This is a genomic window from Bradyrhizobium sp. NBAIM01, assembly GCF_020194115.1.
GTDB lineage: Bacteria > Pseudomonadota > Alphaproteobacteria > Rhizobiales > Xanthobacteraceae > Bradyrhizobium > Bradyrhizobium yuanmingense.
Genome location: NZ_JADYVU010000011.1, coordinates 55,382 through 113,052 on the forward strand (window position 1 = coordinate 55,382; position 57,671 = coordinate 113,052).

General features: G+C 64.7%; 49 protein-coding genes, 1 tRNA gene and 1 riboswitch (2 of these 51 running past the window's edge). Of the genes, 31 read left to right on the forward strand and 19 right to left on the reverse strand.

Features of this window, described 5'->3' with window-relative positions; all coding sequences use genetic code 11:
* On the reverse strand, nt 1-601 hold the 5' portion of the coding sequence (locus tag I6F31_RS28035) for a DNA topoisomerase IB (RefSeq protein ID WP_225144193.1). It extends 569 nt beyond the left edge of the window; the window shows 601 of its 1,170 coding nt (coding positions 1-601); its start codon is at nt 599-601; the stop codon falls past the left edge of the window.
* A 392-nt stretch (nt 602-993) separates the two neighbouring features.
* On the opposite strand from I6F31_RS28035, the gene acs reads away from it, so the two are divergent.
* On the forward strand, nt 994-2,940 hold the full coding sequence (gene acs, locus I6F31_RS28040) for an acetate--CoA ligase (RefSeq protein ID WP_225186444.1): 1,947 nt from the start codon (nt 994-996) through the stop codon (nt 2,938-2,940).
* A 436-nt stretch (nt 2,941-3,376) separates the two neighbouring features.
* The gene (locus I6F31_RS28045) at nt 3,377-3,892 is read left to right on the forward strand and encodes a L,D-transpeptidase (RefSeq protein ID WP_036024233.1); all 516 of its coding nucleotides are present in this window, start codon (nt 3,377-3,379) and stop codon (nt 3,890-3,892) included.
* Between the two features lie 53 nt (nt 3,893-3,945).
* On the opposite strand, the gene I6F31_RS28050 is transcribed toward I6F31_RS28045, so the two are convergent.
* A complete protein-coding gene (locus tag I6F31_RS28050; RefSeq protein ID WP_225127930.1) occupies nt 3,946-4,530 on the reverse strand; it encodes a thermonuclease family protein in 585 nt (194 codons plus the stop codon).
* Between the two features lie 202 nt (nt 4,531-4,732).
* Between I6F31_RS28050 and I6F31_RS28055 the strand changes: the two genes are divergently transcribed.
* The 4 genes from I6F31_RS28055 to cysN all read left to right on the forward strand — a co-directional run bounded on the left by I6F31_RS28055 (nt 4,733) and on the right by cysN (nt 10,489).
* Entirely contained in the window at nt 4,733-6,451 is a 1,719-nt protein-coding gene (locus tag I6F31_RS28055) for a methyl-accepting chemotaxis protein (RefSeq protein WP_225113173.1), read from the forward strand.
* A gap of 155 nt (nt 6,452-6,606) precedes the next feature.
* Nucleotides 6,607-7,626: a sulfotransferase family protein gene (locus I6F31_RS28060; protein ID WP_225148222.1), complete on the forward strand. Its 1,020-nt coding sequence runs from the start codon at nt 6,607-6,609 to the stop codon at nt 7,624-7,626.
* Nucleotides 7,627-7,631: 5 nt separating this feature from the next.
* On the forward strand, nt 7,632-8,594 hold the full coding sequence (gene cysD, locus I6F31_RS28065) for a sulfate adenylyltransferase subunit CysD (RefSeq protein WP_036024260.1): 963 nt from the start codon (nt 7,632-7,634) through the stop codon (nt 8,592-8,594).
* A complete protein-coding gene (cysN, locus tag I6F31_RS28070; protein ID WP_225186445.1) occupies nt 8,594-10,489 on the forward strand; it encodes a sulfate adenylyltransferase subunit CysN in 1,896 nt (631 codons plus the stop codon). Before cysD ends, cysN begins: the two co-directional genes overlap by 1 nt.
* 49 nt (nt 10,490-10,538) lie before the next feature.
* Here cysN and I6F31_RS28075 read toward each other — a convergent pair whose 3' ends face one another.
* Entirely contained in the window at nt 10,539-10,748 is a 210-nt protein-coding gene (locus I6F31_RS28075) for a DUF1674 domain-containing protein (protein WP_036024240.1), read from the reverse strand.
* A 188-nt stretch (nt 10,749-10,936) separates the two neighbouring features.
* Between I6F31_RS28075 and I6F31_RS28080 the strand changes: the two genes are divergently transcribed.
* The 3 genes from I6F31_RS28080 (at nt 10,937) to purH (ending at nt 15,917) form a co-directional block, all read left to right on the forward strand.
* Nucleotides 10,937-12,283: a transcription antitermination factor NusB gene (locus I6F31_RS28080; protein ID WP_109141989.1), complete on the forward strand. Its 1,347-nt coding sequence runs from the start codon at nt 10,937-10,939 to the stop codon at nt 12,281-12,283.
* A 157-nt stretch (nt 12,284-12,440) separates the two neighbouring features.
* Complete coding sequence (locus I6F31_RS28085; RefSeq protein WP_036038852.1) at nt 12,441-14,159, forward strand: heparinase II/III family protein; 1,719 nt, start codon at nt 12,441-12,443, stop codon at nt 14,157-14,159.
* A 59-nt stretch (nt 14,160-14,218) separates the two neighbouring features.
* Nucleotides 14,219-14,300, forward strand: a riboswitch (ZMP/ZTP riboswitch).
* A gap of 24 nt (nt 14,301-14,324) precedes the next feature.
* Nucleotides 14,325-15,917, forward strand: coding sequence for a bifunctional phosphoribosylaminoimidazolecarboxamide formyltransferase/IMP cyclohydrolase (gene purH / locus I6F31_RS28090; RefSeq protein WP_225186446.1), 1,593 nt, complete (start codon nt 14,325-14,327; stop codon nt 15,915-15,917).
* Nucleotides 15,918-16,037: 120 nt separating this feature from the next.
* Here the strand turns inward: purH and I6F31_RS28095 are convergent, their stop codons facing one another.
* Nucleotides 16,038-17,423, reverse strand: a complete 1,386-nt coding sequence (locus tag I6F31_RS28095) for an MFS transporter (RefSeq protein WP_036024247.1) — start codon at nt 17,421-17,423, stop codon at nt 16,038-16,040.
* Nucleotides 17,424-17,523: 100 nt separating this feature from the next.
* Here I6F31_RS28095 and ggt point away from each other — a divergent pair, with 100 nt between their 5' ends.
* Nucleotides 17,524-19,275 carry a gamma-glutamyltransferase gene (gene ggt, locus I6F31_RS28100; protein ID WP_225186447.1) on the forward strand — a complete coding sequence of 584 codons (1,752 nt, stop codon included), beginning with the start codon at nt 17,524-17,526 and terminating at the stop codon, nt 19,273-19,275.
* Nucleotides 19,276-19,305: 30 nt separating this feature from the next.
* Here the strand turns inward: ggt and I6F31_RS28105 are convergent, their stop codons facing one another.
* Complete coding sequence (locus I6F31_RS28105; protein WP_036038860.1) at nt 19,306-19,971, reverse strand: glutathione S-transferase; 666 nt, start codon at nt 19,969-19,971, stop codon at nt 19,306-19,308.
* 150 nt (nt 19,972-20,121) lie between these two features.
* Here I6F31_RS28105 and I6F31_RS28110 point away from each other — a divergent pair, with 150 nt between their 5' ends.
* From I6F31_RS28110 to panE, 4 genes are all read left to right on the forward strand, one after another.
* Nucleotides 20,122-20,718: a DUF2239 family protein gene (locus I6F31_RS28110; RefSeq protein ID WP_109141984.1), complete on the forward strand. Its 597-nt coding sequence runs from the start codon at nt 20,122-20,124 to the stop codon at nt 20,716-20,718.
* Between the two features lie 88 nt (nt 20,719-20,806).
* Entirely contained in the window at nt 20,807-22,156 is a 1,350-nt protein-coding gene (locus I6F31_RS28115; protein ID WP_225186448.1) for an MATE family efflux transporter, read from the forward strand.
* A gap of 101 nt (nt 22,157-22,257) precedes the next feature.
* Nucleotides 22,258-22,866 carry a 2-hydroxychromene-2-carboxylate isomerase gene (locus I6F31_RS28120; protein WP_193374950.1) on the forward strand — a complete coding sequence of 203 codons (609 nt, stop codon included), beginning with the start codon at nt 22,258-22,260 and terminating at the stop codon, nt 22,864-22,866.
* A 97-nt stretch (nt 22,867-22,963) separates the two neighbouring features.
* Nucleotides 22,964-23,887, forward strand: a complete 924-nt coding sequence (gene panE / locus I6F31_RS28125) for a 2-dehydropantoate 2-reductase (protein ID WP_057025804.1) — start codon at nt 22,964-22,966, stop codon at nt 23,885-23,887.
* An 86-nt stretch (nt 23,888-23,973) separates the two neighbouring features.
* On the opposite strand, the gene I6F31_RS28130 is transcribed toward panE, so the two are convergent.
* The 6 genes from I6F31_RS28130 to I6F31_RS28155 all read right to left on the reverse strand — a co-directional run bounded on the left by I6F31_RS28130 (nt 23,974) and on the right by I6F31_RS28155 (nt 29,437).
* Complete coding sequence (locus I6F31_RS28130) at nt 23,974-24,567, reverse strand: c-type cytochrome (protein ID WP_225186449.1); 594 nt, start codon at nt 24,565-24,567, stop codon at nt 23,974-23,976.
* A 192-nt stretch (nt 24,568-24,759) separates the two neighbouring features.
* Nucleotides 24,760-26,034 (reverse strand): PQQ-dependent sugar dehydrogenase, encoded by a 1,275-nt coding sequence (locus I6F31_RS28135; protein WP_036003007.1) that lies wholly within the window; start codon nt 26,032-26,034, stop codon nt 24,760-24,762.
* Nucleotides 26,035-26,415: 381 nt separating this feature from the next.
* Nucleotides 26,416-27,402 (reverse strand): NAD(P)-dependent oxidoreductase, encoded by a 987-nt coding sequence (locus I6F31_RS28140; RefSeq protein ID WP_225186450.1) that lies wholly within the window; start codon nt 27,400-27,402, stop codon nt 26,416-26,418.
* A gap of 337 nt (nt 27,403-27,739) precedes the next feature.
* On the reverse strand, nt 27,740-28,774 hold the full coding sequence (locus I6F31_RS28145) for a serine/threonine-protein kinase (protein WP_225186451.1): 1,035 nt from the start codon (nt 28,772-28,774) through the stop codon (nt 27,740-27,742).
* Nucleotides 28,771-29,241, reverse strand: a complete 471-nt coding sequence (locus I6F31_RS28150) for a hypothetical protein (RefSeq protein WP_225186452.1) — start codon at nt 29,239-29,241, stop codon at nt 28,771-28,773. Before I6F31_RS28150 ends, I6F31_RS28145 begins: the two co-directional genes overlap by 4 nt.
* Before the next feature lie 121 nt (nt 29,242-29,362).
* A tRNA-Gly gene (locus tag I6F31_RS28155) sits at nt 29,363-29,437 on the reverse strand.
* 271 nt (nt 29,438-29,708) lie between these two features.
* Between I6F31_RS28155 and trxA the strand changes: the two genes are divergently transcribed.
* The gene (gene trxA, locus I6F31_RS28160; protein ID WP_025033093.1) at nt 29,709-30,632 is read left to right on the forward strand and encodes a thioredoxin; all 924 of its coding nucleotides are present in this window, start codon (nt 29,709-29,711) and stop codon (nt 30,630-30,632) included.
* A gap of 105 nt (nt 30,633-30,737) precedes the next feature.
* Nucleotides 30,738-31,415 carry an LON peptidase substrate-binding domain-containing protein gene (locus I6F31_RS28165; protein WP_036003016.1) on the forward strand — a complete coding sequence of 226 codons (678 nt, stop codon included), beginning with the start codon at nt 30,738-30,740 and terminating at the stop codon, nt 31,413-31,415.
* A 136-nt stretch (nt 31,416-31,551) separates the two neighbouring features.
* Here I6F31_RS28165 and I6F31_RS28170 read toward each other — a convergent pair whose 3' ends face one another.
* Nucleotides 31,552-34,053, reverse strand: a complete 2,502-nt coding sequence (locus tag I6F31_RS28170) for an EAL domain-containing protein (RefSeq protein WP_109141979.1) — start codon at nt 34,051-34,053, stop codon at nt 31,552-31,554.
* A gap of 353 nt (nt 34,054-34,406) precedes the next feature.
* The gene (locus I6F31_RS28175; RefSeq protein WP_036003036.1) at nt 34,407-34,757 is read right to left on the reverse strand and encodes a hypothetical protein; all 351 of its coding nucleotides are present in this window, start codon (nt 34,755-34,757) and stop codon (nt 34,407-34,409) included.
* 91 nt (nt 34,758-34,848) lie between these two features.
* Here I6F31_RS28175 and I6F31_RS28180 point away from each other — a divergent pair, with 91 nt between their 5' ends.
* Nucleotides 34,849-35,379 carry a TetR/AcrR family transcriptional regulator gene (locus I6F31_RS28180; protein ID WP_036003039.1) on the forward strand — a complete coding sequence of 177 codons (531 nt, stop codon included), beginning with the start codon at nt 34,849-34,851 and terminating at the stop codon, nt 35,377-35,379.
* A 57-nt stretch (nt 35,380-35,436) separates the two neighbouring features.
* Complete coding sequence (locus I6F31_RS28185) at nt 35,437-35,634, forward strand: Trm112 family protein (RefSeq protein ID WP_036003042.1); 198 nt, start codon at nt 35,437-35,439, stop codon at nt 35,632-35,634.
* 53 nt (nt 35,635-35,687) lie between these two features.
* Here the strand turns inward: I6F31_RS28185 and I6F31_RS28190 are convergent, their stop codons facing one another.
* Complete coding sequence (locus I6F31_RS28190; RefSeq protein ID WP_225186453.1) at nt 35,688-36,908, reverse strand: ubiquinone biosynthesis hydroxylase; 1,221 nt, start codon at nt 36,906-36,908, stop codon at nt 35,688-35,690.
* A gap of 205 nt (nt 36,909-37,113) precedes the next feature.
* Here I6F31_RS28190 and tesB point away from each other — a divergent pair, with 205 nt between their 5' ends.
* A complete protein-coding gene (gene tesB / locus I6F31_RS28195) occupies nt 37,114-37,977 on the forward strand; it encodes an acyl-CoA thioesterase II (protein WP_036003028.1) in 864 nt (287 codons plus the stop codon).
* Between the two features lie 30 nt (nt 37,978-38,007).
* On the opposite strand, the gene I6F31_RS28200 is transcribed toward tesB, so the two are convergent.
* Nucleotides 38,008-38,886, reverse strand: a complete 879-nt coding sequence (locus tag I6F31_RS28200) for a DUF4339 domain-containing protein (RefSeq protein ID WP_225186454.1) — start codon at nt 38,884-38,886, stop codon at nt 38,008-38,010.
* Between the two features lie 260 nt (nt 38,887-39,146).
* On the opposite strand from I6F31_RS28200, the gene I6F31_RS28205 reads away from it, so the two are divergent.
* From I6F31_RS28205 to I6F31_RS28240, 8 genes are all read left to right on the forward strand, one after another.
* Nucleotides 39,147-39,485, forward strand: coding sequence for a P-II family nitrogen regulator (locus tag I6F31_RS28205; protein WP_008142802.1), 339 nt, complete (start codon nt 39,147-39,149; stop codon nt 39,483-39,485).
* A 74-nt stretch (nt 39,486-39,559) separates the two neighbouring features.
* Complete coding sequence (locus I6F31_RS28210) at nt 39,560-40,861, forward strand: ammonium transporter (RefSeq protein WP_225186455.1); 1,302 nt, start codon at nt 39,560-39,562, stop codon at nt 40,859-40,861.
* Between the two features lie 309 nt (nt 40,862-41,170).
* Nucleotides 41,171-41,509 carry a P-II family nitrogen regulator gene (locus I6F31_RS28215; RefSeq protein ID WP_008142813.1) on the forward strand — a complete coding sequence of 113 codons (339 nt, stop codon included), beginning with the start codon at nt 41,171-41,173 and terminating at the stop codon, nt 41,507-41,509.
* A gap of 37 nt (nt 41,510-41,546) precedes the next feature.
* Nucleotides 41,547-42,995, forward strand: a complete 1,449-nt coding sequence (locus I6F31_RS28220) for an ammonium transporter (protein WP_225127959.1) — start codon at nt 41,547-41,549, stop codon at nt 42,993-42,995.
* A 325-nt stretch (nt 42,996-43,320) separates the two neighbouring features.
* Nucleotides 43,321-44,535 (forward strand): aminotransferase class I/II-fold pyridoxal phosphate-dependent enzyme, encoded by a 1,215-nt coding sequence (locus I6F31_RS28225; protein ID WP_225186456.1) that lies wholly within the window; start codon nt 43,321-43,323, stop codon nt 44,533-44,535.
* Between the two features lie 9 nt (nt 44,536-44,544).
* Entirely contained in the window at nt 44,545-47,025 is a 2,481-nt protein-coding gene (locus tag I6F31_RS28230) for a DNA translocase FtsK (protein WP_036024275.1), read from the forward strand.
* Nucleotides 47,026-47,177: 152 nt separating this feature from the next.
* Nucleotides 47,178-47,936 carry an outer membrane lipoprotein carrier protein LolA gene (locus I6F31_RS28235; protein WP_036003066.1) on the forward strand — a complete coding sequence of 253 codons (759 nt, stop codon included), beginning with the start codon at nt 47,178-47,180 and terminating at the stop codon, nt 47,934-47,936.
* A gap of 160 nt (nt 47,937-48,096) precedes the next feature.
* Complete coding sequence (locus I6F31_RS28240; RefSeq protein WP_036003067.1) at nt 48,097-48,912, forward strand: exodeoxyribonuclease III; 816 nt, start codon at nt 48,097-48,099, stop codon at nt 48,910-48,912.
* A gap of 142 nt (nt 48,913-49,054) precedes the next feature.
* On the opposite strand, the gene I6F31_RS28245 is transcribed toward I6F31_RS28240, so the two are convergent.
* Both I6F31_RS28245 and I6F31_RS28250 read right to left on the reverse strand, forming a co-directional pair.
* Nucleotides 49,055-49,498 carry a cyclic nucleotide-binding domain-containing protein gene (locus I6F31_RS28245; RefSeq protein ID WP_025033074.1) on the reverse strand — a complete coding sequence of 148 codons (444 nt, stop codon included), beginning with the start codon at nt 49,496-49,498 and terminating at the stop codon, nt 49,055-49,057.
* Between the two features lie 58 nt (nt 49,499-49,556).
* Complete coding sequence (locus I6F31_RS28250; protein WP_008142830.1) at nt 49,557-50,243, reverse strand: response regulator; 687 nt, start codon at nt 50,241-50,243, stop codon at nt 49,557-49,559.
* Nucleotides 50,244-50,446: 203 nt separating this feature from the next.
* On the opposite strand from I6F31_RS28250, the gene I6F31_RS28255 reads away from it, so the two are divergent.
* Nucleotides 50,447-51,016, forward strand: a complete 570-nt coding sequence (locus I6F31_RS28255; RefSeq protein WP_036024277.1) for a L,D-transpeptidase family protein — start codon at nt 50,447-50,449, stop codon at nt 51,014-51,016.
* A gap of 77 nt (nt 51,017-51,093) precedes the next feature.
* Here I6F31_RS28255 and I6F31_RS28260 read toward each other — a convergent pair whose 3' ends face one another.
* Nucleotides 51,094-51,783 carry a YggS family pyridoxal phosphate-dependent enzyme gene (locus I6F31_RS28260; protein WP_036003069.1) on the reverse strand — a complete coding sequence of 230 codons (690 nt, stop codon included), beginning with the start codon at nt 51,781-51,783 and terminating at the stop codon, nt 51,094-51,096.
* A gap of 109 nt (nt 51,784-51,892) precedes the next feature.
* Between I6F31_RS28260 and I6F31_RS28265 the strand changes: the two genes are divergently transcribed.
* Nucleotides 51,893-53,596, forward strand: a complete 1,704-nt coding sequence (locus I6F31_RS28265; RefSeq protein WP_225127963.1) for a diguanylate cyclase — start codon at nt 51,893-51,895, stop codon at nt 53,594-53,596.
* 169 nt (nt 53,597-53,765) lie between these two features.
* On the opposite strand, the gene I6F31_RS28270 is transcribed toward I6F31_RS28265, so the two are convergent.
* Nucleotides 53,766-54,812 carry a GGDEF domain-containing protein gene (locus I6F31_RS28270; RefSeq protein WP_225186457.1) on the reverse strand — a complete coding sequence of 349 codons (1,047 nt, stop codon included), beginning with the start codon at nt 54,810-54,812 and terminating at the stop codon, nt 53,766-53,768.
* A gap of 187 nt (nt 54,813-54,999) precedes the next feature.
* Between I6F31_RS28270 and leuS the strand changes: the two genes are divergently transcribed.
* A complete protein-coding gene (gene leuS, locus I6F31_RS28275) occupies nt 55,000-57,636 on the forward strand; it encodes a leucine--tRNA ligase (RefSeq protein WP_225186458.1) in 2,637 nt (878 codons plus the stop codon).
* Nucleotides 57,623-57,671: the start of an LPS assembly lipoprotein LptE gene (gene lptE / locus I6F31_RS28280; RefSeq protein ID WP_036003091.1), read on the forward strand. It continues 503 nt past the right edge of the window; only the first 49 of its 552 coding nucleotides appear in the window; its start codon is at nt 57,623-57,625; its stop codon lies off the right edge, out of view. Before leuS ends, lptE begins: the two co-directional genes overlap by 14 nt.

Below are 57,671 nucleotides of genomic sequence, written 5' to 3' on the forward strand. Positions count from 1 at the left end.
CGTAGGATTCGTTGCCGGGGCGGATCGCGGTGCGCGCGATCAGCTCGATCACGGCCGAGAGCGCGAACTCGCGCGTCGGCTGGTCCCCTGACAGGAACGCCGAGACCTTGCGCCGGATTTTCGGCAGCGCGCCGACGAGCTTTGCCAGGCGATGCGCCTTGCGCTGCTCGCGGACCTTCTCCCAGTCGGCGTGGTAGCGGTATTGCAGCCGGCCCGCGGCATCGCGGCCGACGGCCTGCAGATGCGAGTTCGGGTCGGCGGAGTAGCGCACCTCGCGATAGGCCGGCGGCACCGCCATGGAATGCAGCCGCCGGATGGTGCGGGCGTCGCGGATATGCGCACCGTTCGGGCGGACGAAGGAATAGCCCTTGCCGCGCCTGATACGACGGATGGTCAGCTCGTTCTGGTCGCCGAGCCGCAAGCCGAGCTCCTTGGCGAGGGCCTCGACCGTCGCCGCAGGCGCCGTGTCGTAGGTCTTCTTGGGGCTCGGGCGCCTGAATCCACCCGGTTTCGGCCATTGTCCGAGGGCCTTGGCTAGGGCAATGGCTGCAGGATCGGCTGAAGCGGGCCGTATCGTCCCGAGATTCTGCTGATCCATCATGGTCTTACGCCTTAGCCCTGTCCTGTTGTCGATCAATGCCGCTGTTGTGATTTTTGTTCCAAGGGGTCTCTTTGGACCCGGGTTGGCCATTTAGGGTGTTCCGAACACGATTGCGAGTCCCGAATCAGTGAGAAGAGGTTACTAAATACCTCTCCTCGCCGCATGGGGGCTCTGCGGTCTCTGTTCTGGCGGTTTGGGTGAAGAGCCGGAAAGTGCTCGTCGGCCCTGTTTCAGATTTGCGACAGCGGGCCTTCCGGAGCTTGATTCTCCGCATGGCCGGCTGCCCGTCGAAGGTCCAGCTTGTGCTCCTTGTCGGGTCCGGTTAGCCCGACGCATAATCCATCAAATGATGCTGTCGGCATTGCCTTAGCTTGCCGCATGTGGAGGGAAGCATGTCCGAGAAGATCTACGATATCCCCGCGGAGTGGGCGAAGCGCGCCTGGATCGACCAGGCCAAGTACAAAGAGATGTACGCCCGCTCGATCTCGGACCCGAACGGTTTCTGGGCGGAGCAGGCCAAGCGCATCGACTGGATGAAGGCGCCGACGAAAATCGAGAACGTCTCGTTCGCGCCGGGCAACATCTCGATCAAATGGTTCGAGGACGGCATCCTGAACGTCGCCTACAATTGCATCGACCGGCATCTCGCCAAACGCGCCAACCAGACCGCGATCATCTGGGAGGGCGACGATCCCTCGCAGTCCAAGCACATCACCTACAAAGAGCTGCATGACGAGGTCTGCCGGATGGCCAACATCCTGCGCACCCGCAACGTCGGGAAGGGCGACCGCGTCACCATCTACCTGCCGATGATTCCCGAGGCCGCCTATGCAATGCTGGCCTGCGCGCGGATCGGCGCGATCCACTCCGTGGTGTTCGCGGGCTTCTCACCTGACAGCCTCGCCCAACGCATCAACGACTGCCAATCCAAGGTGATCATCACCGCGGACGAAGGCCTACGCGGCGGCAAGAAGGTGCCGCTGAAGGCCAATGTCGATGCGGCGCTTGGCAAGGCCGACGGCGTCGACTGGGTCGTCGTGGTCAAGCGCACCGGCGCCAAGGTCGACATGAACCCCACGCGCGACCTCTGGTACCACGAGGCCGCGGCGATGGTGACCACGGAATGCCCGGTCGAGCACATGCACGCCGAGGATCCGCTGTTCATCCTTTACACGTCGGGCTCGACCGGCCAGCCCAAGGGCGTGCTGCACACCTCCGGCGGCTATCTCGTGTTCGCCTCGATGACGCATCAATACGTCTTCGACTATCACGACGGCGACATCTACTGGTGCACCGCCGACGTCGGCTGGGTCACCGGCCACAGCTACATTCTCTATGGGCCGCTCGCCAACGGCGCGACCACGCTGATGTTCGAGGGCGTGCCGAATTATCCGGATAATTCGCGGTTCTGGAACGTCATCGACAAGCACAAGGTCAACATCTTCTACACCGCGCCGACCGCGATCCGCGCGCTGATGCAGTCCGGCGACGAACCGGTGAAGAAGACCTCGCGCGCCTCGCTCCGCCTGCTCGGCTCGGTCGGCGAGCCCATCAATCCCGAAGCCTGGGAGTGGTATCACCGCGTCGTCGGCGACGACCGCTGCCCGATCGTCGACACGTGGTGGCAGACCGAGACCGGCGGCATCCTGATCACGCCGCTGCCGGGCGCGACCAAGCTGAAGCCCGGCTCGGCGACGCAACCGTTCTTCGGCGTGGTGCCTGAGATCGTCGATGCCGACGGCAAGGTGCTGGAAGGCGAAACATCAGGCAATCTCTGCCTGACGCGGTCCTGGCCCGGCCAGATGCGCACGGTCTACGGCGACCACGCCCGCTTCGAACAAACTTACTTCTCGACCTACAAGGGCAAATACTTCACCGGCGACGGCTGCCGCCGCGACGCCGACGGCTATTACTGGATCACCGGCCGCGTCGACGACGTCATCAACGTCTCCGGCCACCGCATGGGCACCGCCGAAGTCGAGAGCGCGCTGGTCGCGCATGAGAAGGTGTCGGAAGCCGCCGTCGTCGGCTTCCCGCACGACATCAAGGGTCAGGGCATCTACGCCTATGTCACCCTGATGGCCGGCGTGCAGCCGAGCGACGAGTTGCGCAAGGAGCTCGTGACCTGGGTGCGCAAGGAGATCGGCCCGATCGCCTCGCCCGACCAGATCCAGTTCGCCCCGGGCCTGCCCAAGACCCGCTCCGGCAAGATCATGCGCCGCATCCTGCGCAAGATCGCCGAGGACGAGCCGGGCAGCCTCGGCGACACCTCGACGCTCGCCGATCCCGCCGTTGTCGATGATCTCGTCAAGAACCGGCAGAACAAGAAGTCGGCGTAAGGCGAGTTCGTGCCCCGGACGCAGCGCAGCGCTCCTTCAGCGGTGCGCTGCTGAGCCGGGGCCCATCTAAACGTCAGAACGTGTAGCTTCCTGGACTCTGCGCAGCAGCGTTTCACGCTGCAGCGCATCCGGGACACGCGATTAGTTTTCGCGTCAGCGCGCCCTCTCAACCAACGGCCATTCACACCCTCACGCTGTTGTCAGCGGGCGCGGCAGCGCGCCTGCATCTTTCCCGTCGAGTGTTGTTTTCTGGTCATTTACTTTATTTCGAACATTTCCTTTGTTCCCCCTGCTGGCCTGCCCTCGGCAGCCGCGCGTCGAAACCATTGGGTTAACGAGCGCGGTTAAGAATGAGCATCGACGAGGGCTTGGTGCGGCGACGATTGCCGGTTCTGCGTCATTTTGGACGATCCGTTTTGGGCAAGGGGAAGCATCGATGTCGATGAGGATTGCGGTGGCGCTGGCCGCCACCATCGCGGCTGGGGCCTTGACGTCGACGGCGGCGCAGGCGCGGCCGGAAATGGTGGGGGCGCACCTGGCCGACTATTCGCCGGGCACCATCGTGGTCAAAACCAGCGAGCGGCGGCTTTATCTCATCCTCGGGAACGGCCAGGCCGTGCGCTATCCGGTCGGCGTCGGCAAAGCCGGCAAGCAGTGGGCCGGCACCACGAAGATTGACGGCAAATATCTCAATCCGGCCTGGGCGCCGCCCGCCGAGGTGAAGCGCGACAAGCCTGGTATCCCCGACGTCATTCCGGGCGGCTCGCCGCGCAACCCGATGGGCGTTGCGGCGATGACGCTCGCCGGCGGCGAATATGCGATCCACGGCACCAACGTGCCGGGCTCGATCGGCGGCTTCGTCTCCTATGGCTGCATCCGCATGCTCAACGACGACATCACCGATCTCTACGGCCGCGTCTCTGTCGGCACGACGGTGGTCGTGACGCGCTGATCGCCTGGATCAGCCGAGATGAAATGAAAGGCCGCGTCTTCGACGCGGCCTTTTTATTGCCAGAACCGCCAGCCGCGCGCGCACCAGCCGTCGCGATGGCCGCCATTGTAGCTGCGCACGAAGCCGCCGGCGAGCAGTGCCGCCGAGACGTTCACAGTCCGCCGGGTCGCGACGTCGGCGAGGACTCGGCCGTATTTGTCGGGAGCGAGATTGGTGATGGTCACGCCGCCCTGGCCGAGCAGATCGCGCAAGGCACGGGCCGCAGCTTCGGCCTTGTCCAGCTCCTCCTGGCAGGATGCTTTCAGTTCGGGTGCATCGATGCCGCGCAGCCGAATGCGGACCACGGGATCGCGTCCCTCGTGCAGGCGAACACGCGCGAGAAAAGTGTCGCCATCGATGGCGCGAATGAATTCGACGGGACGCACATCCGCGTGGCCGGTCTGCTGAAGAACGATCTCGGCATCTCCAGTGCGATCGGTATCGGGAACAAGCCAGTGCGTTCCATGGCGGAATGTGAGCACGACGGCCAGCGCGATGCCCACCACGAACATCCAGGGCAATAGCCCGGAGAAGCGGCGGCCGAACGGCGAGCCGCTGAACTGCGGCCGGTAGGAATTGGGGCGATCCTGGAAACGCATCAACTCACGCTATGTCTGAGTCGGGGGAACTCACAAGCACGAGCGCGTCCATAAACGACGCCGAATGCGCCGGAGGCCATGCACGAAAGTTCCGTCTGTCAAAGAGGTTAGCCGTAGTTCTACTGGGGATCCGCGAATATTTTCCAAATCTCAATCATTGGTTGCGAATAGCTGTTATACGACAAACCGAGGGGAGATTGCCGTGGGGTCATTCGGGTTTCGCATTGGAACAAAGCTCGGCATCGTGACGGGCGTGAGCGTCTTGCTGGTCGGCGGCATGCTGACCAATCAGATGCTCGGCAACCGCTCCATTGCCGAATCCAATCGCCTCGTCACAATTAACTATCTCAACAAGGGCAATGCGCAGGCGGCTCAGACGGCGATGGCACGCGCGCAGCTCGCCGCTCTCGAACTCGGCTCGGCACCGTCAGCCGGAGAGGTCGACAGGCTCCTCGAGCTTCTCCGTACCCGGGCCGGCGAAGCCGGCACCGAAATCGATGCCGCGAGAGAGCGGGCGACCCGCAAGGTCACACAGGACGCTTACCGCGAGGCCAAGAAGTTCGTCGATGCGTATCTGGCCAGCGGCGTCGAGCTCGCCGCGGCGCAAAAGGCGGTCATCGCCGCCCCCGCGGGTGGCGCCAAGCTTGCAGCAGAGTCGGCCAAGGCAAGTATTCTCGCAGAGCATATGCGTCCGGCAGCGCAGGAAGTCAGCAAGCGCATCGACGATCTCGTCGGCGTCGCCAACGAATTCGCCGCGCGCCGCAAGGGCGAGATGCTGGCCGAGTTGGACCGCGTCGCCAATTTCGCTTTGATCGTCGGCCTATTCGTCGTCCTGACGTTGGTCGGCTCCGCAGTCTTTTCCGTCTTGAACGTCGCCCGTCCGATCCGTCGCATCGGCGATGTGCTCCTGCAGCTCGCCGGAGGCAACAAGGCGATCGAAATTCCCTACACCCGCCGTGGCGACGAGGTCGGCGACAACGCCCGCGCGGCACAGACCTTCAAGGAAAATCTGATCCGCATCGAGCAGATGGAAGCCGAGCAGAAGAACCACCAAGCCGCTGCGGCCGCTCAGCGCAAGCAGGAGATGACGCGGCTTGCCAACGCGTTCGAAACTGCGGTCGGCGGCATCATCAACTCGGTGTCGGCTGCATCCCAGGAGCTCGAATCCGCTGCCGGCACGTTGTCGGGTACGGCCGAACAGACCCAGCAGCTCTCCGGAATGGTCGCCGCCGCCTCGGAGGAAGCCTCGACCAATGTCGGGGCCGTGGCGTCCGCGGCCGAGGAAATGAGCACGTCGGTCGTCGAGATCGGCCGTCAGGTGCACGATTCCAGCCGTATCGCCGGCGATGCGGTCAAGCAGGCCGAGCGCACCGATGCCCGGATCAACGAGCTGCTCAAGGCGGCGGGCCGCATCGGCGACGTCGTCAAATTGATCACGGCGATCGCCGAACAGACCAACCTCCTGGCGCTAAACGCAACAATCGAGGCGGCGCGCGCCGGCGAGTCCGGCCGCGGCTTTGCGGTCGTGGCGAGCGAGGTCAAGGCGCTCGCGGCGCAAACCGCGCGAGCGACCGAGGAAATCAGCGCGCAGATCGCCGGCATGCAATCGGCAACGCAGGACTCCGTCGGAGCGATCAAGGAAATCGGAACGACCATCGGCCGCATCTCCGATATTTCCACGACCATTGCCGCGACGATCGAACAGCAGGGCGCAGCGACGGCCGAGATTGCGCGAAACGTCAGCGAAGCCGCCAAGGGAACGGTCGAAGTCGCAGACAAGATCGCCCAGGTCAGCCATGGCGCGAGCGCGACCGGCGCGGCGTCGGGACAGGTGTTGGCGTCGGCGCGTTCGCTGTCGAGCGAAAGCAGCCTCCTGAAGACCGAGGTCGAGAAGTTCCTCAGCACCGTGCGCGCCGCGTAATGCGCAACGGAGCGGCGAGCACGATTGCCGTGCTCGCCGGACATTCATGAAGCCCCCGGGATTTCCCGGGTTTGACCGGGGTCGTAATCAACACTAGGTTGAACATTGAGCCGTAAGCAACTCGCTTGCGGAACCTGTTCAGCGAGTCCCCCGCCATGAATATCGATGCGTCGTCCCCCGATTCGCTCGAGCGAATCGCCGAACTCGTTCGTCGGCAAGATAGTTCTCTCGACACCACGCTGCTTCCGCCGGTGGAGGGGTTCCAAACCAGGACCGTCGCGCTCGAAACACTGATGCGCGAGGTGACGGAGTGCCTGGCGGACGGCTTTCGGCATCGCTCGCCGCAAGACTTTCCCATGCTCTATTTTGCATGCGGCAAGGCGCGCGTCGGATCGACGGCCCTGAGCAATCTGTTCGGCATGACCGGGATGCCTTCCTACTATCAGCCTTTGAAGGCCATGCTGCGCGATGCGCTCGTCGGCAAGAGGCCGGCGCCGTGGGCCGTGCCGTCGGCAGACGACGAGCCGCACATCTTCAGCAAGGAAACGATCGGGCCCTACGTGCTCGCCGAGAGCCTGTTCAATCCGCTCAAGCTGCTGATCGAGGCGGGCTATCCGCGGCACCGGCTGCATCTCATCATGCTCGACCGTGAGCCGGCGAGTTCACTGGCATCGTGGCTCGACAAGCTGATCTCGCGCGCGCCTGAAGATGTATTGCTGCGGCACTATGTCGTCGCCGCGCTCAGCGCGGCTCAAGTCGCAAGCTACGCCCAGCGACAGGGCGTTGCCGTCACTCACTACGTCTACGAGGTGAGCAAGGAGGCCGTGTCCTCGGTTCGTGTCCTGTTCGAACGGATCGGCCTTTCGGGCAGCTTCAACGAGAATGCCGTGACGTCCTGGCGTGAGCCGGGAGACTCGCACGCGAACAATGCGCGCGTCATCTTCCCGAGCGAAGCGACGATCTACAAGGTGCCCAATTTGCACACCTCCGACAGTGCCTATCGCTACCAGCGCCGTGCGACGGCCTCTCTGAGCGAAGCGCAACGCGAGGCTCTGGAGCGCTGCGGGGTCAATGATGCCTATCGCGTCGCGGTCGCCGCCTGTGTTCGCGATCTCGGCCTGAATGCGGCACTGTCGCAACGTCTGTTCGGCGAGTGGTTTGCTGCGGCTGCGTGATGGTCATGCTGGACGTTCCCACCGGAGCCGATTCCGCACTCCGTGAAGGTGCTGGCGGCAAGCAGCGTCACGTCGCCAGCCACCTCCGCCGTCTGGAGGCGGAAAGCATCCACATCCTGCGAGAGACGGCGGCCGAGTTCCGCAAGCCGGTCATGCTGTATTCCATCGGGAAGGATTCCTCGGTGCTGCTGCATCTGGCGATGAAGGCCTTCGATCCCGGCAAGCCGCCGTTTCCGCTGCTGCATGTCGATACGACCTGGAAGTTTCGCGAGATGATCGCGTTTCGGGACCGACGCGCGCGCGAGCTCGGCCTCGACCTGATCGTCCATACCAACAATGACGGATTGAGCCAGGGCATCGACCCTTTCACCCACGGCTCGGCCCGCTACACCGACGTGATGAAGACGCAAGCGCTGCGACAGGCGCTGGACTTCCACGGCTTCGACGCCGCGATCGGAGGCGCGCGGCGCGACGAGGAGAAGTCGCGCGCCAAGGAGCGCGTGTTCTCACACCGCAGCGCTGCGCATCGCTGGGATCCGAAGAACCAGCGGCCGGAGCTGTGGGGCTTGTACAACACGAGGCTCGCGCCCGGCGAGAGCATGCGGGTGTTTCCGCTGTCGAACTGGACCGAGATCGACGTGTGGGACTACATCCTGCTCGAGGACATCCCGATCGTTCCGCTCTATCTCGCAGCGTCGCGCCCCGTGGTCGAGCGCGACGGAGCATTGATCATGGTGGACGACGACCGGATGCCGCTGCAGCCCGGCGAGGAGCCGCAATCGCGCTCCGTCAGGTTTCGCACCCTCGGCTGCTATCCCCTCACCGGTGCAACGAGCTCGACGGCGGCAACCCTGCCCGAGATCGTGCAGGAGATGATGGCGTCGCGCACCTCCGAACGACAGGGACGCATGATCGACCGGGACAGTCCCGCATCGATGGAGCGCAAGAAGGCGGAAGGTTATTTCTGATGTCCTATCACGAGGCACCGGCGATCGCCGCCGCCGATGCGCCGCGGCTCGAGCAAGACGATCGCCCGACGTTGCGTTTCGTCACCTGCGGCAGCGTCGACGACGGCAAGAGCACGCTGGTCGGTCGGCTGCTCTACGATTCGAAGACGCTGCTCGACGACCAGCTCGACGCGCTCGCCTCGGAGAGCAGGACCGCCGGCACCACCGGCGGCGACCTCGACTTCGCGCTGCTGGTCGACGGGTTGCAGGCCGAGCGCGAGCAGGGCATCACCATCGACGTGGCCTACCGCTTCTTCGCCACGAAGCTGCGCCGCTTCATCGTCGCGGACACGCCGGGCCATGCGCAATATACGCGCAACATGGCGACCGGCGCCTCCAATGCCGATCTCGCCGTGGTGCTGGTCGACGCGCGCAAGGGCGTCATCCCGCAGACGCGGCGCCACAGCCACATCCTGTCGCTGCTCGGCATCCGCCACGTCGTGCTCGCCGTGAACAAGATGGACCTGATCGGATTCGACGGCGATCGCTTCGCTTCCATCACCGCCGAATACCTGACTCTGGCCGGTCAGCTCGGGATCTCCCAGGTCCAGTGCATCCCGGTCGTGGCGCCCGACGGCGACAATATCGTCGCCGCGAGCACGCGCATGCCCTGGTACGAGGGACCGACCGTTACGGCCTATCTGGAATCCGTGGACGTGGCCGGGGACACCTCGCAGCAGCCGTTCCGGCTGCCGGTGCAATGGGTGAGCCGGCCGCATGCGGATTTTCGCGGCTTCTGCGGACGGATCACGAGCGGAACGATCTCGGTGGGCGATGCCGTTCGCGCGCAACCGTCGGGACACCAGACCCGCATCGCGCGCATTCTCACGCCCGCCGGCGAGCGCAATCACGCAAGGTCGGGCGAGTCCATCACCCTAACGCTCGCCGATGAGATCGACGTCAGCCGCGGCGACGTGCTGACCGCCGGATCTGCAGCGCCGGTGTCGGATCAGCTCGCGGCCCATCTCGTCTGGTTCGATGGCGAGGCCATGGTCGCCGGCCGGCGCTATTTGCTCCGGTGCGGTACCGCCTCGACCGGCGCGGTGATCACGGAACTCAAGCACCGGATCGCCATCGACACCATGGCGCGGGAAAGCGCCGCCACGCTCGACGTCAATGAGATCGGCTATGTCCATCTCGATCTCGACCGCCCGCTGGTGTTCGAGGCCTATCGCGACAACCGCGAGATGGGCAGTTTCATCCTGATCGACCCGATCAGCCATCGCACTGCCGCGGCGGGAATGATCGACATGTCGCTCCGCCGCGCCACCAACGTTCATTGGCAGCGGCTTGCGGTCGACAAATCCGTGCGAGCCCGGCTGAAGCAGCAACGGCCCTGCGTGCTCTGGTTCACGGGGCTGAGCGGCGCCGGCAAATCGACCATCGCCAATCTCGTCGACAGCCGGCTCGCCGAGCTCGGGCGCCATGCCGCGTTGCTCGACGGCGACAATCTTCGTCACGGCATCAACCGCGACCTCGGCTTTTCCAACGCGGAGAGGACGGAGAACGTCCGGCGCGTCGCGGAGATCGCGGGGCTGTTCGTCGAGGCCGGCTTGATCGCGCTGGTGGCGCTGATCTCGCCGTTCCGCAGCGAGCGGGAGCTGGCGCGCCAGCGGCTCGAAGCGGGCGAGTTCATCGAGATCCATGTCGCGACGCCGCTTGCCGAATGCGAGCGCCGCGATCCCAAGGGGCTCTATCGCAAGGCTAGGTCGGGCCAGCTACCGGCATTCACCGGCATCGATGCCCCCTACGAAGCGCCGCTGGCGCCCGACATCACCATCGACACCTCGGAGCTGTCGAGCGAGGCGGCCTGCGAACGCATCATCCGCTACTTGCGAGCGCACAACTACCTGTGACGACCGGGACGAGATCTGCCGGTGTTATCCAGCCGCTCCGACTGCAAGCTCAGAAGTCGGAAGCGATGCCCTTGCGCTCCCAATCGCCGTAGCGGGTGGGCTCGGGCCCCTTCGGCCCCTGCAGCTCCTTCGCCTTGGTCTTGTTCTTGGCCTCATCCTTGGCCTTGGCGGCCGCAGCCTGCCGGCGCGCCTCGGCCTCGGCCAGCGCGCGCTGGGCGGCCGGCGACAGCGGCTTGCGATCGGGAACGGGGTCACTCATCGCCGCGCTTTCTAGCGCAGGACCGGGCACAACGCGATGCCCAATAACGCATTCCTGAAATCGGCTCGGAGCGCTGAAAAACCCGCAAGCGATTCTTACATTTGGCATATTCGCGTGTCAGAGATCGCCTTCTCAAGGCATGCGCCCATCGCGGCGGAACTGCCGCTCGTTCAGAACCTTGCTTCCGCATGCCATCTCAACGTTTCGTCCCTCCGTCCGAAGTGCCCGGCCTTGCGGCGCGACGGATTGCCGCCGACATCGTCGACGGCGTGCTGCACAAGCACCGCACGCTCGACGACCAGCTCGACGGCGGCGGTGCCCATCCCGGACTGAAGACGCTGGCCGACCGCGACCGCGCGCTGATGCGGCGCCTGGTCGCCACCGTGCTGCGCCGGCTCGGCACGCTCGGCCATGTGCTGTCCCGCCTGCTCGACAAGGGCGTTCCCTCCGACGCGCCACGCGCGCAGAGCGCCCTTTTGATCGGCGCCGCGCAGATCCTTTGGATGGACGTGCCGGATCACGCCGCGGTCGATCTCTCCGTCCGCCTCGTGCAATCCGACCGCCGCGCCGCGCGCTATGCCGGGCTCGTCAACGCCGTGCTGCGCCGCTGTGCGCGCGAGGGCAAGGCGCTGGTCGAGGAGGTCGCGACGCAATCGCTGGATCTGCCGCCATGGCTGCTCGCGCGCTGGAGCGCTCATTATGGCGAGGCGACCGCACGAGACATGGCATCGGCGCTCGGCCACGAGCCCTCGCTCGATCTCACGGTGAAATCGGATCCCGCCCAATGGGCAAGCCGCCTGCATGGTGAGATGCTGCCGACGGGAACGGTGCGGATGCTGCTGCATGGTGCGGTAACCATGCTGCCCGGCTTCGCCGAAGGACAATGGTGGGTACAGGACGCCGCCGCCGCGTTGCCCGCCCGGCTGTTCGGCGATGTCAAAGGCAAGTCCATTGCCGATCTCTGCGCCGCCCCTGGCGGCAAGACCGCGCAGCTGGTGCTCTCGGGCGCGCAGGTCACGGCGATCGACCGCTCGCCGGCGCGGGTGGCGCGTTTGCGCGAAAACCTGGCGCGGCTGTCGCTGCAAGCCGAGACCGTCGTCGCTGACGCCGTGGAATGGGCCGGCCCGGCGGAGGCGTTCGACGGTATTCTGATCGATGCTCCCTGCACCTCCACCGGCACGATCCGCCGGCATCCCGACGTCGCATGGCTGCGGCAGGACTCCGACATCGCTACCCTGGCCGCGCTCCAGCAGCGGCTGCTGCGCAAGTCGGTGTCGCTGCTCAAGCCGGGCGGGACGCTCGTCTATTGCACCTGTTCGCTGGAACCGGAGGAGGGCGAGCAGGCGGTGGCGGCACTGCTCGCCGCCGAGCCCGCGCTTCGCCGCGCTCCGATCGTGGCATCGGAGGTTGCGGGCCTCGACGAAATCCTCAACGGGGACGGCGACCTGCGCACCCTGCCCTGCCATCTGCCGAACGCCGATCCCAGGCTCGGCGGGCTCGACGGATTTTTCGCGGCCCGGCTCGTTAAATCCTGATTTTGCACTGGATTTTGCGACCACGAGCCTGATTCGCGCCGTTCAAGGTGGTGTCAGGCGTCCGATTTTGGGATTAATAAGGATTCGTCACTGATCCTCTCCCCCATCAAGGCAAGGCGTGTCGGTCGCTCAACGCAGACGTATCTCGACGCTGGTCATGAACCGCTTCGCGCGGAACATGCTCGCGCGCGCGAGCGGCGGTTCCGTTGTGCTGTCGCGAGTCTGGCCCGGCCGCACCGACCGGCTGATCATCGCGCCGCATGACCTGCGGACCGCGGATGCGACTCGCGCTGCCGAGATCTATGCCGGTCGCTTCGTCTTCGCCGGCAAGATCGTCAATTGCCATGGCCGCTCGATCTTCGACCTCGAGCCGCCGTCGGAGGATTGGGAGGTTGCGCTGCTCGGCTTCGGCTGGCTGCGGCACTTGCGCGCCGCCGATACGGCGCTGACGCGGGCGAATGCGCGCGCGCTGATCGAGGACTGGATCTCGAATCCCGCCAACAAGCGCCGCCCCGTCGCGCGGCGCGCCGACGTACTGGCGAGGCGCGTGATCTCGCTGCTCTCGCAGGCGCCGCTGGTGCTGAGCGAGACCGACAACAAGTTCTACCGCCGTTACTTGCGGGCGCTGGCGCGCGAGATCCGCTTCCTGCGCTACACCATGGTCGACATTCCGGACGGGGTGCCGAAGCTGCAGGTGCTGATCGCGCTGTGCTATGCGTCCCTGTGCCTCGCCAACCAGACGCGTCACATCCGCAGCGCCTCCAAGAAGCTGTCCGACGAATTGCAGCGGCAGATCCTGCCCGATGGCGGCCACATCTCGCGCAATCCGGGCGCGCTGATCGAGCTCCTGATCGACCTCTTGCCGCTGCGGCAGACTTTTGCCGCGCGCAATATCGCGCCGCCGCCGGCCCTGCTCAATGCGATCGACCGCATGATGCCGATGCTGCGCTTCTTCCGGCACGGCGACGGCAATTTCGCCCTGTTCAACGGCATGAGCGCGACCTCGTCCGACCTGCTCGCCACGCTGCTTGCCTATGACGACACCCACGGCGCGCCGATGGCGAACATGCCGCATACCGGCTTTCAGCGCCTCGATGCCGGCCAGACCACTGTGATCATCGACACCGGCCCGCCGCCGCCGGCCGGCGTCAGTCACGACGCCCATGCCGGCTGCCTCTCGTTCGAATTGTCGTCCGGCATCAGCCGCATCGTCACCAATTGCGGCATGCCGACCACCGGCCGCGACAATTGGCGGCCGTTCGCGCGCAGCACGGCGGCGCATTCGACGCTGACCTATCACGAGACGTCGTCATGCCAGTTCGTCGAGATGTCGGCGATGAAGCGGCTCCTGCACGGCGCGCCCGTCACCAGCGGCCCGGTCGAGGTCGAGAGCTATCGCGAGGTCGTGCAGAACGGCACGCTGCTCACGACCTCGCATGACGGCTATCTCGCCAAGTTCGGCGCGATCCACCGCCGCGTGCTGATGATCGCCAATGACGGCGCGCGCATCGACGGCGAGGACGCGCTGTCGCCGCCGCAGGGCGGACGCTTCAAGGGCGCCGATGCCGATTTCGCGCTGCGCTTCCATCTGCATCCCGCAGTGAAGGCAAGCCGGCTGTCGGATGCGCGCGGCGTCATGCTGGTGCTGCCGAACCGCGACGTCTGGACCTTCGAGGCATTGGACGACAAGGTCGATCTCGAGGACAGCGTATTCCTGGCCGGCAATGACGGCCCGCGCCGCACCGCCCAGATCGTGATCCGTCAGAACGCCCGCCAGGCCCCCTCGATCCGCTGGAGCTTTGTCCGCTCCACCGCCTCGCCCGCAGTGACCAATGCCCGCCGCAACGCCCGGCGCGAGCCGGAACTTCCGTTGTAAACAGGCGCGATCCGGCCCTATCTACCCGTTGAGAGCGACGCCAAAAGCTGCTATCGAGCGCTCGCTCGCGCGACTGGCGACCTTGGATGGAGCACCATCGGGAAGCGCGGGACATATAAGCCGCGCGCCTGGGCATAGACACTCCCTGAACAGAGGATCTTGCTCATGACTGACCGTCCCCGCCGCGTCACCCGCGCCCTTCTGTCCGTCTCCGACAAGACCGGCCTGATCGAGTTCGCCAAGGCGCTCGCCGCGCACGATGTCGAGCTGGTCTCGACCGGCGGCACCGCGAGAGCGATCGCGGCGGCCGGCCTCAAGGTCAAGGACGTTTCCGACCTCACCGGCTTCCCCGAGATGATGGACGGCCGCGTCAAGACGCTGCATCCGAAGGTGCATGGCGGCTTGCTCGCGATTCGCGACAACAAGGACCATGCGGAGGCGATGCAGGCGCACGGCATCGCGCCGATCGACCTGCTCGTCGTCAATCTCTATCCGTTCGAGGCCACCGTCGACAAAGGCGCGGGCTTCGAGGATTGCATCGAGAACATCGACATCGGCGGCCCCGCGATGATCCGCGCCGCCGCCAAGAATCACGACGATGTTGCCGTCGTGGTCGAGGCGCAGGACTATCAGGCCGTGCTCGACGAGCTCGCCGCCAACAAGGGCGCGACCACGCTAAAGCTGCGCCGGCGGCTTGCCGCGAAGGCCTATGCCCGCACTGCGGCGTATGACGCCGCGATCTCGAACTGGTTCAATCGTCAGCTCGAGATCGACGCGCCCGACTTCCGCGCTTTCGGCGGCAGGCTGATCCAGTCGTTGCGCTACGGCGAGAACCCGCACCAGACCGCCGCCTTCTACGCGACGCCGGACAAGCGCCCCGGCGTCTCCACCGCGCGGCAGCTCCAGGGCAAGGAGCTCTCCTACAACAACATCAACGACACCGATGCCGCCTATGAATGCATCGGCGAGTTCGACGCCAAGCGCACCGCGGCCTGCGTCATCGTCAAGCATGCCAATCCCTGCGGCGTCGCCGAAGGGCCGAACCTCGTCGAGGCCTATCGCAGGGCGCTGGCCTGCGATTCCACCTCGGCCTTCGGCGGCATCATCGCGATGAACCGTCCGCTCGATGCCGATAGCGCGCGCGAGATCACCAAGATCTTCACCGAGGTCATCATCGCGCCAGATGCCAGCGAAGAGGCGATCGCCATCATCGGCGGCAAGAAGAACCTGCGCCTGCTGCTCGCCGGCAGCCTGCCCGATCCGCGTGCGCCGGGCCTGACCGCCAAGACGGTGGCCGGGGGCCTGCTGGTGCAAAGCCGCGACAACGCCGTTGTCGACGACATGACGTTCAAGGTCGTCACCAAGCGCGCGCCGACGGATGCGGAGATGCGTGATCTGAAGTTTGCGTTCCGGGTGGCAAAACACGTCAAGTCCAACACCATTATCTACGCCAAGGATCTCGCCACCGTCGGTATCGGCGCGGGTCAGATGAGCCGGGTGGATTCAGCGCGGATCGCCGCACGCAAGGCGCAGGATGCTGCTAGCGAGCTGAAGCTCGCCGAACCGCTCACCAAGGGTTCGGTGGTGGCCTCGGATGCATTCTTCCCGTTCGCCGACGGCATGCTCGCCTGCATCGAAGCCGGCGCCACCGCCGTGGTGCAGCCCGGCGGCTCCATGCGCGACGACGAGGTGATCAAGGCCGCCGACGAGCACGGCATCGCCATGGTGTTCACGGGAACGCGGCACTTCAGGCACTGAGTTGCTGTCATTCCGGGGCGCGCGAAGCGCGAACCCGGAATCCATTGTGCAGGGTCCCATGCGGAGAAATGGATTCCGAGCTCGCGCCAAGTGGCGCGCCCCGGAATGACGATGGGGATGCTAATCCCGCACCCGCATCAACAGCCCCAATCCCGCAACGAAGAACACCACCAGCACGGCCATGCCGGCCTTCTGGCTAGCGGTCAGCGCGGTGACCAGGCCGATCAGGAGCGGGCCGATGAAGGACGTCACCTTTCCCGTCAGCGCAAACAGGCCGAAATATTGCGCGATGCGATCCTTCGGCGCGAGATGGATCAGCAGCGTGCGGGAAGCGGCCTGGAGCGGGCCGCCGGCTGCACCGATCAGGCAGCCCAGCACGAGATAGGCGCGCTCGGCCGTACTCGAGAACAGGGCAGCGCCCGCTTGCGGCGGCGCGGTCTTGACGAACAGGACGCTGTCCTTGTCGACGAGGAGAATCGCGGCCACCGACAGCAGCAGGACCAGCAGGCTGCCGGCGATGACGCGCTTCGGCCCGAGACGATCATCCAGCTTGCCGCCGAACCAGGCGCCGAGCGCGCCGGCGATCGCGAGCATGATGCCGAACGTCCCGATCTGGATCGTATGCCAGCCGAAGGTGCCTGCGGCATAGATGCCGCCGAAGGCGAACAGCGACACCAGACCATCGGTGTAGATCATGTTGGCGAGCAGGAATGCCGCGAGCGATTTCTGCCTCGGCAGACTCTTGATCGACTGCTTCAGCTCCGACAGGCCTTCGCGCAACGCCTCGCCCAGCGGGCGCTTCGCCGGATAATCCGGCGTGAACAGGAACATCGGCGTCACGAAGATGATGAACCACAGCGCAGTCAGCGGCCCCGCGGCACGATCGCCCTGACGTGTGAGGGGATCGAGGCCGAAGAGCGGCGTGACGCCGAGCAGCGTGCGGCCGGTCTCGGGATTGGCGGCGAGCAGGCCGAGCACGATGATCAGGCTGACGATGCCGCCAATGTAGCCCGTGGCCCAGCCGGTGCCGGAGAGACGACCGATCCGCTCCGGCGGCACCAGCGTCGGCATCATCGCGTTGTTGAAGAGCGTGGCAAATTCCGCACCGACGCTGGCGAGCGCAACTGCGGTGAGCACCAGCGGAATGACGGCATGATCGCCGGGCTTGCCGATCCAGAGCGTGCAAGACGCCAGCACAAGCACCGTACCGAAACCTGCGATCCACGGTTTCCTGCGGCCCGAAGCGTCGGCGATGGCGCCGAGCACCGGCGACAACAGCGCGATCGCAAGGCCCGCGGCCGCCATCGCAAAGCCCCACAAGGATTGACCGGCGGCGGGATTTGGCGCAATGGCCGTCGCGAAATAGGGCGCGAACACGAAGGTCGTGATCAGCGTGAAATATGGCTGCGCGGCCCAATCGAAGAAGATCCAACTCACGACGGCGGCGCGCGGCGGATAGGTCCGCGCCACGCCGGCCATGCGCGCATCCGGAGCGATTGTCGTCATCACGCAGCACCCATCACGAACAGTTTTGCCTCTCTTAGAGCAAACGGTATAGCATTACAGTGACGGGTGTGAACCGGTGCAACGCCACGGCGGGAATTCGATGATGTCGTCATATTCGACACGGCGGAGATTTTTAGCCGCCATTGCCGTCCTGGTGCTCGGTCTCGCCCCTGCGACCGCTCAGGATGCACGGCAGGGCTATGTTCCGCCCGCACGCGAGGCAGTGCGCGCCGTCGCCGCCGAGCACGGCATGGTGGTGGCGCAGGAGAAGATCTCCGCGCAGATCGGCGCCGACATCCTGCGGCGCGGCGGCAATGCCATCGACGCTGCGGTCGCGACCGGCTTCGCGATGGCCGTGACCTATCCGCGTGCCGGCAATATCGGCGGCGGCGGCTTCATGGTGATCCATTCCGCCGATCGCAATGAAGACATCACGATCGACTATCGCGAAACCGCGCCGGCCGCCACCACGCCGCAGATCTTCCTCGGCACCGACGGCAAGCCTGACGTGGCGAAGTCACGGGATTCCGCGCTCGGCATCGGCGCGCCCGGCACCGTCGCCGGCCTTGCGCTCGCGCTCGAGAAATATGGCTCGGGTCAGTTCACGCTGGCGCAACTGCTGGCGCCCGCGATCGGGCTCGCACGCGATGGCTTCATCGTCAGCGACGACATGGCCGATACGCTGCCGGGCTGGCACCGGCGGCTGGCACGCTGGCCTTCTTCGGCCAGGATCTTCTCGCGACCGGACGGCACGCCGCTGGGCGAAGGCGATCGGCTGGTGCAGGGCGATCTCGCCGAAACGCTGGCGGCCGTCGCTGCACGGGGGCCGCGGGGATTCTACGAGGGGCCGGTCGCCGAGAAACTCGCCAAGGCCGTGACCGATGCCGGCGGCATCATGACGCCGGCCGACCTCAAGGCCTATCAGCCGGTCATCCGCACGCCGGTGCGTGGCAGCTACCGCGGCTATGACATCGTGTCGATGCCGCTACCCTCATCCGGCGGCGTCGTGCTGATGGAGACGCTCAACATCCTCGAGGGCTTCCCTCTGGCCGATCTGAAGCAGGGATCAGCGGCGTCGCTGCATCTCTTGATCGAAGCCATGAAGCGCGCTTATGCCGACCGCGCCCGCTATCTCGGTGATCCCGCCTTCGTCAACGCGCCGATCGAGACCCTCATTGCGAAGGACTATGCCGCGAAGCTGCGCGCGAACATTTCCCTCGAACGCGCCACACCGTCAAAAGAGCTCGTGACCTCTCCTGCGGCGCCACGTGAGGGCAGCAACACCACGCATTTTTCCGTCGTCGACGCCCGCGGCAATGCCGTCAGCAACACCTACACGCTGAACTTCAGCTACGGCGTCGGCCTCGTCGCCGACGGCACCGGCGTGCTGCTCAACAACGAGCTCGACGATTTCACCGCGGCAATCGGCGCCTCCAACGCCTATGGCCTGGTCGGCTTCGAAGCGAATCTTCCCGGTCCCGGTAAGCGGCCGCTGTCGTCGATGTCGCCGACCATCGTGCTGAGGGACGGCAAGCCGGTGCTGGTGACGGGCTCGCCCGGCGGCAGCCGCATCATCTCGACCGTGCTGCAGGTGATCGTGAACGTGCTCGACTACAAGATGGATGTTGCGGCCGCGGTCGCAGCGCCGCGGCTGCACCACCAATGGCTGCCGGATGAAGTGCGCGTCGAGCGCGGCTTTCCCGAGGGCGTGCTGCTGGAACTGAAGGCGATGGGGCACCTCGTCCTCGAGCCGATGGGGCAGACATCTGCCAACTCGATTCTGGTGACGCCGAACGGAACGCTGGGCGCAGCCGATCCGCGCACGCGCGGCGCGGAGGCGGCGGGGCAGTAACCTGCTCCCGGAATGACGGAGTAAGGGAGCTTACCGCCCGACCTGATACGGCCCGCCCTTCTCCAGCGCGCGCGCATAGGCAGGCCGGGCGTGGATGCGCTCCAGGAACGCCATCGCCTTGGGATGGCCCTGCTCGAGGCCGCCGCGAGCTTGGGCGGCTTCGAGCGGAAAGCTCATCTGGATGTCAGCCGCGGTGAACTCGCTGCCGGCGAACCATTCGCTCTTGCCGAGCTCGCCTTCCCAATAGTCCATGTGTTGCTTGAGCTGCGGATTGACCAGCGCGGTCAGCGCCTGGTTGCAGACCTTGCGCACCAGTGGGCGCAGCAGGGCCGGCGCACGCTTCGGCATCAGTGTGAACAGCAGCTTGAGCAGCAGCGGCTGCATCGCGGATCCTTCCGCATAGTGCAGCCAATAGGTGTAGCGCAGCCTCTCCGGCGTGTTCGGCGGCGGGATCAGCCGCCCGTTGCCGTAGGTGGCGATGAGATATTCGATGATCGCGCCTGATTCGGCGATGGTGTTGCCGTTGTCGGTGATGACGGGCGATTTGCCGAGCGGATGGATGGCGCGCAGCTCCTTCGGCGCGCGCATGTCCGGCTGACGCTGATAGCGCACGATCTCGTAGGGAACGCCCAGCTCCTCGAGCAGCCACAGCACGCGCTGCGAGCGGGAATTGTTGAGGTGGTGAACGGTCAGCATCGCGGGGTCCTCAAGGCTTGGTCGTGGTCATCGGCCGCGCCGTTGGTGCCAGCCCGGGAACACATTGTCGAGCCGTCGCTGCTGATATTTTTATCCGGGTATATTGACGCGAGTAATTTACCCGGGTATTAAGAAACCCAGCACCTCAAAATGGCAATGATTCCAATGCAGAAATTTTTCACCGCTTTCCAGGGACAACGCCGCCTGGTGTCCGGGCCGGCTGGAGAGGTTGCGCTGGTCGTCAAGCGGGTGGCGTCACAGCCGGACGAGCCAATCATCATCTTCGAGGACGCCACGGGCCGATCGATCGACTTCGATCTGCGTGGTGGAGATCGCGAGGTGTTGGCGCGCTTGGCGAAGCTTGTCCCGCCGTCGGCTGAGGCGACCGAAGCACCCGCAGAGCCGCGCGGTCGCGGCCGGCCGAAGCTCGGCGTGGTCGCGCGCGAGGTGACCTTGCTGCCGCGGCACTGGGAGTGGCTCAACGCACAGGCCGGCGGCGCTTCGGTCGCGCTGCGCAAGCTCGTCGACGAAGCCAGGCGCGCCAGCGGCGACAAGGACCGCGAGCGGCAGGCGCGCGATGCGGCCTACCACTTCATGTCGACCATGGCCGGCGATCTGCCGCAGTTCGAGGAAGCCTCGCGCGCCCTGTTCGCGGATGACCGGCGACGCTTCACCGGCCTGATCGCCGACTGGCCGACCGACATCCGCGACCACATCGTCAAGCTCGCCTACAGCGACCGCGCTTAAACCGCGCGCCGCTTCTCACGCCCCATCGACGGCCGAGCCGCGCATTGCGCGGCAACGGCTTCGCACGCCCTGATGAAAGGCCAATGCCATGTCTGCCGCAAAGCCGCTCTGGACCACATTCCTCCGCTTTCTCGCACCCCTGATGCTGAGCAACGCGCTGCAATCGCTGTTCGGCACCGTCAGCAACGTCTATCTCGGCCAGATGGTCGGCGTCGGCGCGCTCGCCGCGGTCTCGGCGTTCTTCCCGGTGATGTTCTTCCTGTTCGCCTTCGTCATGGGCCTCAGCACCGGCGCCACCGTGCTGATCGGCCAGGCCTTCGGCGCCGGCGAGCATGGCCGGATCAAGATCATCGTCGGCACGACACTCGCCGTCGGCCTGCTGCTCTCGATAGCGATTGCACTCGTTGGCGGGATCTTCAGCCGGCCCCTGATGGTGATGCTCGCCACGCCCGCGGACATTCTCGATGAAGCCAGCGCCTATGCGCGCATCATGCTGTTGACGATGCCGCTCGGCTTCATCTTCCTGCTGATGACGGCGATGATCCGCGGCGTCGGCGATGGAGTGACACCGCTGCTGGCGCTGGCCTTGTCGACGGCGATCGGCCTGATCCTGACGCCGATGCTGATCCGCGGCACGTTCGGATTGCCGGTGGCCGGCATCACCAGTCCTGCCTGGGCGGCTGCGATCGCGAACACGCTGACGCTGATCGTGCTGGCTGCCTATCTGCTGCGGAGAAAGCACGCGCTCGCGCCGGATGCGACGCTGCTGCGTCACCTCCGGCTGAACGGCGCCGTGCTCGGCAAAGTCCTCGGGATCGGCCTGCCGAGCGCGATCGGCATGGTGGTGATGGCGATCGCTGAGCTTGTGCTGCTCGGCCTCGTCAACGGCTTCGGCTCGAATGCCACCGCGGCCTATGGCGCCGTCAACCAGGTGATGGGCTACACCCAGTTCACGGCGATGTCGATTTCGATTGCGGTCTCGATCCTCGGCGCCCAGGCCGTCGGCGGCGGCGACCGGGCCCAGCTTGACGGCATCGTGCGGATGGGCCTTGCGTTCAATATCGTCCTGACCGGCGGGTTGGTGGCGCTGATCTACCTCGCGCCACGCGCGGTGCTCGGTATCTTCATCACCGAGGGCGCCGTGCTGGATCTGGCGAAGGGATTGCTCAACATCGCCTTGTGGAGCTCGGTGCCGTTCGGGCTCGCCACGGTGTTCTCGGGCGCAATGCGCGGCGCCGGCGTCGCGTTGACGCCGATGCTGCTGTCGATCTTCGCGATCGCCGCAATCGAGCTGCCGGCTGCAATCATCCTCAGCCACACGGTCGGCCTGACCGGCGTGTGGGCCGCCTATCCCATCGTGTTCTGCGCCATGTTGATTCTGCAGATGGGCTATTACCATCTGGTGTGGCGCAAGCGGGCGATGCAGCGCCTGATCTGACGGTCAAAGTATTATGACCGTCATTAAACGATAGACCTGTGGCGCGGCCTGCGCCACAATGAGAAAAAGCCGCTCAGAAAGCCAGGCCAGGGAGAATGATTTTGACCCGCACCGCCCCGCAATTCCTGTTCGATTTCGGTAGCCCCAACGCCTATCTCAGCCATCTGGCGATTCCAGCCATCGAACAGCGGATCGGCGTCAAGTTCGAATATGTGCCGATCCTGCTCGGCGGCATCTTCAAGTCGACCAACAACAAGTCGCCGGCCGAGACGCTCGCCGGCATCAAGAACAAGCGGGAGTTCCAGCAGGTCGAGACCGAGCGCTTCATCAAACGCTTCCATGTCCAGCCCTATGTCTGGAATCCGCACTTTCCCGTCAACACGCTGAACCTGATGCGCGCAGCGATCGCAGCGCAGCTCGAGGGCGTGTTCGAGACATATGTCGAGGCCACCTTCCACCACATGTGGCGCGAGCCTAAGAAGATGGACGATCCCGAGATCGCGGCGAAGGCGCTGGCGTCGTCTGGTCTCGATGCGCAAAAGCTGTTCGCCCGCGCCGGGGAACCCGAGGTGAAGGCCAAGCTGATCAAGAACACCGAGGAGGCGGTCGCCCGCGGCGCCTTCGGCTCGCCGACCTTCTTCGTCGGCAACGAAATGTTCTTCGGCAAGGAGCAGCTGCGCGAAGTTGAGGAAATGGTGTCGGGAAAGTGAAGCGCGCGAATGGCGGGTAGCGAATAGCGAGTGGAAATCGCGCCCACTATTCGCTACTCCCTATTCGCCATTCGCATAGTAAAAGCGGAGTTCTCCCATGCGCATCCTCGTGGTCGGCGCCGGCGCCATCGGCGGCTATTTTGGTGGCAGGCTGTTGCAGGCCGGCCGCGACGTCACCTTCCTGGTTAGGCCGCGCCGCGCCGGCGAGCTCGCGAGCGCCGGCCTCGTCATCAAGAGCCCGAACGGCGATGTGACCTTGAAGAACCCGCCGACCGTTCAAGCCGACGCGATCAAGGACAAATTCGACGTCGTGCTGCTCAGCTGCAAGGCGTTCGACCTCGACGATGCCATCAAGTCGTTTGCCCCGGCGGTGGGGCCGAACACCGCGATCATCCCGATGCTCAACGGCATGAAGCATCTCGACACGCTGGATACGAGGTTCGGCAAGGAGCGCGTGCTCGGCGGCCTCTGCGCCATTGCGGCCACGCTGAACGAGAAGCGCGAGGTGGTGCAGCTCCAGCCGATGCAGTCGCTCAGCTACGGCGAGCGCGACGGCGGGATGTCGGACCGGGTGAAGGCGATCGACGAGGCCTTCAAGAGCGGCATCAATGGCGCCAGCGCCAGCCAGAACATCATGCAGGACATGTGGGAGAAGTGGGTGTTCCTGTCCTCGCTCGCAGCAAGCACCAGTCTGATGCGGACGTCCGTCGGCAATATCCTCGCCGCGCCCGGCGGCCGCGATTTCCTGCTCGGCATGCTGGATGAGACCAGCGCGATTGCCACGGCGTCCGGCTATCCGCCGGGCGGCCCGTTCTTCGATCGCGTCAAAGGCAATCTCACCACCGAGGGCTCGCCGCTGACGGCATCGATGTTCCGCGACATCAAGGCGGGCCTGCCTGTCGAGGCCGACCACGTCATCGGCGATCTCATCGCGCGCGCCGACGCGGCCAAGGTGCCGGTGCCGAAGCTGCGCATCGCGTATACGCATCTGAAGGCATATGAGAGGCAGCGGGCGGGTTAGGGCGTAACCACACATTCGGTGTCGTCCCGGGGCGCGCGCCGCGCGAGCCCGGGATGACGAGCTGCGATTGCCGAAACAGCTCAGCGCTATTTCAAATGCGCGAGATAGTGCGACACGGCGGTAATTTCCTCATCGCTCATGTGATAGGCGACGTCGGCCATCGCGGCGACACCGCCGCCGACACGCTGGCCGGCCTTGTAATCGTGCAGTGCCTTGACGAGATATTCCTCGCGCTGGCCGGCGAGCCGCGCCACCGCCTTGGTGCCGGCATAGCTGTCGGTATGGCATGAGGCGCAGCGGCGGCCGGCGGCAACCTGCGCGCCCTTCTTCGACAGGTCGGGATCCCCGTCCTCGGGTCCCTTCGGCGGCGTCAGCGAGGCGAAGTAAGCGCCGAAATTGCGGATGTCCTCATTGGTGATCCCTTCCACGATCGGCTGCATCTGATCGTTCTTGCGCGCGCCGGCGCGGAAGAACACGAGCTGCCATTGCAGGAATTGATCGGGCTGGCCGGCGAGCGAGGGGATGTTCTCGGTCTGCGAAATGCCGTTCTCGCCGTGGCAGCCGGAGCAGGCGGCGGCCTTCTCCTTGATCGCGGCATTGTCGGCGGCATCGGCTGGGAAGGCGCCGAGCGTCAGGAGCGCAAACACGCTGATTGCGTGCGAAATGAACTGCCGGCGCATGGGGAAGGATTCCGATCTATCGAGCTCGTCATTCCGGGGCGTGCGGAGCACGAGCCCGGAATCCATAACCACGAGCCGGGGTTATGGGTTCCGGACTTGCGCTACCGCGCAATCCGGAACGACAGCATGAGATTTTAAAATTAAGGAGGCTGCGGCACCTCGCGGCCGCCGCAGCTTCTCCGTCAGGTCGCGCTACTTCTTGCTGTAGCTGATGCGATAGATCGCGCCGGCCCAGTCGTCGGCCACGAGGATCGATCCGTCCTTGGCGATGATGATGTCGTTGGGACGGCCGAGATAGCCCTGGTCACCCTCGAGCCAGCCGGAGGCGAAGACCTCCCGCTTCGGGTTCTTGCCGTCGGGTCCGACGATCACCCGCACGATGCGCGCGCCCTGATACTTGTGGCGATTCCAGGAGCCGTGCTCCGCGATCAGGATGTTGTTCTTGTAGTCGGCGGGGAATTGATCGCCGGTGTAGAACTTCATGCCGAGCGGCGCGACATGGGCACCGAGGTTCAGTACGGGCGGCGTGAACTCGGAGCATTTGTGGCCCATCGCGAACTTGTCGTCAGGCAGATTGCCCTGATGGCAATAGGGATAGCCGAAATGCTCGCCGATCCGGTTGATCATGTTCAGCTTGTCCGAGGGCAGATCATCGCTGATCCAGTCGCGGGCATTCTCCGTGAACCAGAGCTTGCCGGTGCGCGGATCGACGTCGCCGCCGACCGAGTTGCGGACGCCGAGCGCCCAGATTTCGGCGTTGCCGGTCTTGGGATCGACGCGCCGGATCTGCGACACGCTGGTCGGCGGAATGCCGATGTTGAAGGGCGGGCCGAACGGCAGGAAGAACCAGCCTTCCTTGTCGACCGCGATGTACTTCCAGCCATGCGCGGCATAGGACGGCATGTCGTCATAAACGACCTTGCCCTGGCCGAGATTGTCGAGATTGGCTTCGGCGTTGTCGTAGCGGATCAGCTTGTCGACGGCGATGACATAGAGCGCGCCGTCCTTGAAGGCGAGACCGGTGGGCATGTTCAGGCCCTTGAGGACGGTCTTGACCTCTTTCTTTCCGTTGTTGTCCTTGATGGCATAGACGTTGCCGAGACCGAACGAGCCGACGAACAACGTGCCCTTGTCACCCCAGGCCATCTGCCGCGCGGCCAGCACGCCGGAGGCGTAGACCTCGATCTTGAAGCCCGGCGGCAGCTTGATCTTCTTGACGATGTTGGCGAGCTCGGCGTCGGAGGCGCCGGTCGGCGGGCCCGACGGCGGCGCGAGGCCCTTCTGCGCCTCGGTCTCGTCACCGAGGAACCAGTCATCCGGCGGATGGGTCCAGAACTCCTTGGTGCTGGAATCGTATTTCTTCAGCGGCTTGTTCTTGTCCTGCTGCTGCGCGTTGCCGGCGCCGGTCCCCGCGAGAAGGGCCACGGCCGCAAGCGCCAACACGGATCGATGGAACATCGATGTCATCGCATCACTCCCCTAAGGCAGCCGTCAGGGCTGCGCATTATTTTCTTTTGCTAGTCGAGAGGCGAAGTCTTGAGCCCGTCGGGACGACAGGCGCAAAAAGGTTAGCACATCTGCCCATCGTGAGAAGCGCGCCGGATGCAGCGCGGCTGCGCGCAGCAAAAATTGAGACGGAATGTCAATGAACGGATGAACGCTGCGACGACCGCGCCTCGCGCTGCAACGCGGAATCAACAGCGCGCGCGCAACGTCGTCAGGCGGTCCGCCGGGGTGGGCATACAAAAGTGCGAAAACAACCCCATGCACAGTAGAACTGCGCAAGTTGATCCGCGCGCGGTGACGCCGGACAATCATTTGAAGCGTCGAGTAAAATAATCGCGGCGCTCACGGGGCGACGGGGTAGGGTCCGTCGTCGAACAGCGTGTCGTGGTAGCCTTTCGATCCGACCTCACGCGCCAGCGTGCTGCGGACGTCGCGGCCATCGCGCAGGCTGCGCAGCACATGCGCGAAGTCGAATTCGGGTCGCCAGCCGAGCTCCCGCCGCGCGCGCTCGTTGACATAGACCCGGTCAATCGCGGGGAAGAGCCGCCAGCCGCGCGCCGCATAGAGCTGCGCGCACTCCGGATAAAGCTCGCGCACGACGCCGGCGGCATCGCGCGCCAGCGCTCCGAGATGACGTTGCTCGAACGGGCTCGTCGCCGAGACGATGTAGCGGGCGAAGCCGATGCCGGGCGCACGCTCGACGGCGAGCAGATGCGCGCTCACCGCGTCCGCGATATCCAGCCGGCGGTAGAGCAGCTCGTTGGCCTGCGCGTTCTCCAGCGTGTAGGCCGACCGCATCGCCGGATCATCGTCGTCCTCCGGAAAGAAGCGCGAGGTCCGCAGAACCACGATAGGTAGCGCGCGCTCGCGAAAGAACAGCTCGCAGAGGTTCTCGGCCATCAGCTTGGTCGTGCCGTAGATGTTCTTCGGCACCGACGGCAGCTCCTCGGTGACCCACACCGCCGCCTGTCCCGCCTCGGGCCGCAGCTGCGAGCCGAACGCGCTGGTCGTGCTGGTGAAGACAAAGCTCTTCACGCCCGCGGCGGCGGCCGCTTCGAGCAGGTTCAGCGTGCCTGACACGTTGGTGTCGACAAAATCCTGCTTGGCATGGGTCGCCACATGCGGCTTGTGCAGCGCCGCGGTGTGGATCACGGCCGTGACGCCGTCCATCTGGCGCCGCACGAAGGCGGGATCGACGATGGAGCCGACGGCATCGGTGAAGGGGGAGGGTTTGAGATCGAGCCCGCGCGTTGGCGAACCTCGCCCGCGGAGGGTCCGGAGAATGGCTTCACCGAGATGGCCAGCGCTGCCGGTAACCAGAAATGTCATTCGAAACCCGATAGAGCTGCCAACCTGGGAAAAACCAGCCTCAACGAGCTGTTAATTAAAAACGCGCAGTATTGACATGCGCCGCTCTGTTCCCTATATGTTCGATTCGAATCATCCTCCGGTAGGGATACCTCCCATGTTTCAACTTCCACGCTGCAGAAGCTGCGGAAGAGCTTGGAAACCGAGGTTGGGTGTAGTCGCGACAAATTCTTACTGTTCACGATGCAGCAATGAGCGAAGGAAACTTGCAGCGCAAGCCTTCGAGCTTCGCCCCTTGCGCGAAGGCGATTTTGACGGTCCATATCTGTTGCCGCGTAAACTGCGTAAGGTCGGCAGCTCAGCCTAGCTTCGTAGCGAACAGCGCTGATAGTTGTTTGTCAGCCGTCCCGTAGTCGAGATTGGTCCCCGACCCAAAGTTCCGACGATTGCCATTCCCGAGAGGTTCGCTTCGTGCATTCCAAGCGAATTTCTTAGGTCCCGACTCATTCAGCTCCACAAAGTAGCGGCGGCCCTTCGCGTCGTGCGTCCAAGTTATCTTACCAGGGACGACGGTACACTTCCAAGGAGGCGTCGTTTTTAGCTTTGAGTATGCGCGCAAGAGTTCACCTCCGCTTTGATAGCGCACCTTGGTGTCATCATTCATCATAGTCCGGATTACAGTCCTCCAAGCTTGGGGAATGTGAGGCAGCCAAGGGAGGGATTTCGCAAAACCTCCTTTGCCAGCAACGTGACGTGGCGGCGGCAATTTTGAGTACCATTCTGCCCCATGAAGCAAGCGGTACATTGTCATTCCGAGGGCCCAAATATCTGTCTTTACGCTCGTTGGACCACCATTAACAACCTCGGGAGCCAAATGGTCGCGGTATCCTGCTGCAGATGCATAGCCGCCCACAATCTTATCGGAAACCAGCCCAAAGTCGCCCAATTGAGCTATGTCTCTTTTGCCCAACAGGATGTTGCCAGGTTTTATGTCCCGATGAATCATTCCGCGCGAATGAAGAGCGACCAATCCCATAGTTACTTGGGTGATATATCGACGAACGTCCGAGAGCATCATTGGCCCGTGCTCAAACAGAGCCTGAAGGGAGCCGCCCGGACACTTCTCCATAACGATCAGGACAGCGTCGCTGCTCTCATCCTCCAATAGAGAATGAACTTTGACGACGTTGGCGTGTTCCGCCTCGCTAAGCCTGCGTCCCTCGGCGAGATGCCCCTCTCGCCTAACCAGCCACTCCGCATCCGACTCGCCTGTGAGTCGTGCGAGACGTTTGACAGCCACCTCATTATGCACGTCATCGGTGCCAGCGAACACCTCTCCAAAGTGCCCACCGCCGAGCTTGTGGCCAAGCTTCAAATTTGATCGCAACGTCATTTCTTTTTGCGCGCCGCGAGGATGATCATAGCAGCTTCGCGGCTGCCGACCCGAAGGTTGGCGCCCACGCATTCCTTCTTCCAAAACGCGCTGTCGGAAAGATACTCGTCTACTTTGCGTTCCCCGAAGGTCTTGCTGATTACGGCCTTTGATTGCAGTTTGACTTCGGTGGCGCGCCGAAGTGCGCACAACACGACTCCTCGCAGCTCCGCGGATTGGAGGTGGGCCTTCTTCGTACCTCCCAAGCTGACCGCACTTTCCTTCACGACCGCGCAGTCAATCCCATTCTCGGTAGCGAAGTCGGTGACTTGCTGAGCCATCACCACGTAAGCGTCAGGGCGATCACCCAATTGGAGAGGCCACGATTGATCCGACTGAATTGTAATTGGCCCGGCGTCGGGCACCTCGGCGTCTACAGCGATAACCAAGTCGCCCGAAACGACCACCCCCAACCAGCGCTCCGTCATGTCGCCTCCCAGCAATTGCGATTACAAACCGCAATATTCTCAACGCACTGAGTCTGCAACCAGGAGTTGGCGGGAAACACCTAGCAGGATGTCGGGTGAATTCCCAAGCTAGGAGAAAAACTGGAGCGGGCGAAGGGGCTCGAACCCTCGACCCCGACCTTGGCAAGGTCGTGCTCTACCACTGAGCTACACCCGCATCCTGTGTCGGTCGCGTGACGCGCCGGCAACGGCTGTCGTATGCCAAAAGCGGGAGGGGAATGCAACAGCTACAGGCGGCCTCAATTCGCAATTCGGACCCCGTATGGAGCCCGAAGCCGGCCAAATCGACCGGAAACGTCTCGGAACCGGCGAATCGGGGTGCCTGGATTGAAATTCGGCCCATTCGGCCCAATTTAGGAGCCGACCACAAGCATATGACGCGGCGGCGTGCTAAAGAGCCGCCATTCCAGACATGACGAGGGAATCCCGTGACGATCATCGACCAGGGTAACGGAGCGGCGGGCCCGGCTGCGGCCGACCTGATCAAGGACACCACCACCCAGACCTTCGTGAAGGACGTCATCGAGGAATCGAAGCGCCAGCCCGTGCTGATCGATTTCTGGGCGGAATGGTGCGGCCCCTGCAAGCAGCTCACCCCCGTCCTGGAGAAGGCGGTGAAGGCGGCCAAGGGCAAGGTCAAGCTGGTCAAGATGAACATCGACCATCATCCGGCGATCCCGGGCCAGATGGGCATCCAGTCGATCCCGGCCGTGATCGCCTTCGTCAACGGCCAGCCGGCCGACGGCTTCATGGGCGCGGTGCCGGAGAGCCAGGTCAACGCCTTCATCGAGCGGCTGACCAAGGGCGTCACCGCGCCGGGCGAGGTCAACGTCGCCGAGATCGTGCAGGAGGCCGACGCGGTGCTCGCCGAGGGCGACGCGGCGGCGGCGGCGCAGATCTATGCCGAGGCGCTGCAGCATGATTCCACCAACATCGCGGCGCTTGCGGGCCTTGCGAAGTGCTACGCCGTTTCCGGCGCGATGGAGCAGGCCAAGCAGACGCTGGCCATGGTGCCGGAATCCAAGCGCAACGACCCGGCCGTGAAGGCCGTGCAGACCGCAATCGATCTCGCCGAGCAGGCGAAATCGCTTGGACCCGTCGCCGAGCTGGAACAGAAAGTCGCCGCAAATCCGCTCGATCATCAGGCCCGGTTCGACCTCGCCACCGCGCTCAACGCCCAAGGCAACCGCGCGGCGGCGACCGAGCAGCTGCTCGAGATCATCAAGCGCGACCGCAAATGGAACGACGACGGCGCCCGCAAGCAGCTGGTGCAGTTCTTCGAGGCCTGGGGCGGCACGGATGATGCAACCGTCGAAGGCCGCAAACGTTTGTCGACGATCCTGTTTTCGTAACGGCCTTTTTTGAGCATGATCTGTTCGGAAAACCGCTCCACACTTTGCGCTAACGCGGTCCTTCGGATCCGGATCATGCGCTAGCAACGCCAGGGGACCGGGCAGATGCCGATCAACATCGAATATCGCGGGCCCGCCGACCTCCCGGAGATCATTCCGGTCTTCCCGCTGCCGGGCGCGCTGCTGCTGCCGCGCGGCCAGATGCCGCTCAACATCTTCGAGCCGCGCTACCTTTCGATGGTCGACGATTCCTTCCGCGACGGCCATCGCCTGATCGGCATGATCCAGCCCGACATCGCGCATTCGCGGAAGGATTCCGATAAGCCGGCGCTGTTCCGCGTCGGCTGCGTCGGCCGCATCACCCAGCTCGCCGAGTCCGGCGACGGCCGCTACATCCTCGAACTCACCGGCGTTTCGCGCTTCAAGGTGGTCGAGGAGCTCGAGGTGCTCACCCCCTATCGGCAGTGCAAGGTGGACTTCTTCGCCTACGTCGACGATTTCACCGCGCGCCGCGGCGAGGAGGAGGTCGACCGCGAGGCGCTGCTGGCGGTGCTGGCGGACTTCCTGAAGGCCAACAACCTCAAGGTCGACTGGGAGGGCGTCGAGAGCGCGCCCAATGAAGCCCTCGTCAATGCGCTCGCGATGATGTCGCCCTACGGCCCCGCGGAAAAGCAGGCCATGCTGGAGGCGCCCGACCTGAAGACCCGCGCCGAGATCCTGATCGCCGTCACCGAGATGGACCTCGCCAAGAAGCGCACTAGCGGCGACCCGCCGCTGCAGTGATCGTCAAGCGACCCAAAGCGCGATGCGATTAGGATGAATCCTCATCGCGCTTTGGGTTTTTTGGTTTGAGCATGATCTTTTCGGAAAACCGCTACACACTTTGCGCTGACGCGGCCCTTCGGGTCCGGATCATGCTCTATGCGGCAAACTCGCCGGCCTCGGCCTTTCGATCCGCAAGCCGTGCGATCGTCGAGGCCCGTATCGGCGGGCTGAGGTGGAAGCCCTGGGCCTCGACGCAGCCCTCCTGGCGCAGGATGTCCAGCTGCTCGGCGGTTTCGACGCCTTCGGCGGTGGACGTCTTACCGAGACTCGTGGCGAACTGGACCACGGCCCGCGCGATCCGATGGGGCTCCTCCATCGGACTGGACAGCTCGCTGACGAAGCTGCGATCGATCTTGATCTTGTCGAAGGGAAACTTCTGCAGAAAACTGAGCGACGAATAGCCGGTGCCGAAATCGTCGAGGGCAATCCGCACCCCGAGCTCGCGCAGCTGGCTGAGTGCTGCGAATACGGTCCCGCTGTCATGCATGATGACGGTTTCGGTGACCTCGAGCTCGAGCCGGTCTGAAGCAATCCCCGACGCCGCCAGTGCGCTCACGATCGTCGACACGAGCTCCTTGCTCCTGAATTGCGCTGGAGACAGGTTGATCGCGATCTTCAGGTCGGAACGCCATTTTGCCGCTTCGGCACAGGCGGTTCTCAACACCCATTCCCCCAGCGGCAGGATCAAGCCAGTTTCCTCCGCGACGGGAATGAATTCGCCGGGCGAGACCAGACCCCGCTCGGGGTGATGCCAACGCAGCAACGCCTCGAAGCCACAGGTCTCGCCGCTCTTCAAATTGACGAACGGCTGGTAGTGGAGCTCGAATTCGCTCCTCGCAAGCGCCTTCCGCAGATCCCGCTCCAGGTTGCGGCGCGCATGCAGGAGCCGGTCCAGCTCCGGCTCGAAGAAGCGGAATGCACCACGTCCGCCGCTCTTGGCCGAGTAGAGGGCAAGATCCGCGCTCCTGAGGATCGTGTCGGAATCGGCGCCGTCTCGGGGCGCAAGGGCGATCCCGATGCTGGTGCCGACAATGACCTGATGATCGCCGAGATCGAACGGCTCGCTGAGCGCGCCATGGATCGCCTCGGCGAGAGAGGCCGCGTCCGCAGCCGGATTGGTCACGTAGTCGACGATTGCGAATTCGTCGCCGCCCAGTCGGGCGACGAACGTCGTCTCCCTGATGCAATCCAGCAAGCGCGCCGCGACTGAGCGCAGCAGCAGGTCGCCCGCCGGATGTCCGAGCGTGTCGTTGACCTCCTTGAAGCGGTCGAGGTCGAGCAGGAGAACCGCCAGATGGAGATTTCCGCCACGCGTATCGGCGAGTGCAGGCTCCAGACGCGCCTTGAGCAGCACGCGGTTCGGCAACTCGGTGAGCGCATCGTGTTCCGCCATGTAGGTGATCTTCGCTTCGGACCGGCGTTGCTCGGTGACATCCAGATGCGTAGCCACCCAGCCGCCGCCGGCCATCGGCTGCCGCGTCACGCAGATCAGCCGCCCATCGGCGAACGCATCGATGCGGCTCGAGACGGCATGGATCGGCAGTGCTTCGAGCCTGGCGATCTGCCGTTCGGCGGCGAAATCGCTGGCCTCGCCTTCGAGTATGCCGCTGGTGACGCGATGACGGATGATGTCGCGGTGCGGAGTTCCCGCACGCAGCAATTCCGGCGGCAGCCGGTACAAACGGGCGTAACGCTCGTTGCAGATGACGAGCCGCTTCCCGGCGTCGAACATGCAAAGGCCCTCGACCATATGGTTGATGGCCGTGTCCAGCCTCAGCTTCTGTTCCTTGAGCTCGTTCTGCGACCCTTCGAGCTGCTGCCGGGCGATGGAGAGCTGGCTGATGATCTCCTCGAACTTGGCGGTTCTGGTCGCCAGACGACGATCGGCCAGCACTCCGATCAGGCTCATGCCCAGCACGGACAATGCGACGCCGGCGATGGCGAGCGCGAGGAAGGCCGGAGACAGCGAAAGCGTATCGGTCGCGAGCGCCGGATCCGGTGTGATCTGCACGGCGCCCATGGCCGTGAAGTGATGCGACACGATGGCGAGCGTCAGCAGGGTGGCGGCTGCCAGCGTGCCGCTATAACCCTGACGGGTGAGCGCTGCCGCCAGCGCAGCGTAGCCAAAACACATGCCCAGAACGATGGAGAGGAGCACGAGGTCCACGGACCAGGAGACTCGGCCCGGCACTTCGAGCGCCCACATTCCGAGATAGTGCATGCTGGCAATGCCGCCACCGATGATGACGCCGCCAGCCGCCGCGCGCCAGCGGCCGGACGTGACGACCGCGACGCCGAAGCCGACCGAGGTCAGCAGCATTGCCGCCGCGAGAGAGGACGCCGTCAACACGATGCCGTAGCCCGTCGTGACCCCGGGCTCGTAGGCGAGCATCGCGACGAAATGCGTAGCCCAAATGCCGTATCCGATGGCCGCGCCGGCAATGGCGATCCAGATCCACCGGGTTCTCCCGCGCGTTGCGATCGCGCGGTGGAAGATGCTGACCGCGACGATGCTGGCAACGAAGCAGACCAGAGCAGCGAGCACGACGAGCCGCCAATCGTGTTCGGCCGTAAGGCAGGAGAAAACGCGGAACATTCAGTTTCGCCCCATCGTCGATATTGTTGATGTTTGTCGATGCTGGACCGGCTAATCGCCCTTCGCGTTAATTTTGTGCCGCGCCTGATCGCATGCTTAGCGGCTTGCCAACACCGTCCGTAAAATTTGATCTGTGGGGCTAACACGTTCCGCGCGCCGGTCGCGCCGGAAGCCCGCTGCGCGCGTTTGCGGATGACTGGAGATGGACGCGGATGCGCTTGCCTCCGGTGATCATCGCGCTGCAGGAGTCCTATCAGCGCCACACCAGCAACGTGGAGCACGACCAGGACGATGACGGCATCCGAAGAATGCCTGGTCGATCGGTAACGGATCAGGTCCGCTTTAGATGAGTTCTAGTACCCGGCAACCGACATCACGACGACCGCACTGAGCGCCATCCAGCCGAAATGCCGGCCCCGCGTCGCCCATGCGTTGGCGAGGGCGGAGCAGCCGAACACGCAGGCCATGGTCGCGACGATCCAGTGACGAGCCGGCTCCGATTGCATCCACGGCGCCGCGATCAGCAGCACGCCACCGCCGATCCAGGCCACGGTCGAGGCCTGCCACACCAGCCGGATCAAGGTGCGGAGGCGCTCCGGTTCGATGCGCGCGCGGGCGAAGACCTTGGCTTCGCCGAGGTAGCCGTGAACGAGCGCAACGGCGATGGTCACGACGCCCGCACACTGGAGCAGCAGATCCCGCATCGACGCCTCCATACACTCATGTATGTTTCGATAGCGTCTGGCCAAGCGCTTGTCAATACACTAGTGTATGGTGCGCTTTTCGGGAAACGACATGAACCAACAGCTCTCCGCTGACGACTGGACTGGCCAGGGCCTCAAGGCCCTGGCCAAGAGCGGCTTCACGGCCTTGAAGGCCGAGCCGCTCGCCAAGGCCATGGGCGTATCGCGCGGCAGCTTCTATTGGCATTTCGCCGATCTCGCCGCGTTTCACGCCGCGGTGCTGAAGCGCTGGCGCGAGATCGCGGCCGAGCGGATCATCGCCGACGTCGAAGCCGCCGGCGACGAGCCGGTCAAGATGCTGCTGCGGAGATCCTTCGGCGCGCGGCTCGACCTCGAACGCGCGGTGCGCAATTGGGCGGCGTTCGATGCGAGCGCGCAAGGGGCGGTGCGTGCCATCGATCGCCGCAGGCTCGATTATATCGAGGAGCTGCTGCAGAAGCGGGGACTCGCCCCGGCAACGGCGCAGGCCCGCGCGCAGATCCTGTACTGGACATTTCTCGGTTTCGCCCTGTCAGGCCCGTCAATCCCGGCCGCGCGGCTGCGGACCATGTTGGACGAGCTCCTGGCGATGGTCTTCGCCTAAAGCGCGATGGCGGGCACGAATTTCTATGCTAAAGGCAAGCAAGTGCCGGAGACTTCCATGAACGCGCCCACCGAACGTCCCGAAGCCAGCGTCGATCCAAAATTGCTGGAGATCCTGGTCTGCCCGCTGACCAAGGGCCCGCTGGAATTCGATGCTGAGCGGCAGGAGCTGATCTCGCGCAGCGCCAAGCTCGCTTATCCCATTCGCGACGGCATCCCGATCATGCTGCCGGAAGAGGCGCGCAAGATCGATTGAGGATGGCGAATAGGGAATGGGTCCACTCGCCACTCGATACTCACCATTCGCCCTTACAACGCCTCGCCCTTCAACAGCCGCGGCACCTCGCCGGTGAGGCCTGCGGCCTGGCGGATGAAGAGGTTCTTCAGCGGCGGGGCGCGGTCGACGAGGCCGAGGCCGATGTCGCGCACCGTGCGCAACAGCGTCGACTGGTTGGAGAACAGGAAGTTCAGCGAGTTGGTGGCGACGCCCATCGCCATGGTGTCGAACCGGCGCCAGCGCTGGTAGCGTTCGAGCACGTCCGCCCCGCCGATATCCAGGCCGAGCCGCGCGGCATCGACCACCACTTCCGCCAGCGCAGCGACGTCCTTCAGGCCCATGTTGAGGCCTTGGCCCGCGATGGGGTGGATGACATGGGCAGCGTCGCCAACCAGCGCGAGGCGCTCGGCGATGAAGGACCGCGCGACGAAATAAGACAGCGGAAACGCCCGCGGCTTGTCGAGCACCTTGACCTCGCCGAGATGCAGGCCGAAGCGCTGCTCTAGCTCGGCGTGGAATTCCTCGTCGCTGAGGGCGATGATGCGCGCGGCCTCAGTGCGGCGCTCGGTCCACACCAGCGAGGAGCGTTTGCCGGTGAGCGGCAGGATCGCGAACGGGCCGGCCGGCAGGAAGTGTTCCTCGGCGCGGCCCTCGTGATCGCGCTCGTGGCCGACGGTGACGACGATGCCGGACTGGTCGTACTCCCAGCCATGAGTGACGATGCCGGCGCGCTCGCGCAGCTTCGACCGCGCGCCATCGGCGGCGACCAAGAGGCCCGCCGCGATCACGCTGCCGTCGCCGAGCGTCACCTCGATGCCGTCAGTGCGCGCATCGTAGGAGGCGACCGGGGTGGCGCGAAGATCGATGCCCTCGGCCTCGGCGCGCACCACCAGCGCATCGATCAGGCGGCGATTCTCGACCATGTGGGCGAACGGCTCGCCCGGCGCGACGTCGCCGGCGAAGTTCAGGAACACCGGGCGGGTGGCGTCCTCGAGCTTGGAATCGGTGACGACCATGTCGAGGATCGGCTGGGCCTCGCCCCGGACGTCGTCCCAGGCGCCGATCGTCTCGAACAGGCGGCGGCAGGCGGCGACGATCGCGGTGGCGCGGGGGTCGCGGCTCGGCCGCGTGCCGAGCGCGGGATCGGCGACGATGATTGGGATCTCGGGCCCGAGCCCCTGGCGTAGCGCCAAGGCCAGCGCAAGGCCGGCAAACGCGCCGCCACCGATGACAATGCTACCCTGTACCGACATACCAAAGCTTCCCGGACAATTCTCGGTCTTGCTAGCAGACTTGAGCTGGGCGAAACAGTGCGGTGAAACGAGGACCGCTAGCCCTTCGTTCCGTCATTCCTGGGCGCGCAACACGCGTACCCGGAATCCGGAGGTTTATCAGCTCAAGATTTTCGGGTTCGCACCGCGTGCGCCCCGGAATGAGGCATCACTGGAAAGCACCATCATGTCCAAAGGACTGATCGACCTCATCGGGATCCTCGACCTCGAGCAGCTCGAGGTGAACCTGTTCCGCGGCAACAGCCCGAAGACGAGCTGGCAGCGGGTGTTCGGCGGCCAGGTGATCGGGCAGGCGATGGTCGCGGCCTGCCGCACCGTGGAGGGCCGGCTGCCGCATTCGCTGCATTGCTATTTCATCCTGCCGGGCGATCCGCAGATCCCGATCATCTATCAGGTCGAGCGCCTGCGCGACGGCAAAAGCTACTCGACCCGCCGCGTCACCGCGATCCAGCACGGCAACGCGATCTTCTCGATCATGGTCTCGTTCCACGCCGAGGAGGAGACTGCGTTCGACCACCAGGACAAGATGCCGGACGTGCCGCCGCCGGAAAAGCTCACGGCGGAGGAGGTGGCGAAGCAGCCGATGTTCAAGGAGATGCCGGACTTCATCCGCCGGTATTACGAATCCGATCGGCCGATCGAGCTGCGCCCGGTCGAGCTCGGCCGTTATTTCGGCCAGAAGATCGACGACGGCCGCATCCACGTCTGGATCAAGACCGCCGCCAAGCTGCCCGACGATCCGGCGCTGCACATGTGCGCGCTCGCTTACGCCTCGGACTTCTCGCTGCTCGATGCGATCATGGCGCGCTATGGCCGCACGCTGTTCGACAAGCGCATGATGCCGGCGAGTCTCGACCACGCGATGTGGTTCCATCGCCCGTTCCGCGCCGACGAATGGCTGCTCTACGCGCAGGATTCGCCGAGCGCGCAATCGGGACGGGGGCTGACCCGCGGCTCGATCTTCAAGCCGGACGGCACGCTGGTCGCCTCCGTCGCGCAGGAAGGCTCGGTGCGCGAACGGAAGGCCTGATCGCTTCAAGCAGCGCCTGAAGCGTTCGGATCATGCCCCCAGCGAGCCGCGCGGCGCGAGCTCGGTCTGCGAGGCGAACCAGTTCATGATCCAGCGGTACACCCACGGGATCGGGATGATGAAGCACATCAGGATGGCGGCCACGATGCCGCGCCAGAGGATATCGAGGCCGCTGCCCTTGAACACGATCTCGCGCCGGGTGCCCTCGACGTTGCGGCAGAACCAGCGCATCTGGGCCGCGGCCACCCAGGCCCAGCCGATGATGGTGATGATGGAAATCGCGAACAGCAGATTCCAGCCGATATAGGCCCAGACCGAACCGGTGAAGCTGAGGCCCAGCGGCTGCCCATTGGAGGCGAGGTTCGCGACCATCCATTTGATCAGGAGCCAGTAGAGCACGATCTGCACGATGAACAGCAGGTTGCTCAGAATCTCGCTGCCGACGAAGCCAAGCGCGATGGCGAGAACGATGAAGCCGAAACACCACGGCACCAACGTCATCGCATTGCCGGTGAAGCTGAGGTTCGGCCGCCCGGGGACGTTCACGCAGGAGACGATCCATCTGGTGTACCAGACGAAGGCCCAAGGCGCCGGGATGACGAAGATCATTCCGATCAGCAGGACGATGCTGCGCCAGGTGAATTCGAGGATGCTGAAATCGACCGAGAGCGATCCACCGCTTGCATAGCCGGCAGCGCCGCCATAGCCACTTCCGCCCGTCGGGACCATCGGCGGCGCACCGCCGCCGATCAGGCCGGGAATTTCGGCGGCCTTCTGCCAGCCGGCCATGCCCTCGGTCCAGACCAAGGTGTCCGGACGCACGACGCCCTGGGCAACGAGGTCGCGGAATTGCCCTTCCGGAAAGGGCCCCTGCTGCTTACCCTCGGATGCGTAGAACCAACTCGCCATGGAACGTCCCCCTCGAACTTAGGTATGTACCGGCCGGGACGCTTCGGTTCACGCCTGGGTTCACCGCATCCATGCCAAAAATGCATTGTGAATGATGAACAGCTGCCCTGTACAGAGGCGGCCGTTCACATGATCGCCCTTGGCCAAACGTTTTTCCGCTTCAATCTGCAACTTTTTTGTGCCATTTGCCCGGAAAGATGCCAGATTGACGCAGCGCCGGGGACATACGGCGCGGCGCATCCCGGGGAATAGGCCTGACCATGAAACTCGTCGTCGCGATCATCAAACCCTTCAAGCTCGATGAGGTCCGCCAGGCCCTGACGGCGATCGGCGTGCACGGCATGACCGTGACCGAGGTGAAAGGCTATGGCCGGCAGAAGGGCCACACCGAGATCTATCGCGGCGCCGAATATGTCGTGAACTTCCTGCCGAAGCTGCGCATCGAGATCGCGGTCGCTTCCGACGTCGCCGACAAGGCGGTCGCCGTGATCACCGCGACGGCGCGCACCGGCCAGATCGGCGACGGCAAGATCTTCGTCACGCCGATCGACCACGCGCTGCGCATCCGCACCGGTGAGACCGACAGCGACGCGCTTTAACACAAATTATTCTTCGATCGCACCGGGCAACGACGCCACAGCGTGCGACGCCAATTGATGCCGGGGGGAACGATATGGCGGGATTGTCGCGCCGCGCAGCTGCAATGGCTGCGCCAATCGGATTTGTGTCCGCCATGGCTGCGCCGGCGCACGCGGCGGCAAACGAGATCAGCACCGCCGACACCGCCTGGATGATCGTCGCGACAGCGCTGGTGCTGATGATGACGATCCCGGGGCTTGCGCTGTTCTATTCCGGCATGGTGCGCAAGAAGAACGTGCTCGCCACCATGGCGCAGAGCCTGGCCGCGGTGATGCTGATCTCAATCCTCTGGGTGGCGTTCGGCTATTCGCTGTGCTTCGTCGGCGACGGCCCCTGGATCGGCACGCTCGATCGCTGGTTTCTCGCCGGCATGACCATGGACAGCGTCAACCCCGCGGCGAAGACGATCCCGGAATCGCTGTTCATGCTGTACCAGATGACGTTTGCCGTCATCACGGTGGCGCTGGTCGCGGGCTCGGTCGCCGACCGCATGCGGTTCTCCGCCTATCTCCTGTTCTCGGTCGCCTGGTTCATCTTCGTCTACATTCCGCTGGCGCATTGGGTGTGGGGCGGCGGCTTCCTCGCCAGCATGGGCGTGCTCGATTTCGCCGGCGGTCTCGTCGTGCATCTATCGGCCGGCACCGGCGGCCTCGTTGCAGCCAAGGTGATGGGACGCCGTCACGGCTACGGCACCGAGAATCTCTCGCCGTTCGATCTGTCGCTCGCAGTGATGGGCACCGGCCTATTGTGGGTCGGCTGGTTCGGCTTCAACGGCGGCTCGGCGCTCGGAGCGAACTCACGCGCGGTGATGGCGATCATCGCGACCCATCTGGCCGCCTGCGCGGGCGCGCTGACCTGGGGCGCGATCGAATGGGCGACCCGGCGCAAGCCCTCGGTGCTCGGCATGATCTCCGGCGCGGTCGCAGGTCTCGGCACCATCACGCCGGCCTCGGGCTTCGTCGCGCCATGGCACGGCATCGTCATCGGCATCATTGCCGGTGCACTCTGCTACTGGGCCTGTACCTGGCTGAAGCACCGCTTCGACTACGACGATTCGCTCGACGTCTTCGGCGTCCACGGCATCGGCGGCCTGACCGGCACCCTGCTCGGCGGCGTGTTCGCCACCAGCGCCATCGGCGGCACCGCCGGCCTGCTGGAGGGCAATCCGCAGCAGCTCCTGATCCAGTTCTATGGGGTCGCCGTGACCTTCGTCTGGTCGGCGGGCGTCAGCTTCATCCTGCTCAAGCTGGTCGGCCTGTTCGTGCCCTTGCGCGTATCCCGTGAGCACGAGCTGGAGGGTCTGGATATTTCGCAGCACGGTGAAGCCCTGCAGTAGGCGCCGGCGCTACGTAAATACCGCCTCGCTGCCCGACACGTGAGCAACATTGTGTCGGGAGCCTGTCTTGCCCTTATTTTCAGCAGGCGTGACCACGTTTTGAGCGCGACGTAATAGCGCACTGCATCGCAGCACCCGCCAAAGGCGAAAACCCCCGTCTTCATAGTCCGTTAGGCAATCCGCCTGATCTGGCACGGCATTTGATTCTAGGGGTCCGGCTGTGCCCGCGTAGTGAAACTTCTCCCTCGTGGCGAACCAGTCGAGAACGCCCGGCCACGTCCGGACCGGGCCCAAGCGGGGATAGGACCCATGAAAATTGTTATGGCGATCATCAAGCCATTCAAGCTTGAAGAAGTCCGTGACGCCCTGACCGCCATCGGCGTTCACGGTCTCACGGTGACGGAAGTCAAGGGGTATGGCCGCCAGAAGGGCCATACGGAAATCTATCGCGGCGCCGAATATGCCGTGAGCTTCCTGCCCAAGATCAAGATCGAGGTCGCTGTCGCCTCCGACCAGGTCGACAAGACCATCGATGCCATCACGTCCGCGGCGAAAACCGGACAGATCGGCGACGGCAAGATCTTCGTCATCAACCTCGACCACGCGGTGCGTATCCGCACCGGCGAGGCCGATGCCGCGGCCCTCTGATTTCGCGCTCAACCTTATCCAAGCAGGAGTAAACAATATGACGTTCAAGCGTCCCTATGGCGCGGGACTGGCGGCTCTCGCAGTCGGCCTGTTCGCTGCGACCGCAGCCTACGCCGAGCCAACGGTCAACAAGGGAGACAACGCCTGGATGATGACATCGACAGTGCTGGTGCTGTTGATGACGATCCCCGGCCTCGCGCTGTTCTACGGCGGTCTGGTTCGTTCCAAGAACATGCTCTCGGTCCTGATGCAGGTGTTCTACACCGTCTGCGTCGTCTGCGTGATCTGGGCCGTATACGGCTACAGCCTCACCTTCACCGGCGGCTCCGACTTCATTGGCGGCTTCTCCAAGGCCTTCATGATGGGCGTCACCACCGACACGAAGGCCGCGACCTTCTCGGTCGACGCCAACATCTCGGAGCTGATTTACGTCTGCTTCCAGATGACCTTCGCGGCGATCACGCCCGCTCTCATCGTCGGCGCCTTCGCCGAGCGCATGAAGTTCGCGGCGATCGCGCTGTTCGTTCCGCTCTGGGTGACGCTGGTCTATTTCCCGATCGCGCACATGGTCTGGTACTGGCAGGGTCCGGACCTGATCCAGGATGCGGCCAAAGCGTTGGCTGCCGCTACTGACGCGGCGGCGAAGACCGCGGCCCAGGCCAAGCTCGACGAGCTCAACGCCGATGCCGGCTGGATCTTCAAGATGGGCGCGATCGACTTCGCGGGCGGCACCGTGGTGCACATCAACGCCGGTATCGCGGGCCTGGTCGGCGCTCTCCTGATCGGCAAGCGCGTCGGCTACGGCAAGGAGCTGATGGCCCCGCACTCGCTGACCATGTCGATGATCGGCGCCTCGCTGCTCTGGGTCGGCTGGTTCGGCTTCAATGCCGGCTCCAATCTCGAGGCCAGCGGCGGCGCTGCGCTCGCCATGACCAACTCCTTCGTCGCCACCGCAGCCGCCGCGCTGTCGTGGATGTTCGCGGAGTGGATCATCAAGGGTCATCCCTCCGTGCTCGGCGTGATCTCAGGCGCCGTCGCGGGCCTCGTGGCCGTCACGCCCGCCGCCGGCTTCTCCGGCGTCATGGGAGCGATCGTCCTCGGCCTCGTCGTCGGCGTGGTCTGCCTGTTCTTCTGCACCGTGGTGAAGAACGCGCTCGGCTACGATGACTCCCTCGACGTGTTCGGCGTGCACTGCATCGGCGGCATCGTCGGCGCCATCGGCACCGGCATTCTGGTCAACCCCGCGCTCGGCGGCGCCGGCATCATCGACTATTCGGCGATCCCGCCGAAGGTCGCCGATTACGACTTCGCCACGCAGATGCTCGCCCAGATCAAGGCCGTCTGCACCACGCTGGTGTGGTCGGGCGTCGGCTCGGCGATCCTCTTCAAGGTTGTCGATGTGATCGTCGGCCTCCGCGCCAATGTCGAGAGCGAGCGTGAAGGCCTCGACATCACCGAGCACACCGAGCGCGCCTACAACATGTGACCCTCTCCTCCCGGGCGCGGTCTCTTCGGGGACCGCGTCCACAACTACGGTTCGGGCACATACCCGGCAATGCCCTGACCGTTGAGGGGCTCCAGCGCAAGCTGGAGCCCCTTTCTTTTGATCGCTCCGCCTGCAGGCACCTCCGGGGGAGGGGGGACCGTCCATGCACGCCGCTGTCTCCGGCCCCATTATTCCCGCTCTGGACGCGGGCGGCGGCCGATGGTTAATCGCGTCTTAACCTCGCCCTATCTATGGTGAACTGAACCGCTTCCCGCCGGCGCCTATGGTAGCGACCGGCCGTTCCAAGAGTACTGGCGCCCAACGAATGGCTCTGACCGCTTCATCCCGTGCGCCGCAGGGCGGTAATGGCTCCGATTCCGAACGCTCGCCCTTTGTCCGGCTGAACGAGCTGCTGGCCCCGCATCAGCCGGGCAAGCCCTTGATTTCGCTTGCGGTCGGCGAGCCCCAGCATCCCGTGCCCGACTTCGTCGGCCCGGTGCTGGCCAAGCACATCGCCGATTTCGGCCGTTATCCCGCGAACAAGGGTACCGATCCGTTCCGCAACGCCGCCGGGGCCTGGCTGTCGACGCGCTTCAAGCTGCCGCGGCCGCTCGACCCCGAGAGCGAGATTCTCGTCCTCAATGGCAGCCGCGAGGGGCTGTTCCTCGCCGCGATCGCGGCCGCGCGCTATGTCGGCCCGCGTCCGGGCAAGCCCGCGATCCTGATGCCGAACCCGTTCTATCCGGTCTACGGCGCGGGCGCGCTTGCGGCCGCTTGCGAGCCGGTCCATCTGCCGACCACGATCGAGAACGGCTTCCTGCCCGATCTCGACGCCATCAATGAGGCGACGCTGGCGCGCACGGTGGCGTTCTACCTGGCTTCGCCCGCCAATCCGCAGGGCTCGGTCGCGAGGCCCGGCTATTTCAAGCGATTGAAGCAGCTCGCCGATCGCTATGGCTTCGTGATCCTCAGCGACGAGTGCTATTCCGAGATCTACACCCGCGAGGCACCCGGCAGCGCGCTGGAATGCGCCGGCCCCGACTTCACGCGCGTGGTCGCGTTCCAGTCACTGTCGAAGCGCTCCAACCTGCCGGGCCTGCGCGTCGGCTTTGCCGCCGGCGACAAGAGGTTCATCGGCATGTTCCTCGAGCTGCGCAACATCGCCGCGCCCCAGGTGCCGGTGCCGCTGCAGCATGTCGCGACGGTCGCCTATGGCGACGAGGCGCATGTCGAGGAGAATCGGCGGCTGTACCGGATCAAGTTCGACCTCGCCGACCAGATCATCGGCAATCGTTACGGCTATCGCCGCCCCGATGCCGGCTTCTGCGTCTGGCTCAACACCTCCGAGATCGGCGACGACGTGTCGGTGACGCTCAAGCTGTTCAAGGAAGCCGGCGTGCGCGTGGTGCCCGGCAGCTTCCTGGCGCGACAGCAGCCTGACGGATTCAATCCCGGCGCAGGCTATATCCGCCTCGCACTGGTGCAGGACGGCGAGACCACGGCGCAGGCGCTGCACCGGCTGGTCGAGACTCTGGGTTAGGCGGGGCCCGTGAGCATGTCGGCAATCGAACGCGTCATTCCTCTGGTCGGCCATCTGCCGCCCTCGATCCGCGAGGGGCTGGCGCGGCGCATGCGCGAGCTCGCCGGCCTCGGCCTGATCGCGCTGGCGGGCATCGCCGCGGCGGCGCTGATGACGTGGTCGGTGCAGGATCCCAGTCTCAGCCACGCGACCTCGCGGCCGATCCGCAACATCCTCGGCTATGCCGGCGCGATCGGCGCCGATCTCGCCATGCAGATCCTGGGGCTCGGCGCGATCATGCTGGTCCTGACCGTTGCGGTCTGGGGCTGGCGTATGATGACGCATCGGCCGTTCGACCGCGAGGCGCTGCGGCTCGGCTCCTGGATTCTCTGCACGGTGATCGCGGCAGGCTTCGTCAGTTGCTTTCAGCATGGCGGGGCCTGGCCGCTGCCGACCGGCCTCGGCGGCGTGGTCGGCGATGCGCTGGTGCGCGCGCCCGCGGTGATCTTCGGGCCGGCCGGTACGATCTATCGCATCGTGCTGGGCACGATCCTGTTCGCCGCGATGACAGCGACCTTCCTGATCGCCTGCGGCCTCGGCGCGCGCGAGCAAGACGACGAGATCGCTGAGGTCGCCGATGACGACAAGCCGCTCGACGAAGACGAGGAGAGCGATCGGGGTTCGGTCTCGCTGGGCTGGCTGTTCCATGCATTGATGAGCACCAAGGCGCGGCTGATCTGGCTGTGTGGTGCCGCCTACCGCTCGCTGGTCTCGAGCGGACCGAAGACCAAGGCCGCCCAGTTCAGCCGGCAGGAGCCGAATCTCGGCGGCGGCCGCTCGGCGCCGTCGATCTCGCCGCAGTCTCAAGACGAGGACTACGAGGACGAGCACGAAGACGAATTGGAGGACGAGGAGGAGGAAGAGGAGGAGCCCGCCGCGCGCGCCCCGAAGAAGAAAGCCGCGCCGAAGCCCGCTTCCAAGAAATCCTCCGACAAGTTCGACCTCCCGTCCGTCTCCATGCTGGCCGCACCAAAGGCCGGCGATCGCCAGCCGCTCAGCAAGGCCGAGCTGGAGAACAATTCCCGTTCGCTCGAAGGCGTGCTGCAGGATTTCGGCGTGCGCGGCGAGATCGTGAAGGCCAATCCCGGTCCGGTCGTTACGCTGTACGAGCTGGAGCCGGCGCCCGGCATCAAGTCCTCGCGCGTGATCGGCCTTGCCGACGACATCGCCCGCTCGATGAGCGCGCTGTCGGCACGCGTCGCCGTCGTGCCCGGCCGCAACGCGATCGGCATCGAGCTGCCGAACGCGCATCGCGAGAAAGTCTATTTGCGCGAATTGCTGGTGGCGAAGGAGGCGACCGACACGGTGGCGAAGCTGCCGCTCTGCCTCGGCAAGACCATCGGCGGCGACCCCGTCATCATCGACCTCGCGCGCACCCCGCACATGCTGATCGCCGGTACCACCGGCTCGGGCAAGTCGGTCGCGATCAACACCATGATCCTCAGCCTGGTCTACCGGCTGCGGCCGGACCAGTGCCGCCTGATCATGGTCGATCCGAAGATGCTCGAGCTCTCCGTCTATGACGGCATTCCCCATCTGCTCACGCCTGTTGTGACCGACCCGAAGAAGGCGGTGGTCGCGCTGAAATGGGCCGTGCGCGAGATGGAAGAGCGCTACAAGAACATGGCCAAGCTCGGTGTGCGCAACATCGACGGTTACAACACGCGCCTGCTCGAATTGAAGGCCAAGGGCGAGGAGCCGACGCGCACGGTGCATACCGGCTTCGACAAGGAGACCGGCAAGGCGATCTACGAGGAAGAGAAGCTCTCGCTCGATCCGCTGCCCTACATCGTCATCATCGTCGACGAAATGGCCGACCTGATGATGGTCGCCGGCAAGGACATCGAAGGCGCGGTGCAGCGTCTGGCGCAGATGGCGCGCGCCGCCGGCCTGCACGTGATCCTGGCGACGCAGCGTCCGTCGGTCGACGTCATCACCGGCACCATCAAGGCGAACTTCCCGACCCGCATCGCCTTCCAGGTCACCTCCAAGATCGACAGCCGCACCATCCTCGGCGAGATGGGTGCCGAGCAGCTGCTCGGCCAGGGCGACATGCTCTACATGGCGGGCGGCGGCCGCATCAGCCGCGTGCACGGACCGTTCGCCTCCGACGAGGAAGTCGAGAAGGTGGTGCGTCACCTCAAGACCCAGGGACAGCCGGAATATCTCGAAGCCGTCACCGCCGAAGAGCCGACCGAGGACGAGGACGGTGCCGTGTTCGACGCCACCGGCATGGGCGGCGATGGCGGCGGCGATCTCTTCCAGCAGGCGGTCGCGATCGTCAAACGCGATCGCAAGGCCTCGACCAGCTACATCCAGCGCCGCCTGCAAATCGGCTACAACCGCGCCGCATCGCTGATGGAGCGCATGGAACTGGAGGGCATCGTCGGTCCCGCCAACCATGCCGGCAAGCGCGAGATTCTGGTCGAGGAAGAAGACAGCCATATGTGAGGCGAGGAGCCTCTGAGCAACATTTCACGCAAATTCGATATCTGCTTTTGCCCGAAATCACGGTAAAAGGGCGCCCAGCCACACAGGACGACGCGTTGATTAGACATCCGGACATTCGAATCGCTGCCACCATCGCCGCGCGAAGCGCGCGCATGGCCGGCGTGCTTCTCGTCACCGCCGCGATGGTGACCGCTGCGTCTTTCGCGCAGACCGTGCCGGTGCCGAAGCCCGCGCCGAAGGGGCGTGACGGCGGCGCGACCGCCGGTGGGCCGGCCGTCACCGGCGCGACGCAGGCGCCGCCCAATCCGGTGATCCCGGATCCGCGGCGCAACGTTCCGAGCAGCATCTTCCAGACCTTCGACGCCAACCAGAAAGCGCAGGCGGCCAAGGTCAGCGCCTATCTGTCGTCGCTGCAGACGTTGGTCGGGAATTTCGTCCAGGTCGGTCCCGACGGCAGCAAGACGCAGGGCGACTTCTACATCCAGAAACCCGGCAAGGTACGCTTCGAATATGATGCGCCGAGCCCGATCGACATCGTCGCCGACGGATCCTCGCTCGTGGTGCGCGACCGCAAGCTCGCGACCCAGGACGTCTACCCGCTGTCGCAGACGCCGCTGCGCTTTCTATTGTCCGACCGCATCGACCTGATGAGGGACACCAATGTCGTTGGCGTCTCGGCCGACGACGTCTTCGTCAGCGTCACCATCGAGGAGAAGCAGGCCCTGGTCGGCACCAGCCGCTTGCTGCTGATGTTCGGCGCCAAGGACGGCCAGCTCAAGCAGTGGACCGTCACCGATCCGCAGGGCTACGACACGACGATTGCGGTGTACAATCTGGACTCGAGCAAGAAGCTCGACCCCAACATGTTCAAGATCGATTTCACCAATTACAACACGCCGTCGCGGGGTTGAGCGCTCCGCTGCCGTAGGGTGGGCAAAGGCGCTCTTGCGCCGTGCCCACCACCTCTCCTCACGGCCATCACGGTGGGCACGCTTCGCTTTGCCCACCCTACGAGAGCTCGCTGTGGACAAGCATTTTCCCCACGCCAATCCATGCTAAGACGCATTTCCTATGCGTCTTTCCCTGACAACCTGGAACATCAACTCGGTGCGGCTACGCATCGACCTGGTCGCGAAATTTCTCAAGAGCGCGCGGCCAGAAGTGCTGTGCCTGCAGGAGACCAAGTGCATCGACGATGCTTTTCCGCTGAAGCGCTTCAAGCGGCTCGGCTACGAGCACGTCGCGCTGAACGGTCAGAAGGGCTATCACGGCGTCGCCATCATCTCGAAGATCCCGTTCGAATCGAAGGACATCCGCACCTTCTGCGACAAGGTGGATTCGCGCCACATCTCGGTGTCGTTCGGTGAAAAGGCGGGCATCGCAAAACCACTGGTGCTGCATAATTTCTACGTGCCCGCGGGCGGCGACATTCCCGATCCCGCGCTGAACGAGAAATTCGACCACAAGCTCCGCTTCCTCGACGAGATGAAAGCGTGCGAGCCGCTGCATCCGCGCGGTGAGGACCGCCACATCCTGGTCGGCGATCTCAACGTCGCCCCGCACGAGAACGACGTGTGGTCGCACAAGCAGCTGCTGAAAGTGGTCTCGCACACGCCTGTCGAAACGGAGAAGCTGAAGGCGGCGCTCGCGGCCGGCGAATGGGTCGACGTCGCGCGCGAGCGCATCCCGATGTCGGAGAAGGTCTATACGTGGTGGAGCTACCGCTCCGCCGACTGGACCATCGGCGATCGCGGCCGCAGGCTCGACCACATCTGGGTCTCGCGCGCGCTGAAGGATGCAGTCAGCGATTTCAGGATTCTGCGCGATGCGCGCAGCTGGGAGCGGCCATCGGACCACGTGCCTGTGACGGTGACGCTGGAGGTGTGAGCCGCGGTGGTCATTCCGGGGCGCGCCACTTGGCGCGAGCCCGGAATCCATTCATCAACTGACTCTGCCGCTCAATGGATTCTCAGGTGCGCAATTGCGCACCATAGTTCGCGACTTCGTCGCGCCCCGGAATGACGAGGGCTCAGCTCGTCAGCTTCGCACCCGCCATCAGGATATCACTGGCGATCTGGCTGGAGCGCACCGCGAACTCGTCGCGCAGGCGCACCGCCGCAGCGGGATCGCTTTCGAGCACGCGCTGGAACAGGCTGCGGGCGACGCGGATGACGGAGGAATGCTCCAGCGCGACCGCGCTCGACGGCCGCTTCATCGGCACCACCAGCGCGAGCTCGCCGATCAACGCGCCGGGACCGGCGATCATTTCGGCGCCGGCGCCGTCTTCAACCCGGAAGGCGCCGCGCTGGACCACGAAGCCGGCATCGGCGTCGTCGCCGAGATTGAACAGCACGTCGCCGCGGACGAAATCACGCTGCTCCGAGCCGATCGCCAGCATGCGCAACGAGGCGTCTCCCAACAGGCGCAGTGTCGGGACACGCTCGAGAAGCGCTACATCATCGTCGATTGACATTCAGGTCCGAGGCTCGAAGGCGTACGATCTAAAACGATTCGCACGCCATCGAAGCGTATCACGGCACCAGCTTGTAGCCACCGGCTTCCGTCACCAGGATCTCCGGGTTGGCGGCGTCCTTCTCGATCTTCTGGCGGAGGCGGTAGATGTGGGTTTCCAACGTGTGCGTGGTGACGCCGGAATTATAGCCCCAAACCTCCTGGAGCAGGGTCTCGCGCGACACCGGCATCTGGCCGGCCCGGTAGAGGAAGCGGAGAATTGCGGTTTCCTTCTCGGTGAGGCGGACCTTGCGGGCATTGGCCGCGGTGAGCATCTTCGAGCCGGGACGGAAGGAGTAGGGTCCGACCGAGAACACCGCGTCCTCGCTGGCTTCATGCTGACGGAGCTGGGCGCGGATGCGCGCCAGCAGCACCGCGAAACGGAAGGGCTTTGCCACATAGTCGTTGGCGCCGGATTCCAGGCCCAGGATCGTGTCGGAATCGGTGTCGTGCCCGGTCAGCATGATGATCGGGGCCTTGAAGCCGCCCTTCCGCAGCGAGCGGACAACCTCGCGGCCGTCGGTGTCGGGCAGGCCGACATCCATCAGAACCAGATCGGGGGAATTGGCCTTCGCGGCGCTGGCGCCCTTGGCGCCGGTATCGACCGCAGAGGCTTCGAATTCTTCGTGTAGCGATAATTGCTCCACCAACGTGTCGCGCAGATCGGTATCGTCATCCACGATCAGGATCTTGCGGGCATTGGCCATGGGGGGTCATCCTTTTGGGGTCCGGCTCGGCGGCACATCCATGCCGCACCCAGCCGCGAGGGGAAGTTTAAGGTCGCCGTGATTATTGTTGTTCGTGTTGAAGTAGTGGGCTGTTACCGATTCACAAGCCAGAAGCACTCTAACTCAGAATAGCAGGACGTTTTGATGAATGTCCTGTAATGAATTCGACATTGCACGTTCACATGAAAAACAAAGCAGCTTCAGTCGGTTACATCAGGAATCGAGGCCCCGGGCCGCTCTCGGCGATCCGCGTTAAGCCTGCTGCCGGCAATCCGCGCCGAGGCTGGCTGACGGCGGGAGCGCTGACCATTCCGGTTGCGCTGGGGCGAGGCGGCATTCTCGCCAACAAGCGCGAGGGCGATGGCGGCACCCCCAGAGGCAGCTTCCGGCCCAGGCAATTGTGGTGGCGGGGCGACCGGCACAGCCGTCCCCGGACGTTCCTGCCGGCCCGGATGATCACCGGCGTGGACGCCTGGTGCGAGGATCCGCGGGACCGCCGCTACAACCAGAGCATCCGGCTCGGCGAGGGGCAGGGCGGCGACCGGCTCCAGCGCGCCGACCATCTCTACGACTTCATCATCGAGATCGACCACAACACCCGACCCCGCATCGCCGGCCGCGGCAGCGCGGTGTTCCTGCACCTTGCCCGCGACAATTTCGGCCCGACCGCCGGCTGCGTCTCCATGACGAAATCCGCCATGCTGCAATTGCTGCGGCGCCTGGGCCCGCGCACAAAGATCATCATCGGGTGAGGCACACCGCCGTCATTGCGAGGCCCTTGCGACGATATTGACAGCGTTCGGGCGGCATCCTCCCTCGCCAACGGCAACTAACGATGACCGAAGATCGCGCTGCCGACGCGCACATGGGTGGCGCCGAGCATGATGGCGGTCGCGAAATCGGCGCTCATGCCCATCGAGAGATTCGTCAAGCCATTGCGCGCGGCGATCTTGGCGGTGAGCGCAAAGTGCGCGGCGGGCGGCTCGTCGACCGGCGGGATGCACATCAATCCGGAGATCGTCAGCCCGTAGGTGTCGCGGCAGCTTGCAATGAAGGCATCGGCCTCGCCCGGGGCAATCCCGGCCTTCTGCGGCTCCTCGCCGGTGTTGATCTGGACGAACAGCTGCGGGTGCCTGTTCTGGGATTCGATTTCCTTGGCTAACGCTTGGCAAATGCTCGGACGGTCGACCGAATGGATGGCGTCGAACAGCGCAACCGCCTCTTTCGCCTTGTTGGATTGCAGCGGCCCGATCAGATGCAGCGCGATATCGGGGTAAGCAGACGTTAACGCCGGCCACTTGGCTTTGGCCTCCTGCACCCGATTCTCGCCAAATACGCGCTGTCCTGCGGCGATAACCGGGATAATTGCATCCGCCGCGAACGTCTTGGACACGGCGATCAGCGTGACCGAGGCGCGATCACGCTGCGCGTCCCTGCAGGCGCGTGCAATTTCGGCTTCGACCGCGGCGAGCGCGTTTGGTGAATGGCCGGTGACCGGCGCGACGTTGGCTTCCGTCATGACGTCTCTTGGTTGTGACCTTAGCCCGAGTTAGGTCCAATTTTACCGAGTTCAAGAAACAGTTTTTGAACCCTTCGCTTTACCTTAGCCCGCGGGGTGGGTAGCGAAAATGGCAAGCGTCAGTCTCAACCGCAAGCGCGCGAAACTCAAGCAGGTTCTCGGTATCCGGGCGCGGCTTGCGTTGCTCGCGGTGATTCTCGTGACGCCCTTGATGATCGAGCGCATCCGTTCCCTCGAAGACACGCGCGCGCGGCAAGTTGCGCAGGCCGCGGCTGAATTCACCACGGTGGCGAGGCACAGCGCCGATGCGCAGCGCCAAGTGATCTCGTCGGTCGAGACCATTCTGAAATCGGAGGCCTTCATCCGCGCCTCCGCCGGCGGCATCAGCAAGAGCTGCGACGTGCTGCGCGCGAGCCTGCCGTCGAGCCTGCCCTGGATCCGCACGCTTCTGATCGCCGGCCAGGACGGCCGCATCCAATGCGCCACCAACAACATGTATGTCGGTCTCGATCTCAGCGACCGACCGTACTTCCAGCAGGCCCAGGAAACCGGCCGCTTCGTGCTGAGCGACTTCATCATGTCGCGACCGGTACCGTCGCCAACGGTGATGGCGGTCTATCCGGTCTCCGCCTTCAGCGGTGTGGCTGATGCCGTCGTGCTCGCCACCGTCAATCTCGACTGGATGTCGAAGGTCATGAACAATCTGGGCGGTCGCGCCGGCATCACTGCGGTGCTGGTCGACAGCGCGGGCACCGTGCTGGCGGCCCCGGCCGATCAGCACAGCGCGGTCGGCCGTCCGCTCGACAACATGCCGCTGATGTCCGCGATCGCCGACAAGGCGCTGCGCTCCGATCAGGATGAGGGTTCGCTGTCCTTCCTCGCCGCCGACGGCTCCCGCCGCGCGGTTAGCTATATCCGCATCGCCGGCACCAATGCCCGCCTGATCGCCAGCATCGACGAAGACAAGGTGTCCGCAGCGGTCAGCCGCGACATCCGCACCGCCTATCTGCAGCTCGCCTTCGTGCTCATGTTCGTCCTGCTCGGCGCGCTGATCGCCGCCGAAAAGCTCGTGATCAAGCCGATCGAGATGCTCGCCGACATGGCCAAGCGGCTCGGCGAGGGAGACCTGTCGGCGCGCGCCGCGCGCAATCGCCTGCCCGCCGAGTTCGTGCCGCTGGCCCGCGCGTTCAACGCGATGGCCGCGCAGCTGAGCCAGCGCGAGCGCGAGCTGATCGCAAGCAACGACCGCCTGACGGTGATGGCGTCGATCGACATGCTGTCCGGTCTCGCCAACCGCCGCGGCTTCCAGAGCCGGCTGGATTTCGAATGGATGCGCGCGCAGCAATATGGCAGCGAGCTGGCGCTTCTGATGATCGACGTCGACCATTTCAAGCTGTTCAACGACACCTACGGCCATCTCGAAGGCGATTCCTGCCTGACGCGGCTCGGCGAATCACTGTCCGGCATCGCCGCCGACACGATGGGCTTCGCGGCCCGCTACGGCGGCGAGGAGTTCTGCCTGCTGCTGCCGAACACCGACGTGACGCGCGCCGTCGCGATCGGCGAGCAGGTGCGTTCGGCCGTGCTGAGGCTCTGCCTGCCTCACATCACCTCGAACCACATGATCGTCACGGTCTCGATCGGCGTCGCCGCGACCAAGCCGAGCGAATCCTTGCGTCCCGGCGACCTGATCGAAGCCGCCGACGCCGCGCTCTACGCCGCCAAGCATCGTGGCCGCAACAATGTCGTCGAGCACGGCGTGCAGGCGATCGCGACCAGCACGGCCGAGATAATGATGGTGGCGAGCGCCTAAAGCGCTGGTTCTTCACCTCGCCCCGCTTGCGGCAGGCTATCGCGTATGAGATGTGGGCCATGGGCACCGACTATCTCCACGTCGTCATGGCCGAGCTTGACGCCTCTCGAAAATTCAAATGCGATTGCCCTGCCGCAAGCGGGGCGAGGGAGCATACCGTCGCTGACCGCTAGCCCGCAGCGCCGGCGCGATCGAGCTCGATCTCCGTCACCACACGATTGCGGCCGCCGCCCTTGGCGAGATAGAGCGCACGGTCGCAGCGTTCGATCAGATCCGTGATCGCCTCGCCGACCCGGAATTGCGCAACGCCGATCGACACGCTGATGCCGGGCAGAGTCTCGCCGGTGGAGCGACGCGTGAGCGTGCAATCTGCGATCGCGCGCCTGATGCGTTCGGCGATCTCGGCGCAAGCGGCGAGATCGGCGTCCGGCAGCACCGCGATCAGCTCCTCGCCGCCATAGCGGGCCGGCAGATCTTGCGCGCGAACCTTCTCGCGCAGGACCTTGGCCATCAGGCGCAGCACCTGGTCGCCGACACCGTGGCCGAAATTGTCGTTGAACGACTTGAAGTGGTCGATGTCGAGCATCAGCACGCTGAGCGGCTCGCCCCATTCCGCGGTCGTCTGCGCCTTGCGCAGGAATTCGTCGAGGGCCCGCCGGTTCGCCAGCCCGGTCAGCGTGTCGGTCCGGGCGCGCTGCTCGGACCGCGACAGCGAATCGCGGATCACGTCGAGTTCGCGGGTCTTTTCCGCAAAGCCTGCCTCCAGCCGCGTCGCCCGCGTGGCCGCCCGCGCCAGCTCGTTCATGAGCTGGGCAACCAGCAGCTTTGGATCGACGCCGGCCTTGCCCTGGTCAGCCACCTGGCTGATGACCTGCATTTGCGAATGATTGTCGGCGATCGCCGTCGTCAGAAACTCCTTCGCCGTCCCCATCAGCGCCTGCAGCCGCTCGGAGGTGTCGACCACGACGGCACTCACCTGCGGCGCGACGTAGGTCTCGAACAGATCCTGATTGGTTTGGGCGTCGAAGGGACGATTGTGGTCGATCAGGAGATCGATCGCGTTGCGCAGATCGTCATGGCTGCCCGCGAAATACTGGAACCAGACGGCAAAGTTGGCCGGGGTCGGTGCAATCCGCTGTTCGGCCATGCTCCGCATCGCCCGCCGGGCGACGGACGCGGCATAGTCGTAATCGGGATCGTCGAAGCTGGAATCCATGTGCGGTAACGCGACCTTGTCGGGCTGCAACTTGGCATCGACGCCTTAATCACACCCCAACGCGGACCCTCGTAGTTATGCGGAGGAGTCAAAGTTCCAAAACGCGGCAACCCATTGACCCCTTAAGGGCTTCTATGGCCTAGTCCGCCGTCTTGAGACGGCCGAACCACGAAAACCCAACGATTCCATGACCTCCGAACGCTATAACGCCCGCGACGCCGAACCGCGCTGGCAACGCCTCTGGGACGAGCAGGCGATCTTCGTCTCCAAGAACGACGATCCGCGGCCGAAATATTACGTGCTCGAGATGTTCCCCTACCCGTCCGGGCGCATCCATATCGGCCATGTCCGGAATTACACGCTCGGCGACGTGCTGGCCCGCTTCATGCGCGCCAAGGGGTTCAACGTGCTGCATCCGATGGGCTGGGACGCCTTCGGCCTGCCGGCCGAGAACGCCGCGATCGAGCGCAAGGTGGCGCCGAAGGCCTGGACCTACGACAACATCGCCGCGATGAAGAAGCAGCTCCGCTCGATCGGGCTGTCGCTGGACTGGTCCAGGGAGATCGCGACCTGCGACCCCTCCTACTACAAGCACCAGCAGAAGATGTTCCTGGATTTCCTGCGCGCAGGACTTGCCGAGCGCGAGAAGCGCAAGGTGAACTGGGACCCCGTCGACATGACCGTGCTCGCCAACGAGCAGGTGATCGACGGCCGCGGCTGGCGCTCGGGCGCCGTGGTCGAGCAGCGCGAGATGAACCAGTGGGTCTTCAAGATCACGAAGTACTCGCAGGAGCTGCTGTCGGCGCTCGACGGGCTGGACCGCTGGCCCGACAAGGTGCGGCTGATGCAGCGCAACTGGATCGGCCGTTCGGAAGGCCTGTTGATCCGCTTCGCGCTGGATGCGGCGACGACGCCGGCCGGCGAGAGCGAGCTGAAGATTTTCACGACGCGGCCGGATACGCTGTTCGGCGCCAAGTTCATGGCGATCTCGGCGGATCATCCGCTGGCGCAGGCCGCCGCCGCAAAGAACCCTGAGCTTGCGGCGTTCGTTGCCGAGATCAAGAAGATCGGCACCGCGCAGGAGATCATCGACACCGCGGAGAAGCAGGGTTTCGACACCGGCATCCGCGCGGTGCACCCGTTCGATCCCTCCTGGAAGCTGCCGGTCTATGTCGCCAATTTCGTGCTGATGGAATACGGCACCGGCGCCATCTTCGGCTGCCCGGCGCACGATCAGCGTGACCTCGACTTCGTCAACAAGTACGCTCTCGGCAACACGCCCGTCGTATGCCCGGAAGGCCAGGACCCGAAGAGCTTCGTCATCACCGACACCGCTTATGACGGCGACGGCCGCATGATCAATTCGCGCTTCCTCGACGGCATGACCATCGAGCAGGCGAAGGAAGAGGTGGCGAAGCGGCTCGAGACGGAGCTGCGCGGCAACGCGCCGGTCGGCGAGCGCCAGGTGAATTTCCGTCTGCGCGACTGGGGCATTTCGCGCCAGCGCTATTGGGGCTGCCCGATTCCCGTCATTCACTGTCCGAAATGCGACGTGGTGCCGGTGCCGGATGCCGACCTGCCCGTGAAGCTGCCGGACGATGCGACCTTCGACAAGCCGGGCAACGCTCTCGATCATCATCCGACCTGGAAGCACGTCACCTGCCCGCAATGCGGCGGCAAGGCGCAGCGCGAAACCGACACCATGGACACGTTCGTGGACTCGTCCTGGTACTTTGCGCGCTTCACCGATCCCTGGAACGAGGCTTCGCCGACCACGCCTGCGGTCGCCAACCGGATGCTGCCGGTCGACCAATATATCGGCGGCGTCGAGCACGCGATCCTGCATCTGCTCTACAGCCGCTTCTTCACTCGCGCGATGAAAGCGACCGGGCATATCGCGCTGGACGAGCCGTTCGCCGGCATGTTCACGCAAGGCATGGTGGTGCACGAGACCTACCAGAAGGCCGACGGCAGCTATGTGCAGCCGGCCGAGGTGAAGGTCGAGGTCGGCGGCAACGGACGCCGCGCCACGCTGCTGACGACGGGCGAAGACATCGCGATCGGCCCGATCGAGAAGATGTCCAAGTCGAAGAAGAACACGGTCGACCCCGACGACATCATCGAGACCTATGGCGCCGACGTCGCCCGCTGGTTCATGCTGTCGGACTCCCCGCCCGACCGCGACGTGATCTGGAGCGACGAGCGCGTCCAGGGTGCCTCGCGCTTCGTGCAGCGGCTGTGGCGGCTGGTGAACGATGCCGCCACCCTCGGCAAGGCTGCGCCGGCAGCCCGGCCGGCCAGCTTCGGCCCAGACGCCACGGCGTTGCGCAAGGCCGCCCACGGCGCGCTGGACAAGGTCACCGCCGGCATCGAGCGGCTGCACTTCAACGTTTGCCTCGCCCATATCCGCGAATTCACCAATGCCTTCTCGGAGGTGCTCCAGCGCCCCGGCCAGCCCGCCCCGGATCTCGCTCCAGATTTGGCTTGGGCGATCCAGGAGGCCAGCCAGATCCTGGTCCAGCTGTTCTCGCCGATGATGCCGCATCTGGCCGAGGAGTGCTGGCAGGTTCTGGACCAAAAGGGGCTGGTTTCGGAGGCCGATTGGCCGCAAATCGAACGCGATTTGCTGGTTGAAGACAGCGTGACCCTGGTGGTGCAGGTCAACGGCAAGAAGCGGGGTGAGGTCACAGTTGCAACAGCGGCCCAAAATCCGGAAATCGAGGCTGCCGTTTTGGCCCTCGATGCGGTAAAGCTGGCCCTGGACGGCAAGCCCGTCCGCAAGGTGATCATCGTTCCCAAGAGGATCGTGAATGTTGTCGGCTAGGACCCGTATCGCAGCCCGCTTGCTGGCAGTTGCCG

Coding starts and splice junctions, on each gene's coding strand:
- acs (WP_225186444.1), top strand. CDS start 994: ATGTCCGAGAAGATCTACGATATCCCCGCGGAGTGGGCGAAGCGCGCC.
- I6F31_RS28045 (WP_036024233.1), top strand. CDS start 3,377: ATGTCGATGAGGATTGCGGTGGCGCTGGCCGCCACCATCGCGGCTGGG.
- I6F31_RS28050 (WP_225127930.1), bottom strand. CDS start 4,530: ATGCGTTTCCAGGATCGCCCCAATTCCTACCGGCCGCAGTTCAGCGGC.
- I6F31_RS28060 (WP_225148222.1), top strand. CDS start 6,607: ATGAATATCGATGCGTCGTCCCCCGATTCGCTCGAGCGAATCGCCGAA.
- cysD (WP_036024260.1), top strand. CDS start 7,632: ATGCTGGACGTTCCCACCGGAGCCGATTCCGCACTCCGTGAAGGTGCT.
- cysN (WP_225186445.1), top strand. CDS start 8,594: ATGTCCTATCACGAGGCACCGGCGATCGCCGCCGCCGATGCGCCGCGG.
- I6F31_RS28075 (WP_036024240.1), bottom strand. CDS start 10,748: ATGAGTGACCCCGTTCCCGATCGCAAGCCGCTGTCGCCGGCCGCCCAG.
- I6F31_RS28080 (WP_109141989.1), top strand. CDS start 10,937: ATGCCATCTCAACGTTTCGTCCCTCCGTCCGAAGTGCCCGGCCTTGCG.
- I6F31_RS28085 (WP_036038852.1), top strand. CDS start 12,441: ATGAACCGCTTCGCGCGGAACATGCTCGCGCGCGCGAGCGGCGGTTCC.
- purH (WP_225186446.1), top strand. CDS start 14,325: ATGACTGACCGTCCCCGCCGCGTCACCCGCGCCCTTCTGTCCGTCTCC.
- I6F31_RS28095 (WP_036024247.1), bottom strand. CDS start 17,423: ATGACGACAATCGCTCCGGATGCGCGCATGGCCGGCGTGGCGCGGACC.
- ggt (WP_225186447.1), top strand. CDS start 17,524: ATGATGTCGTCATATTCGACACGGCGGAGATTTTTAGCCGCCATTGCC.
- I6F31_RS28105 (WP_036038860.1), bottom strand. CDS start 19,971: ATGCTGACCGTTCACCACCTCAACAATTCCCGCTCGCAGCGCGTGCTG.
- I6F31_RS28110 (WP_109141984.1), top strand. CDS start 20,122: ATGGCAATGATTCCAATGCAGAAATTTTTCACCGCTTTCCAGGGACAA.
- I6F31_RS28115 (WP_225186448.1), top strand. CDS start 20,807: ATGTCTGCCGCAAAGCCGCTCTGGACCACATTCCTCCGCTTTCTCGCA.
- panE (WP_057025804.1), top strand. CDS start 22,964: ATGCGCATCCTCGTGGTCGGCGCCGGCGCCATCGGCGGCTATTTTGGT.
- I6F31_RS28130 (WP_225186449.1), bottom strand. CDS start 24,567: ATGCGCCGGCAGTTCATTTCGCACGCAATCAGCGTGTTTGCGCTCCTG.
- I6F31_RS28135 (WP_036003007.1), bottom strand. CDS start 26,034: ATGACATCGATGTTCCATCGATCCGTGTTGGCGCTTGCGGCCGTGGCC.
- I6F31_RS28140 (WP_225186450.1), bottom strand. CDS start 27,402: ATGACATTTCTGGTTACCGGCAGCGCTGGCCATCTCGGTGAAGCCATT.
- I6F31_RS28145 (WP_225186451.1), bottom strand. CDS start 28,774: ATGACGTTGCGATCAAATTTGAAGCTTGGCCACAAGCTCGGCGGTGGG.
- I6F31_RS28150 (WP_225186452.1), bottom strand. CDS start 29,241: ATGACGGAGCGCTGGTTGGGGGTGGTCGTTTCGGGCGACTTGGTTATC.
- I6F31_RS28165 (WP_036003016.1), top strand. CDS start 30,738: ATGCCGATCAACATCGAATATCGCGGGCCCGCCGACCTCCCGGAGATC.
- I6F31_RS28170 (WP_109141979.1), bottom strand. CDS start 34,053: ATGTTCCGCGTTTTCTCCTGCCTTACGGCCGAACACGATTGGCGGCTC.
- I6F31_RS28175 (WP_036003036.1), bottom strand. CDS start 34,757: ATGCGGGATCTGCTGCTCCAGTGTGCGGGCGTCGTGACCATCGCCGTT.
- I6F31_RS28180 (WP_036003039.1), top strand. CDS start 34,849: ATGAACCAACAGCTCTCCGCTGACGACTGGACTGGCCAGGGCCTCAAG.
- I6F31_RS28185 (WP_036003042.1), top strand. CDS start 35,437: ATGAACGCGCCCACCGAACGTCCCGAAGCCAGCGTCGATCCAAAATTG.
- I6F31_RS28190 (WP_225186453.1), bottom strand. CDS start 36,908: ATGTCGGTACAGGGTAGCATTGTCATCGGTGGCGGCGCGTTTGCCGGC.
- tesB (WP_036003028.1), top strand. CDS start 37,114: ATGTCCAAAGGACTGATCGACCTCATCGGGATCCTCGACCTCGAGCAG.
- I6F31_RS28200 (WP_225186454.1), bottom strand. CDS start 38,886: ATGGCGAGTTGGTTCTACGCATCCGAGGGTAAGCAGCAGGGGCCCTTT.
- I6F31_RS28205 (WP_008142802.1), top strand. CDS start 39,147: ATGAAACTCGTCGTCGCGATCATCAAACCCTTCAAGCTCGATGAGGTC.
- I6F31_RS28210 (WP_225186455.1), top strand. CDS start 39,560: ATGGCGGGATTGTCGCGCCGCGCAGCTGCAATGGCTGCGCCAATCGGA.
- I6F31_RS28215 (WP_008142813.1), top strand. CDS start 41,171: ATGAAAATTGTTATGGCGATCATCAAGCCATTCAAGCTTGAAGAAGTC.
- I6F31_RS28220 (WP_225127959.1), top strand. CDS start 41,547: ATGACGTTCAAGCGTCCCTATGGCGCGGGACTGGCGGCTCTCGCAGTC.
- I6F31_RS28225 (WP_225186456.1), top strand. CDS start 43,321: ATGGCTCTGACCGCTTCATCCCGTGCGCCGCAGGGCGGTAATGGCTCC.
- I6F31_RS28235 (WP_036003066.1), top strand. CDS start 47,178: ATGGCCGGCGTGCTTCTCGTCACCGCCGCGATGGTGACCGCTGCGTCT.
- I6F31_RS28240 (WP_036003067.1), top strand. CDS start 48,097: ATGCGTCTTTCCCTGACAACCTGGAACATCAACTCGGTGCGGCTACGC.
- I6F31_RS28245 (WP_025033074.1), bottom strand. CDS start 49,498: ATGTCAATCGACGATGATGTAGCGCTTCTCGAGCGTGTCCCGACACTG.
- I6F31_RS28250 (WP_008142830.1), bottom strand. CDS start 50,243: ATGGCCAATGCCCGCAAGATCCTGATCGTGGATGACGATACCGATCTG.
- I6F31_RS28255 (WP_036024277.1), top strand. CDS start 50,447: ATGAAAAACAAAGCAGCTTCAGTCGGTTACATCAGGAATCGAGGCCCC.
- I6F31_RS28260 (WP_036003069.1), bottom strand. CDS start 51,783: ATGACGGAAGCCAACGTCGCGCCGGTCACCGGCCATTCACCAAACGCG.
- I6F31_RS28265 (WP_225127963.1), top strand. CDS start 51,893: ATGGCAAGCGTCAGTCTCAACCGCAAGCGCGCGAAACTCAAGCAGGTT.
- I6F31_RS28270 (WP_225186457.1), bottom strand. CDS start 54,812: ATGGATTCCAGCTTCGACGATCCCGATTACGACTATGCCGCGTCCGTC.
- leuS (WP_225186458.1), top strand. CDS start 55,000: ATGACCTCCGAACGCTATAACGCCCGCGACGCCGAACCGCGCTGGCAA.